Annotated in this window: 47 protein-coding genes and 1 pseudogene; 7 read left to right on the top strand and 41 right to left on the bottom strand. The window is 45.9% G+C overall.

Features of this window, described 5'->3' with window-relative positions:
• Window positions 1–6: 6 nt before the first annotated feature.
• Together CWI81_RS00240 and CWI81_RS00235 are read left to right on the top strand one after the other, a co-directional pair.
• Window positions 7–1,338 carry a type II toxin-antitoxin system HipA family toxin gene (locus tag CWI81_RS00240; RefSeq protein ID WP_126783243.1) on the top strand — a complete coding sequence of 444 codons (1,332 nt, stop codon included), beginning with the start codon at window positions 7–9 and terminating at the stop codon, window positions 1,336–1,338.
• Complete coding sequence (locus CWI81_RS00235) at window positions 1,331–1,651, top strand: helix-turn-helix transcriptional regulator (RefSeq protein WP_126783242.1); 321 nt, start codon at window positions 1,331–1,333, stop codon at window positions 1,649–1,651. Before CWI81_RS00240 ends, CWI81_RS00235 begins: the two co-directional genes overlap by 8 nt.
• Here the strand turns inward: CWI81_RS00235 and cysC are convergent.
• The 33 genes and pseudogenes from cysC to CWI81_RS00070 form a co-directional block, all read right to left on the bottom strand.
• Complete coding sequence (gene cysC / locus CWI81_RS00230; RefSeq protein WP_126783241.1) at window positions 1,636–2,214, bottom strand: adenylyl-sulfate kinase; 579 nt, start codon at window positions 2,212–2,214, stop codon at window positions 1,636–1,638. The two genes, CWI81_RS00235 and cysC, sit on opposite strands and share 16 nt — an antisense overlap.
• Window positions 2,207–3,682: a glucose-6-phosphate isomerase gene (gene pgi / locus CWI81_RS00225; RefSeq protein WP_126783240.1), complete on the bottom strand. Its 1,476-nt coding sequence runs from the start codon at window positions 3,680–3,682 to the stop codon at window positions 2,207–2,209. The genes cysC and pgi overlap by 8 nt, the downstream gene beginning before the upstream one ends.
• Window positions 3,683–3,824: 142 nt before the next feature.
• Window positions 3,825–4,856, bottom strand: a complete 1,032-nt coding sequence (gene galE, locus CWI81_RS00220; RefSeq protein WP_126783239.1) for a UDP-glucose 4-epimerase GalE — start codon at window positions 4,854–4,856, stop codon at window positions 3,825–3,827.
• Window positions 4,857–4,860: 4 nt separating this feature from the next.
• On the bottom strand, window positions 4,861–5,772 hold the full coding sequence (locus CWI81_RS00215; protein WP_126783238.1) for an exopolysaccharide biosynthesis polyprenyl glycosylphosphotransferase: 912 nt from the start codon (window positions 5,770–5,772) through the stop codon (window positions 4,861–4,863).
• Between the two features lie 180 nt (window positions 5,773–5,952).
• On the bottom strand, window positions 5,953–7,680 hold the full coding sequence (locus tag CWI81_RS00210; RefSeq protein ID WP_126783237.1) for an SLC13 family permease: 1,728 nt from the start codon (window positions 7,678–7,680) through the stop codon (window positions 5,953–5,955).
• Between the two features lie 65 nt (window positions 7,681–7,745).
• A complete protein-coding gene (gene cysN, locus CWI81_RS00205) occupies window positions 7,746–9,164 on the bottom strand; it encodes a sulfate adenylyltransferase subunit CysN (protein WP_126783236.1) in 1,419 nt (472 codons plus the stop codon).
• A complete protein-coding gene (gene cysD / locus CWI81_RS00200; protein ID WP_126783235.1) occupies window positions 9,164–10,075 on the bottom strand; it encodes a sulfate adenylyltransferase subunit CysD in 912 nt (303 codons plus the stop codon). The genes cysN and cysD overlap by 1 nt, the downstream gene beginning before the upstream one ends.
• A 130-nt stretch (window positions 10,076–10,205) precedes the next feature.
• The gene (locus CWI81_RS00195; protein ID WP_126783234.1) at window positions 10,206–11,372 is read right to left on the bottom strand and encodes a nucleotide sugar dehydrogenase; all 1,167 of its coding nucleotides are present in this window, start codon (window positions 11,370–11,372) and stop codon (window positions 10,206–10,208) included.
• Between the two features lie 108 nt (window positions 11,373–11,480).
• Window positions 11,481–12,619, bottom strand: a pseudogene (locus tag CWI81_RS00190) (IS3 family transposase).
• Between the two features lie 164 nt (window positions 12,620–12,783).
• Entirely contained in the window at window positions 12,784–13,335 is a 552-nt protein-coding gene (locus CWI81_RS00185; protein WP_126783233.1) for a sugar transferase, read from the bottom strand.
• A 17-nt stretch (window positions 13,336–13,352) separates the two neighbouring features.
• Window positions 13,353–14,264, bottom strand: coding sequence for an NAD-dependent epimerase/dehydratase family protein (locus CWI81_RS00180; protein WP_241970359.1), 912 nt, complete (start codon window positions 14,262–14,264; stop codon window positions 13,353–13,355).
• 115 nt (window positions 14,265–14,379) lie between these two features.
• Window positions 14,380–15,573: a glycosyltransferase family 4 protein gene (locus tag CWI81_RS00175; RefSeq protein WP_126783231.1), complete on the bottom strand. Its 1,194-nt coding sequence runs from the start codon at window positions 15,571–15,573 to the stop codon at window positions 14,380–14,382.
• On the bottom strand, window positions 15,563–16,717 hold the full coding sequence (gene wecB / locus CWI81_RS00170) for a non-hydrolyzing UDP-N-acetylglucosamine 2-epimerase (protein WP_126783230.1): 1,155 nt from the start codon (window positions 16,715–16,717) through the stop codon (window positions 15,563–15,565). The genes CWI81_RS00175 and wecB overlap by 11 nt, the downstream gene beginning before the upstream one ends.
• Window positions 16,714–17,850 (bottom strand): UDP-2-acetamido-2,6-beta-L-arabino-hexul-4-ose reductase, encoded by a 1,137-nt coding sequence (wbjC, locus tag CWI81_RS00165; protein ID WP_126783229.1) that lies wholly within the window; start codon window positions 17,848–17,850, stop codon window positions 16,714–16,716. Before wbjC ends, wecB begins: the two co-directional genes overlap by 4 nt.
• A 2-nt stretch (window positions 17,851–17,852) precedes the next feature.
• A complete protein-coding gene (locus tag CWI81_RS00160; protein WP_126783228.1) occupies window positions 17,853–18,887 on the bottom strand; it encodes a polysaccharide biosynthesis protein in 1,035 nt (344 codons plus the stop codon).
• Window positions 18,888–18,936: 49 nt separating this feature from the next.
• Window positions 18,937–20,136 carry a hypothetical protein gene (locus tag CWI81_RS00155; protein WP_126783227.1) on the bottom strand — a complete coding sequence of 400 codons (1,200 nt, stop codon included), beginning with the start codon at window positions 20,134–20,136 and terminating at the stop codon, window positions 18,937–18,939.
• The gene (locus tag CWI81_RS00150; RefSeq protein ID WP_126783226.1) at window positions 20,137–20,802 is read right to left on the bottom strand and encodes an HAD family hydrolase; all 666 of its coding nucleotides are present in this window, start codon (window positions 20,800–20,802) and stop codon (window positions 20,137–20,139) included.
• On the bottom strand, window positions 20,802–21,539 hold the full coding sequence (locus CWI81_RS00145) for a 3-deoxy-manno-octulosonate cytidylyltransferase (RefSeq protein ID WP_126783225.1): 738 nt from the start codon (window positions 21,537–21,539) through the stop codon (window positions 20,802–20,804). Before CWI81_RS00145 ends, CWI81_RS00150 begins: the two co-directional genes overlap by 1 nt.
• A gap of 14 nt (window positions 21,540–21,553) precedes the next feature.
• On the bottom strand, window positions 21,554–23,152 hold the full coding sequence (locus tag CWI81_RS00140; protein ID WP_126783224.1) for an aldolase catalytic domain-containing protein: 1,599 nt from the start codon (window positions 23,150–23,152) through the stop codon (window positions 21,554–21,556).
• A 74-nt stretch (window positions 23,153–23,226) separates the two neighbouring features.
• Complete coding sequence (locus tag CWI81_RS00135; RefSeq protein ID WP_126783223.1) at window positions 23,227–24,195, bottom strand: hypothetical protein; 969 nt, start codon at window positions 24,193–24,195, stop codon at window positions 23,227–23,229.
• A gap of 7 nt (window positions 24,196–24,202) precedes the next feature.
• Window positions 24,203–25,330: a glycosyltransferase family 4 protein gene (locus CWI81_RS00130; protein ID WP_126783222.1), complete on the bottom strand. Its 1,128-nt coding sequence runs from the start codon at window positions 25,328–25,330 to the stop codon at window positions 24,203–24,205.
• A gap of 69 nt (window positions 25,331–25,399) precedes the next feature.
• Window positions 25,400–26,368 carry a glycosyltransferase family 2 protein gene (locus CWI81_RS00125; protein ID WP_198678626.1) on the bottom strand — a complete coding sequence of 323 codons (969 nt, stop codon included), beginning with the start codon at window positions 26,366–26,368 and terminating at the stop codon, window positions 25,400–25,402.
• Between the two features lie 5 nt (window positions 26,369–26,373).
• Window positions 26,374–27,192: a sulfotransferase family 2 domain-containing protein gene (locus CWI81_RS00120; protein WP_126783221.1), complete on the bottom strand. Its 819-nt coding sequence runs from the start codon at window positions 27,190–27,192 to the stop codon at window positions 26,374–26,376.
• An 8-nt stretch (window positions 27,193–27,200) separates the two neighbouring features.
• A complete protein-coding gene (locus CWI81_RS00115; RefSeq protein WP_126783220.1) occupies window positions 27,201–28,529 on the bottom strand; it encodes an oligosaccharide flippase family protein in 1,329 nt (442 codons plus the stop codon).
• Between the two features lie 46 nt (window positions 28,530–28,575).
• Window positions 28,576–29,118, bottom strand: a complete 543-nt coding sequence (gene rfbC / locus CWI81_RS00110; RefSeq protein WP_126783219.1) for a dTDP-4-dehydrorhamnose 3,5-epimerase — start codon at window positions 29,116–29,118, stop codon at window positions 28,576–28,578.
• 9 nt (window positions 29,119–29,127) lie between these two features.
• Window positions 29,128–29,997 carry a glucose-1-phosphate thymidylyltransferase RfbA gene (gene rfbA / locus CWI81_RS00105; RefSeq protein ID WP_126783218.1) on the bottom strand — a complete coding sequence of 290 codons (870 nt, stop codon included), beginning with the start codon at window positions 29,995–29,997 and terminating at the stop codon, window positions 29,128–29,130.
• Entirely contained in the window at window positions 29,994–30,863 is an 870-nt protein-coding gene (gene rfbD, locus CWI81_RS00100) for a dTDP-4-dehydrorhamnose reductase (RefSeq protein WP_126783217.1), read from the bottom strand. Before rfbD ends, rfbA begins: the two co-directional genes overlap by 4 nt.
• A gap of 2 nt (window positions 30,864–30,865) precedes the next feature.
• The gene (gene rfbB / locus CWI81_RS00095) at window positions 30,866–31,936 is read right to left on the bottom strand and encodes a dTDP-glucose 4,6-dehydratase (protein WP_126783216.1); all 1,071 of its coding nucleotides are present in this window, start codon (window positions 31,934–31,936) and stop codon (window positions 30,866–30,868) included.
• Window position 31,937: 1 nt separating this feature from the next.
• The gene (locus CWI81_RS00090) at window positions 31,938–32,897 is read right to left on the bottom strand and encodes a Wzz/FepE/Etk N-terminal domain-containing protein (protein WP_126783215.1); all 960 of its coding nucleotides are present in this window, start codon (window positions 32,895–32,897) and stop codon (window positions 31,938–31,940) included.
• Window positions 32,898–33,228: 331 nt separating this feature from the next.
• Window positions 33,229–35,409 carry a YjbH domain-containing protein gene (locus CWI81_RS00085; protein ID WP_126783214.1) on the bottom strand — a complete coding sequence of 727 codons (2,181 nt, stop codon included), beginning with the start codon at window positions 35,407–35,409 and terminating at the stop codon, window positions 33,229–33,231.
• The gene (locus CWI81_RS00080) at window positions 35,406–36,278 is read right to left on the bottom strand and encodes a capsule biosynthesis GfcC family protein (protein ID WP_126783213.1); all 873 of its coding nucleotides are present in this window, start codon (window positions 36,276–36,278) and stop codon (window positions 35,406–35,408) included. Before CWI81_RS00080 ends, CWI81_RS00085 begins: the two co-directional genes overlap by 4 nt.
• Window positions 36,278–37,060, bottom strand: a complete 783-nt coding sequence (locus tag CWI81_RS00075; protein ID WP_126783212.1) for a YjbF family lipoprotein — start codon at window positions 37,058–37,060, stop codon at window positions 36,278–36,280. Before CWI81_RS00075 ends, CWI81_RS00080 begins: the two co-directional genes overlap by 1 nt.
• A gap of 121 nt (window positions 37,061–37,181) precedes the next feature.
• The gene (locus tag CWI81_RS00070; RefSeq protein WP_126783211.1) at window positions 37,182–37,529 is read right to left on the bottom strand and encodes a hypothetical protein; all 348 of its coding nucleotides are present in this window, start codon (window positions 37,527–37,529) and stop codon (window positions 37,182–37,184) included.
• A 229-nt stretch (window positions 37,530–37,758) separates the two neighbouring features.
• Between CWI81_RS00070 and CWI81_RS00065 the strand changes: the two genes are divergently transcribed.
• Window positions 37,759–40,326 (top strand): SLBB domain-containing protein, encoded by a 2,568-nt coding sequence (locus tag CWI81_RS00065; protein WP_241970306.1) that lies wholly within the window; start codon window positions 37,759–37,761, stop codon window positions 40,324–40,326.
• A 1-nt stretch (window position 40,327) separates the two neighbouring features.
• Window positions 40,328–41,506 (top strand): hypothetical protein, encoded by a 1,179-nt coding sequence (locus CWI81_RS00060; RefSeq protein ID WP_126783210.1) that lies wholly within the window; start codon window positions 40,328–40,330, stop codon window positions 41,504–41,506.
• 250 nt (window positions 41,507–41,756) lie between these two features.
• Here the strand turns inward: CWI81_RS00060 and CWI81_RS00055 are convergent, their stop codons facing one another.
• Window positions 41,757–42,257: a hypothetical protein gene (locus CWI81_RS00055; RefSeq protein WP_126783209.1), complete on the bottom strand. Its 501-nt coding sequence runs from the start codon at window positions 42,255–42,257 to the stop codon at window positions 41,757–41,759.
• Window positions 42,258–42,625: 368 nt separating this feature from the next.
• Here CWI81_RS00055 and CWI81_RS00050 point away from each other — a divergent pair, with 368 nt between their 5' ends.
• A complete protein-coding gene (locus CWI81_RS00050; protein ID WP_126783208.1) occupies window positions 42,626–42,979 on the top strand; it encodes a four helix bundle protein in 354 nt (117 codons plus the stop codon).
• 104 nt (window positions 42,980–43,083) lie between these two features.
• On the opposite strand, the gene CWI81_RS00045 is transcribed toward CWI81_RS00050, so the two are convergent.
• Window positions 43,084–44,817 (bottom strand): DUF5666 domain-containing protein, encoded by a 1,734-nt coding sequence (locus CWI81_RS00045; protein WP_126783207.1) that lies wholly within the window; start codon window positions 44,815–44,817, stop codon window positions 43,084–43,086.
• 235 nt (window positions 44,818–45,052) lie between these two features.
• On the opposite strand from CWI81_RS00045, the gene CWI81_RS00040 reads away from it, so the two are divergent.
• Both CWI81_RS00040 and CWI81_RS00035 read left to right on the top strand, forming a co-directional pair.
• On the top strand, window positions 45,053–45,703 hold the full coding sequence (locus tag CWI81_RS00040) for a transglutaminase-like cysteine peptidase (protein WP_198678625.1): 651 nt from the start codon (window positions 45,053–45,055) through the stop codon (window positions 45,701–45,703).
• Complete coding sequence (locus CWI81_RS00035) at window positions 45,700–47,712, top strand: bifunctional diguanylate cyclase/phosphodiesterase (RefSeq protein ID WP_126783206.1); 2,013 nt, start codon at window positions 45,700–45,702, stop codon at window positions 47,710–47,712. The genes CWI81_RS00040 and CWI81_RS00035 overlap by 4 nt, the downstream gene beginning before the upstream one ends.
• 1 nt (window position 47,713) lies before the next feature.
• On the opposite strand, the gene CWI81_RS00030 is transcribed toward CWI81_RS00035, so the two are convergent.
• The 6 genes from CWI81_RS00030 to CWI81_RS00005 form a co-directional block, all read right to left on the bottom strand.
• Window positions 47,714–48,121 (bottom strand): hypothetical protein, encoded by a 408-nt coding sequence (locus tag CWI81_RS00030; protein ID WP_198678624.1) that lies wholly within the window; start codon window positions 48,119–48,121, stop codon window positions 47,714–47,716.
• Between the two features lie 77 nt (window positions 48,122–48,198).
• Complete coding sequence (locus tag CWI81_RS00025; RefSeq protein WP_126783205.1) at window positions 48,199–48,831, bottom strand: helix-turn-helix transcriptional regulator; 633 nt, start codon at window positions 48,829–48,831, stop codon at window positions 48,199–48,201.
• Window positions 48,832–50,256 (bottom strand): HlyD family type I secretion periplasmic adaptor subunit, encoded by a 1,425-nt coding sequence (locus CWI81_RS00020; RefSeq protein WP_126783204.1) that lies wholly within the window; start codon window positions 50,254–50,256, stop codon window positions 48,832–48,834.
• Complete coding sequence (locus CWI81_RS00015) at window positions 50,249–52,390, bottom strand: type I secretion system permease/ATPase (protein WP_126783203.1); 2,142 nt, start codon at window positions 52,388–52,390, stop codon at window positions 50,249–50,251. Before CWI81_RS00015 ends, CWI81_RS00020 begins: the two co-directional genes overlap by 8 nt.
• Window positions 52,390–53,796 (bottom strand): TolC family outer membrane protein, encoded by a 1,407-nt coding sequence (locus tag CWI81_RS00010; RefSeq protein ID WP_126783202.1) that lies wholly within the window; start codon window positions 53,794–53,796, stop codon window positions 52,390–52,392. The genes CWI81_RS00015 and CWI81_RS00010 overlap by 1 nt, the downstream gene beginning before the upstream one ends.
• 192 nt (window positions 53,797–53,988) lie before the next feature.
• Window positions 53,989–57,671, bottom strand: a 3,683-nt coding sequence (locus CWI81_RS00005; protein ID WP_126783201.1) for an Ig-like domain-containing protein, incomplete at its 5' end; no start/stop codon positions are given.

Genomic DNA, 57,671 nt, shown 5'->3' with positions numbered 1-57,671 from the left:
TAATTTATGAGACCGCTAACACTTCAATTATTCAATCGCAAAAAATGGTGGGATGCCGCAGAGCTCCACTTTGATAAAGCACAGATGACAAGCAGTGTTACTTTATACTATTTTTCACAGTATATCAGCGATGTACTAACCTACAATGCAATAGACTCTTGGGCATGCACCGTTAATGCACCAGTCACCATATTACCGGCAGAATATCCGACTTGGCCCGCAGTACTTGACGACTTATTGCCGGTAGGAAAGTCTAGAGATTGGTGGCTAAATTACCTAAATATGGCAAGAGCCACTGAATTTGAACAAAACTATGCATTACTCACCAATGCATGCATGTCTCCGGTAGGCAATATACGCATAAAAGAGGCTGCCTCGCTGGTACGGGGCGCCAACGCGCAGCGGTTTTCAACTGACGATGTCGCCCGGCTCCAGCATGATTTTTTAGATTATGCCAATGAACACGGTGCGGCTGTAGGGGGAGCAACAGGAGCTGGCGGTGTTGCTCCAAAATTGTTACTGATGGTCGACAATGACGAAGTCTTCATTGATGCCGACTTTGCTGGTAAGACTTTGTCTGCAACGCCTTATTTAACCAAGTTCGCAAGGAACACTCGTTCAAGTAGAGATAATAATATCCTTCGTGCGGAAGGTGTTTTTTATCAAGTGCTAAATGACGTTTTGGGCGATAGTAGCATTGAAACCATCGATGTTTCTCGCATGAAGATTTTAGAAGTAGATTCTCAAGTCAGCCTGTGGCTGCCTCGCTTTGATGTGCGGTTCGAAGACTCTATTGCCTGCCGAATTGGCGTCGAAAGTATTTATTCTATAATTAATGCGGGCCCGGGCAGTTACCAAAACCACTTCTCTGTCATGGAAAAAGTCTGGGAAAAAATTAGACATAGCACAAAAATGACCAGTGAAGAATTCGCTAAACAATATCTCGCCCGTGATTTACTCAACTTGGTATTTGGCAACTCAGATAACCATGGACGCAATATTTCTTTTTTAAAATTTGAAGGAGATATCAGATACGCGCCAATCTACGACTTTGCTCCAATGAAAGCCGATCCTGAAATGGTCACTCGGCTCTTCAAGTGGGGAGAAGAGTACGAGCGTGGCGGTATCGTCTATTTTGACAAACTGATTCAAAGTCTCGAAAGTTTTGGTGACCCCGATGAATTAATGGCGTTTTTACGTCAGTTAGCAGAAAAGCTTATCAAGGTCCCGGCATTATTGGAAAAGTACGGTTGCCCGGAGGAGATCATCGAATTCCCGGCCATTGGGTTTAATCGTATTGAAAAAAAACTAGCTGACTTTGGAATACGCCATGCTTAACTTATCTTTAGAAGAGCGCAAAGCTCGCATACAAAACCTTCAGCGCGACGTAAACGAAGGCCGCTTATCCATTGGTGACACAATAAAGCGCATCCGGGTTGATCTATATGGCATGACGCAGACGCGCTACGCACAATTTGTTCAGGTTTCTGACAAAACTTTACGCGAAATTGAAAAAGGCAACACCGATCCCCGGCTATCCATCATTAATCGACTACTTAGCCCGGGAGGGTTCAAACTATCCTGCGTCTCTGACACAATGCATTGTCGCGTCGAGGACGCGACGTACGGCGCGACCTACGACAAAAGGTAGTCAACGACTACCTGGGCGGCTTGTTCTACGCTCATCTCGGCGGTGCGTAAATGCACTTCGGCGGACTCTGGTGCTTCGTAGGGAGACGATATACCGGTGAAATTACCAATCTCGCCGGCCCGGGCCTTTTTATACAAGCCCTTAGGGTCGCGCTGTTCACAAATCTCAATCGGCGTATCAACAAACACTTCGATAAACCGCTCGCCAGCCAGCGCCCGTGCCTGCGCCCGATCTTCTTTGAACGGCGAAATAAAGGCCGTGCCAACGATCAGTCCGGCATCAGCAAACAAATTCGCCACCTCGGTGATACGGCGAATGTTTTCCACCCGGTCGTTATCCCCAAAGCCTAAATCTTTGTTCAGACCATGACGTACATTGTCACCATCCAACAGGTACGTGTGACACCCGCGTTCATAGAGCTTGCGGTCCACCGCGTTAGCAATGGTCGACTTGCCCGAGCCGCTTAACCCGGTATACCAAAGTATCGCCGGCTTATGGCCATTTAACTGTGTCCGCTCGGCATGACTGACCGAAGTATTGTGCCAAACTATATTCTCACTCATCGCCACGCGCCTTCTTAATCATAGTCACTGTTGATTCATCATAAGAGGTCTTAGCCCCTGACTGCAGCGCCTGTAATATATCTACCGCGCACTTCTTACCCAGCTCTACGCCCGGTTGATCAAATGAATTCAGCTGCCAGTAAACTCCCTGAACAAATACTTTATGCTCATAAGCCGCAATCAATTCACCAAAGGTCTCTGGTGTTAGTTCATCCATAAATAATAAGCTGGACGGGTGTCCGCCCGGGTAATGATCGCGAGGTGACTCGGGATTGTCTGAACCAAATTTCATCAACTGCCGATGAGCCAGACAATTTGCGACTGACAATTGTTGCTGATCGGCCAGCTTATTGGCCACCTGCGCATTAAAGCCCGGGGCCTGGCGTTTTAATACCAGCACGAAATCCGCCGCAAACTCATCGTAACCCTGATGTAGATGCTGGAAAAACGCGTGCTGTCCGTTCGGGCCAAAACCGCCCCAAATAATAGGTCCGGTCGCATAATTAATAGCCTGATTGTCGGCGGTTGCCTGCTTACCGTTACTTTCCATATCCAGCTGCTGCAAGTAGTTTGGCAGCATCCGTAAACGACCGTCGTACGGCAAAATCGCTAAGTTATTAATGCCCAGATGTTGGCGGTTATAAATGCCGTACATCGCCATTAACAGTGGGATATTTTCTGCCGCCGGTGCCGAACCAAAGTGCTCGTCCATCGCGCGAGCGCCACTCAGCATCCGCTCAAAAGTCCGCAGTCCACAACTTAACGCAATCGGTAAACCAATCGCCGACCACAGTGAAAAACGCCCACCAACGCCTTCACCAAATGTCAGCTGGTGCGCCGGAGGAATGCCGTAATCATTCATCTTCACCGCGTTCGACGAGACCCCAATCACATGATCCTGCAGCCACTGTTGCTCGGTCAGCTGTGGTTTTATCCACTCGCGCACAGTATCGACGTTGGCAAAGGTATCAATAGTACCGAACGATTTTGAGGCAATAATAAATAACGTGGTTTCCGGGTCAATAATTGGCAGCACTGCGTACAACTGGCCGCCGTCCATCGACGAAACAAAATGCACATCCAGCTCATTAAGTGCTGCATCGTCTGCAAACTCTTTTAACGCGAATGAGCCCATGTTGGGGCCTAAATCAGAGCCGCCTACACCAATATTCACCACCGCGGTAATCGGTTTACCGGTAGCTCCCAGCCACCGACCCGAGCGCAATTTATTCACCATTTTCGCAAACCGGGTATCGCGATTTTTAGCGCTGCTTACGGCATGAATACTGCGCGATAAAATATGAGTGACATGGCGTCCCTCAGACACGTTGAGATACTCGCCCTTCAGCAACAGCTGCCGCGTCTGGTCAAACTGTTCGGGCAAAGTAACTGTTTCGGTTAACGTATTGATTGGGGTGTTCTGATAGCTAACATCCAATGTCAATCCGGCACCACTCACCAACGCCATATTATTCTCCTGTGTTATATCCCTGTGGGTTACTTTGTTGCCACCGCCCCAGAACACCGGTAAAAACCTGTAAGGTAGTACTAAAAATCAAAATGGGAGACTTACAAAAATTGTTCAGCTACATCACTAAAAGTAACTGCTTCTATCTATTTCTGTAACCGGTAGGATTATTTGATTGCCAATTCCAAGAGTCACGCATCATATCTTTTAACCCTAACTCAGCTTTCCAGCCCAGTCTTTTTTTCGCGTATTCAGGATCCGCGTAACATTCTGCGATGTCACCAGGTCGACGCTCAACGATACTATAGGGTACTGTCTTCGTGCTTTGTTCTTCAAAGGCTCTTATTACTTCTAAAACCGAATAGCCCTGTCCAGTGCCTAGGTTAATCGCATCAAACCCCACTGACGTGTTTTTCTCCATGAGCTTTAGTGCCTCTATATGACCTCGGGCGAGGTCTACCACATGTATATAGTCGCGCACTCCGGTGCCGTCGCTTGTAGGATAATCGTTGCCATATACTTTGAGCTCTTTAAGTTTTCCAATAGCCACTTGGGATATGTATGGTATTAAGTTATTAGGAATACCGTTAGGATCTTCGCCTATTACCCCTGAGCTATGCGCCCCTACCGGGTTAAAGTAACGTAGTACAATAGCTGACCAATTTGAGTCTGCATTACATAAATCTTTAAGGATGAGCTCTACGATATATTTCGAAGTCCCATAAGGGTTCGTCGTTCTGCCGACCGGCGACCTCTCTTTAATAGGAATAGCATCGGGGTCGCCATAAACTGTAGCTGAGGATGAAAAAACGATATTTTTAATTCCAAATTCTTCCATCGCTTCACACAGCACCAATGTACCACTAACATTATTTTGATAGTAACTCAGAGGTTGTTCAACGCTTTCACCAACAGCTTTTAAGCCGGCAAAGTGAATCACCGAGTCTATTGAGTACTGACTAAACACTTCGCGTAAACAGGCTTTATTAAGAATGTCACCTTCGATAAAAATAACCTGTTTGCCAGTGATTTTTTCGACACGCTTAAGGCTTTCTCTGGAGCTATTCGACAAATTATCTAAAACAACAACCGAGTAATTTGCCTCGAGTAATTGCACAACTGTATGCGAACCGATGTAGCCGGCTCCGCCTGTGACGAGAATACTTTTTTCCATAAAATTACTGACCCTTAGCGAACAACACTGTTTTTACAGTCAAAAAGGCTATTTTTATATCCATCCATAAGTGGTGGTTTTTAATGTAGTACAAATCGTAGCGATGCTTCCATTCAGCGTCCTGTAATGACGCGCCATAGGGGTATTTAACCTGAGCAAGCCCAGTTATCCCGGGCTTAACCGAATGTCGAAAGCGATAATAAGAAATAGACTGCTCGAGCTCACTGACAAAAACATCACGTTCTGGGCGTGGGCCAATTAGAGACATTTCACCCTTAAGCACGTTAATCAATTGCGGTAGTTCATCGATTCGCGTTTTCCGAATAAACTTGCCGACACGAGTTACCCGTGGGTCATTTTTTTGAGCCCACTGTGCCCCTCCGGACTCGGCATCACTTCTCATAGAACGAAACTTAATAACCTCAAACTCTTTATTAAACAATCCTACTCTAGGTTGTCTATAAAAAATGCCACCTGGGCTGTCCAGCTTAATTATAATAGCGAACAGAACCAGTAGAGGTAAGAGCAAGAGTAGAGCTAATCCACCAAACATTACATCAAAAACTCGTTTTACACGACTAGCCCAACGATTTGAAAGAATTGAGAATGCTTTTTGCTGAAGAAAAAAACTAGAGTCAACTAAATCGACTTCAGTAAAACCCTTTACTCTCTCAATATATGAAATCAAAGGCTCTACCCAAGCCCCTTGTTCAGTAGCATAAATTAAAAAATTTTTTTCTTCGTTACTCAACTTATAAACGCGATAATGACAAACAATTTCAGGCATGGCAGCCTTTAAATCAAATTCATTTAAAACGTAATTAATCTCTACGCAATTTAGTACTTTAGCAACATGTTCTTCATGTTCTTGCGGGCAATACACATGAATTATATTACGCTTCCTTGATTTCCGCATTTAACTTTTTCCCAAACTCAAGTGATAATGAAAACTACGTACTAGCGATATTACTTCTACTAATGAAAAGCTAGTGATCAACACCCATCGCCGCCAGACACTGGAGCAACATGCTAGGCAATATCTTCCTTCATTGGTTATATCGTTTGTAAACTATAGACGAATTGTACCGCAAGCGGGCTAAAACGGAAACAGCAAAGGAATAAGCCACAAACTCATGGCAATGTAGGTAAGGGCCACAGGAAGGCCGGCAAGCAGGAAGTGTTTTAAGCGGTAATGGGTGGCGTTAAAGACCATAAGGTTGGTCTGGTAGCCATAGGGGGTAATAAAGCTCGCGGAGGCGGCAAAGGCAACGCCCATTACCATCGGGAAGGGGTCAATACCCATACCCAGTGACAATGAATAAGCCACGGGGAACATCAGTGCAGCAGCAGCGTTATTGGTCACCAGTTCGGTCAGCAGATAAGTTAATATAAACACACCGATAAAGGTCAGGTAAACGCCATTGCCTGCCAGTGAACTCGATGCAAAGTCGCCGAGACTATCTGCCACTCCAGTACTTTGCATAGCGGTCGCCAGGCACAAGGCGCTGGTAACAATCAGCCATATCTCCACCGGGAAACGGCGTTTTATTTCATTAAGACGCAGGCAACCGGTGGCAACCAACGCGGCTAACAAGAACAATACTCCTAAAAACAGCGAAGAGCCTGTGGCAACGGTAGTGCCTATCATTGCAACAAAACCCCAAAGGGTCAGTTTTTCGCGCCAGCCACTCAGCATGTTTTCGGGCCGCACACCGCTTAACACAAAAAAGTTTTTAGTCAGGTTCGTGCGGGCGGCAAAGTCGGGGCCGGTGGCCAAAAGCAAAATGTCCCCTGCGCGCAACCGCACGTATCCCAGACGACCATTGATCCGTTCACCTTCACGGCGAATCGCCACCACAGCAGCATCAAAGCGGGCGCGGAAGCCGCTCTCTTTTAGTGTCTGACCGCAAAGCACCGACTCAGACTTTATCACCACTTCAGTCAATTCGTGGGTTTCCAGGCCTTTTTGCTCGGCGAAAAGCGACAAGCCCGGAAACTGATTCAGCACTTTAACCTTACCAACGTCACCGGAGAAAATAAGTTTATCGCCCGCCTGTAACACATCGTAACGAGTTACTGGCCGTTTAATGTCACCATCACGGTGTAGTTCGGCCAGGAACAGATCTTCTAAATGGCGTAAGCCTGCGGCTTCCACGGTTTGGCCCACCAGCGGTGAATTGTCCTCAAGCTCAGCTTCGACAAAGTATTCGCGACCGCCTTCGTCGTCTTCGCTAAAGCTCGGTAAAAAGCGACTGACCACAAACAACACCACAAGCCCTGCGCCAAGCACCCCCGCACCTACCAGGGTGAAATCAAAAAACGCAAAACCACTGTGCCCGGTTTCGGTAAACAGACTGTTTACGATCAGGTTGGTGGAGGTACCAATCAGCGTCAGTGTGCCGCCCATAATGGCCGCGTATGACAAAGGAAGAAGCAGTTTGGAGGCAGGAATAAAGCGGTTACGCCGCACGGCGTTTAGCAGCGCAGCAACAACCGCTGTATTATTAAGAACAGAAGAAGCCAACGCGCTTAAACCCATAACCCGCCAGGTGGTTAGCGCATTAGACGGGCTGAATAAATAACGCGACAGCGTTCTCAGTAAGCTGGTTTTTTCCAGTGCAAAGGAAATCAGCACCAGCATCACCAGCGTGGCGAGGCCGGGGTTGGCCGCATTCGACAATAGTGCCTCCTGCGAGACCCAGCCGCTGGCCACAGTCACCAGCATCGCGCCGGAGAAGATCATGGCCGAGCGCTCTTGATAGCGGATCAACAACACCACCATCAACAGCATTAGTGCTGCCAGTAGTAACCCTGAGCTTGTCATAACGTACCGTGCGTCCTGGACGCACGTTTATTTTTCAGGTTTACACGTTGCGTCATGGACGCAACCTACTTCAGCAAGTCTTTCGCTTCCCAGTGCGGGAAGTGCTTACGGATAAGTGCGTTCAGCTCTAACTCAAATTCACTGTAATCGTGCTTTTGTGTTTCGCCCTCATCTGAGCCCGACAGCGCCTGACCGATCATTCCTGCGCCAACGGTCATGTTGGTCATACGATCGATAACAATAAAAGCACCGGTTTTCGGGTTGCTCTGGTAATCGTCAAACATGACTTTTTCGGTAACGTGCACGTCCACTTCACCAATTTCGTTTAGCTCAAGCTTGCCCGCTTTGTGCTCGGCAAAGGTATTCACATCAATGCGATGCTGAACCTCTTCAAACTCACCAGTCGTCAGCTTGCTGTTAAACTTAAGGTAATACTCGCGGTGAGTCTGCAGAGCGTCCTCATTCATCCACACCAGTTTCGCGCGAAAGCGACTGGACACGTTCGGCAGCGAGTCTTTTTTCACAATCATATCGCCGCGGCTGATATCAATCTCATCATTTAGCGTTAAGGTAACCGCGGCCGGAGCTAACGCTTTTTCATGCTCACCTTCAAAGGTCACAATCGACTTAATGGTCGAGATTTTCCCGGACGGCAACACACGAATCGTATCACCAACGGCGATCTCACCGGAGGTAATGGTACCGGCAAAGCCGCGGAAGTCGGAGTTAGGACGATTCACGTACTGCACCGGGAAACGGAACTCAGCACTGTCAGCTTCGCGCTCAATCGACATGCTTTCCAGGTATTCCATTAACGGCGAGCCGCGGAACCAGCTAAGCTTTTCGCTTGGGTTCACCACATTATCGCCTTTAAGCGCCGAAATCGGCACAAAACGAATGTCCGGAATATCCAGCGAGCCGGCCATGTCCAGATAGTCGGCCTGAATTTGTTTATAGGTGTCCTGCGAGTAGTCCACCAAGTCCATTTTATTAACCGCAACAATCACATGTTTTATGCCAAGCAAGGAACAAATAAAGCTGTGACGACGGGTCTGGGTCTGCACGCCTTTACTGGCATCGACCAAAATCACGGCAACATCACAGGTTGACGCACCGGTCGCCATATTACGGGTGTACTGCTCGTGACCCGGTGTATCGGCAATAATGAACTTGCGCTTATCGGTAGAAAAGTAACGGTAGGCAACATCAATGGTAATGCCCTGTTCCCGCTCAGACTGCAGACCATCGACCAACAGTGCCAAATCGACTTCGTCACCCTGAGTACCGGACTTCTTGGAATCCTCAGTAATTGCCGCCAACTGATCTTCAAAAATCATTTTGCTGTCGTGCAGCAAGCGGCCAATTAAGGTGCTTTTGCCGTCATCAACGCTGCCGCAGGTAATAAAACGCAGCAGCTCTTTGTTCTCGTGCTGTTTTAGGTACGCTAAAATATCTTCTTCAATTAATGGGCTGGCGTGTGACATTAAAAGTAGCCCTCCATTTTTTTCTTTTCCATAGACCCAGCACTGTCGCGGTCAATCACACGGCCCTGACGCTCAGAGGTCGTGGTTAACAGCATTTCCTGAATAATTTCGGGTAACGTCGCGGCTGTCGATTCAATCGCACCGGTTAACGGGTAGCAACCCAGGGTACGGAAGCGCACCATTTTCATTTCCGGCGTTTCGCCTTCTTCCAATGGCATACGGTCGTCGTCCACCATAATTAAGGTGCCATCGCGTTTAACCACCGGGCGTTCTTTCGCAAAGTACAGCTCTGGGATATCAATGTTCTCTAAATAGATGTATTGCCAGATATCCAGCTCAGTCCAGTTAGACAGCGGGAATACCCGAATGCTTTCGCCTTTGTTGACCTTGCCGTTAAAAATATTCCACAGCTCCGGACGTTGGTTTTTCGGGTCCCAACGGTGGTTTTTGTCACGGAACGAATAGACACGTTCTTTGGCACGAGACTTTTCTTCGTCACGGCGAGCGCCACCAAAGGCGGCATCAAACTGGTGTTTATTCAGAGCCTGCTTTAATGCCTGGGTTTTCATCACGTCAGTATGCAGAGCACTACCATGGGTAAACGGGCCAATCCCCTTTTCAACACCCTCCTGATTGATATGCTCAAGCAGTTTAAACTCGTGTTGTTCCGCCATGCGATCGCGAAACTCGATCATCTCACGGAATTTCCAGGTGGTGTTCACATGCATCAACGGGAACGGAATTTTACCCGGCGCAAAGGCTTTACGGGCTAAGTGCAGTAATACGGAGGAGTCTTTACCCACTGAGTACAACATCACCGGGTTATCAAACTCTGCCGCCACTTCGCGGAAAATATGAATGGACTCATATTCCAGCGCTTTTAGGTGCGTTAACTTCTCTTCGCTAATCATTGGTTTCCCATATTTTAAGCTTTCATCAAATATCGTTGTTCGCGTCCCCGACGCAAAATCTTATTCCTGTATCTTGCGTCCATGACGCAAAATCTCAATTCAGTACCTTGCGTCCCTGACGCAAGCAGTTTTAATCACTACCAAACAAATCCCGAGTATAAACCTTATCAGCCACATCTTTAAGTTCAGGCGACAAACGGTTCGAGACAATCACATCCGCTTCCGCTTTAAAAGCTTCAAAGTCGTCCACCACACGCGAGTTATAAAAGCTTTCTTCTTCAAGCACCGGCTCGTAGACAATCACTTCGATACCTTTGGCTTTAATGCGCTTCATTACGCCCTGTATCGCCGATGCCCGGAAGTTATCAGAGCCTTGCTTCATCACTAAGCGGTAAATACCCACCACTTTTGGCTTGCGGGCAATAATACTGTCGGCAATAAAGTCTTTCCGGGTGCGATTTGCATCAACCACTGCTCGCATCATGTTTTGTGGTACATCCTGATAATTCGCTAAAAGCTGCTTGGTGTCTTTCGGTAGACAATAGCCACCATAACCAAAGCTTGGATTATTGTAATGGTCACCAATACGGGGGTCTAAACCAACGCCCTCAATAATTTGCCGGGTATTTAAGCCGTGAACTTCTGCGTAAGTATCTAGCTCATTAAAATAAGCCACTCGCATGGCTAAGTACGTATTCGCAAACAACTTAATCGCCTCAGCTTCAGTACTGTCTGTAAAAAGGGTCGGCACATCTTTTTTAATGGCGCCTTCCTTCAGGAGTTCAGCAAACACCTCTGCCCGCCTTGAGCGTTCACCCACAATAATGCGAGACGGGTAAAGATTGTCATATAAGGCTTTACCCTCACGCAAAAACTCCGGTGAGAAAATGATGTTGTCAGTACCCATTTTCTCTTTAAGCATCTGGGTATACCCAACGGGAATGGTCGACTTGATGACCATAACGGCATCAGGGTTAATTTGCTTAACTTGGGCTATGACAGCTTCGACACTGCTGGTGTTGAAATAATTGGTTTCCGGGTCGTAGTCGGTAGGGGTTGCTATAATGACATAGCTCGCGTCGCTGTATGCTTCTTCGGGGCTTAGCGTGGCCTTAAGGCACAGCTCTTTTTCATTAAGAAATTCAAAAATTTCCTTATCTTCAATGGGTGACTTTTTATTATTAATGAGCTCGACTTTTTCTTTTATAATATCAACTGCATACACATCATTATTTTGCGCTAAAAGGACTGCATTTGATAAACCAACGTATCCTGTCCCTGCTACTGCTATTTTCATAAAATATCCAATTATTCGTTCTTAATTGTAAAAATTAAGATATTATAAAACTGTTTACACCACTCAATGTAGTGGTCAAGTAATGCTGGGCACCGGTTTATAGTTATTTCAGTAACATTTCTCTGATTCGTTTGGCTTTAACCCACCATTATATGAATGCGGTCTCAGCCGACTGTAATAACCGAGAATATAATCGTCGATCCTTTGTTTTGTTTCGGTAAAACTCAGGTAACCAATTTTTGGTATCCATTCGGTTTTAAGCTTCTAAAAAACCTCTCCATCGGAGCTATTATCCCAAAAGTTTCCGAAGCGGCTCATACTTTGTGTCATTCTATAACCTAGATCCAATTATTAACTGCCTGAACTTGCGACTGGTGTAGCGGCTACCCTGTTCACTGTGATACATGACCAGTTGTGATTGCCATCTGCGTTCGAACGGCATTCAGCGCCTGACACATTAAATCACTGCCAGATGAATGACTCATAGCACAACCAGTTGGTTTACGGGAGACAGGCATATCACGACAGTAAGATAAGCCCACCCCTTCCCCATCCATACAAAGTTGACATCACCGCACCACACCTGATTAGGGGCTGTCACCGCAAACTGTCTGTCCAATGAATTGGCGATCGCGACATGCTCCTGTGCTGTTTTTTATAAGCATGCTTCGGTAGCTGACAACTGACCAGCTTCAGTTTCTTCATCAGGCGGTCAGCACGATAACGTGTCAAAGTAATGTCGTGTTTATCGTCATTGGTAATGATTATCAGCTACCGTTCTCGCCCCAACTAAGACATTACTTCGGCGATGCGCTTTGCGCACCAAACTGAGCAGTTGAATAGCGTCTGGCTAGATACGCTTGTCTCGCTGCTGCCAGTATTTAAATGTGCTGCAGTGAACATCCAGGACCTCGCAAAAATGTATAATCGGATATCTGCGCTTAATGCTCTGACTCAGTTTCTCGGTTCACGTGAGTGTTTCATGGAGTCCGACATCAAAAGAGCTGAAGCCTTTTTTAAAATATTCTTTTCTAATTCAAGGCGTCCAACGCGTTTCTATAGCAAGCGGATCTGCATCTGCTATAGTATCATAAGACTGGCTTGTGGTATCTTGCCCCCGGTTCTGCTCTTAATTGCTTAACCCATTTACCAAGCGTTGAATAACCAACGCCCATGGCGTCAGCAGCCTCCTTATGAGAATAACTTTGATCAAGAACCAACTGAACCGTTTCGAGCCTGAATTCCAGGCTGAAGTTGGGACGACTTTTTTGTCATTGTGACACTACAATAATAGCAGCATCTCTTTCCATTAACTGCTACTTTCATAGTATTTAATTTGTCCCTAGACTCACTTTGAATAAAAAGTTTCCGATACTCAACTATGAGTTACTTTAGAAACTGAAATAAACAATCAGCTAACCCGATCACCAAAACCCTTTCCAGCGACGGTCTCTATAATATATTGAAAGTAATTTTTTATATTCAGTGTCTCAATCATTTTTGCATCAGTGGCCGCTAATAGCTCGGGGGTCGACATATCGATTTCATTTATTTGCGCTAATCCAGTTATACCGGGGCGAACCTTGAACACGCCTTTCTTATCCCTCTCGGCAACCAGCTTTTCCTGATTATATAATCCAGGTCGCGGCCCCACCAAGCTCATTTCCCCTTTTAAAACGTTCCAAAGCTGAGGTAGCTCATCTAACTTTGTGCGGCGGAGGAAGTGTCCAAACTTTGTAATAGACGAGGCGTTTGCTAAGTGGCTAGCAACTGAAACAGTATCTTTATTCATCGTTCTAAACTTCACTAATATAAAAGGCTCTTTATTTTTACCTACTCGTTCTTGCCGAAACAAAGGACTGCCTGTATCAAGTAAGCCTATTAGCGTTAGTAAAAAAAGTATAGGCAGCACTGCTAACAGGCCGATTAAAGAAAAAATAAAATCCATAATTCGTAATAACATCTAGTGATAACCTTCTATCATTTTTGCTTCAGTGCACTCTTTAATGCATCGTCTACTGAAACTTTCGGTACCCAGCCCAAAAGTTCTTTATTTTTTTTAATGTCGACAGTTAGATTTACGTTCAATTTCTCTACAATATCTTGTTTTCCTATAAGACAAGCGATACCTTTTAAAATAGGAACAGGAAAGGGCATAAGCAGAGGAGGTTTACCCAATGTTTTTGATATTTTTATCAGGAATTCAGAAGTTGACAAATCACAGCCATCACTAATAAGAAAAGTTTCGTTTCCCGCAGAAGGATGCGTCATACAGAGAGATATAAAATCAGATAAGTTATCAACTGAAACGAAACTTCTTTTATTAATTATACTCCCTATCGGCTTTGGAATGGGTGATTTTGCCAACTGTACGAGCTTTAGAAAGTTTCCTGGCGCATTAGGACCATATATTAAAGGTGGACGTATGATCACAAAGTCCATACTTGTGCCTTGAGACACATTTCGCAAGTGCCTTTCTGCCTTGTATTTCGATTCGGTGTAAGCATCGTAAGGAGCAGCTAGATCCCTCGCTTCAAAAGGATAGTTATTTGAACAACCATTTACTCCTACCGAACTAATGAAAATAAAGCGTTTTACGCCAGCTTGAACACACCGCTCTGCGAGGAGTTTAGTAAGCTTCGTATTAACCTCATTATATATCTCAGCCGCATTGCTCTTTTCGTGAGCAACTCCCGCACAATGAATAAACACAGAAATCTTCATATCTGCTAACATAGCTGTAGTTAGTTCTGATAAATCTTCTAAAAAAAAATCTGACTGATGCGGATTGCGTAGGCCACTGCCCCTAATGGGGGTATAAACTGGCGTCCCGATCGAACGCAGATATTTAGATAAGTGACTGCCTAAGAAACCACTCCCCCCTGTTAGCATCACACTCAAAGGCTATTCACCATAATCTAGTCAATATTTGAACCTCAAAACCTCTCCCTTAAATAGGAGAAGAACAATTTACTTCTTCTTAATATCATTCAGAACGAGCTATTTTTTAGTGACATACTTCTTCAACAACTTTTGCTACACCTATTCTTTTGGAAAATCTTTTTTCAAAAACTGACCGTATATGAGCTGTCGACGGCATCTTTTGCGAGTTACAAATAGTATCAATGGTAGCTGCTATTGCCTTCGCATCGCCCAAACAAGCATGCCAACCGATATCAAACTCTGAAACGAGTATACTGGGTTCGGCGTTGGGATTTGCTAGTACTAAGATCGGTTTACCAGCAGCCAAAGAGTAATAAGTTTTACTTGGCACGCCTAGTCCTGTGACTTCATCCCGAAGCGATACAACTGCAACATCACAATCATTTAATACGTCACTTCGTTCCTGCTTGGCTACACCTGCTTTCAGTTGTACCCTTACTACAGTATTATTTTCCTTAATAAAGGATTCGACTAATTCTACATCCGCCCCACGCCCAATAAAAGTGAACTGTGCGTTGCTAGCATTCACATATTTAAAAGAATCGAGTAATTGTCGAATCCCTTGAAGAGAGCCCATATTACCAAAAAACTGGAAACGAACAGAGTTCTGAGTTAAAGCCGGATCGCTTTTGGGGAAGATTTCTTCTCCATCCGCCCAGTTACTAATTACGCTAATTTTTTGCTCTTGTATGCCGAAACCTTTAACATGCTCGGCCATACACCTACCTATAACCAGAACTCTGTCTAGCCCCCTATAACTAAACTTAAATAACGGCTGTACTAGTTTACTAGCAAAACGGATGCCCCAATTTTTGGAGAGGGCAATTAGATTATCGGGAAACAGGTCATAACAAAGTAATATTTTCTTTACTGACCTTCTTACTGGCCAAAGACCACTCATAAGAACCAAAAATGCCGGGTTAGTCCCAAAGAATAAAACAGTTCCATCTCTCACTTCTTTCTTAACTTGCTTCCATAAGGACAAGGTCAATTTTATCGAACCAACGGCTTTACCTATTGACTGACCGTGGCTATATTGGGCAGGGAAAACAAAAGATGTATTCAGCTGTCCAGCAAATGAATTTCTCAACTCAAATATAGCTTCTTTATTTAATTTTGTTTCAGGAGCCACAACGGTTACTTGACAATCGTTTTTCAGAAAACCCAGTAAAATATCAAAAAAATACTCCCCCGTTGAATTAGCATCCGCGTTTATATATTCTCCTACCATTACAATATGTTTTTTACTACCAGTCATAGCGGCTAAACGAATCCATGTTTTTCCAGTGCGGAGTTAATTTTGCGGTTCCGGTAATTAAGCGTACAACTCGCTCTGACGTGTTTCGAATTTTGTATTCTTCCGGAGTTTCACGTTCTGTACCAGAAAAAACGTCGCGAGAATTTGTAGCTATGCGAACTCCGTCAACTAACATTTGCTTATCCAAGCCGGTTAAAGCTATAGCACCGGTATCGAGCGCTTCGGGGCGTTCAATGGAACGGCGTAACGTAACGGCAGGAAAGTCTAAAATTGAAGATTCTTCGCTGATGGTACCGCTATCAGAAATAGCACAAAAAGCATCCATTTGTAGCTTGTTGTAATCAAAAAAGCCAAAGGGCTTTAAGAACTGGATGCCTTCTAAATCCTCAGTTAATCCGAGCTTTTCTAGTCTATTACGCGTTCTAGGGTGTGTAGAAACAACAACGGGGTAACCATAGGCTTCATATAAAGAACTTAAGCACTCAACAACTTTCTTGAGGTTCTCTTTACTATCTACATTTTCTTCTCTGTGAACGCTAACAATAAAGTATTTATTTTTCTCAAGTTTCAGGGTATCCAAAATACTAGATTTCTGAATTGAAGGTAATACATGCTCTAAAACTTCTCGCATCGGCGAACCGGTGAGATAAATAAAGCGATGGGAGAGCCCTTCACTTAGAAGATGCCTTCTTGCATGCTCTGTGTAAACAAGATTGAAATCGGCTAAATGATCAACCAGTTTACGATTAATCTCTTCTGGTACGTTAGCGTCAAAACTCCGGTTACCCGCTTCCATATGGTACGTAGGTACCTTCATTCGTTTCGCCATCATAGTGGCTACAGCACTATTGGTATCGCCTAAAACCAAGACCGCATCAGGCTTCTCCTCAAGAATAACCTGTTCCGTCTTTATCAAAATTTCACCAAGGCTTTTACCTAAAGAAGAGGTATCAACATTTAAAAAGTGATCGGGTTGACGCACACCAAGCTCTTCAAAGAAGATATCGTTCAATTCGTAGTCGTAGTTTTGACCAGTATGAACAATTTTATGGTCAACGACTTGGTCGAGCGCGGCCATAACACGAGACAAACGTATTATTTCTGGGCGTGTACCCAGAATAGTCATTACTTTTAATTTTTTCATGAAAGCTTTACCGGTGCGTAGTAAGTGTCAGGGTTATCGCGATCAAATATTTCATTCGCCCATAGCATCACAACCATTTCGTCATCGCCGACGTTGGTAATGTCATGACTCCATCCGGGGGCAGTTTCAACTATTTCTGGTCTATCGCCATTTGTAAAAAGTTCGTGGTATTCGTTCGTTACCATATGACGAAAACCAAAGTGTGCCTGCCCTTTTATAACCAGGAATTTTTCATTCTTTGTGTGATGGTAATGCCCACCTCTGGTCACTCCAGGGTGAGCTGTAAAAAACGAAAACTGTCCAGAGTCTTTCGTTTTTAGCATTTCGACAAAAACACCGCGCTCATCACCGTGTTTAGGCACTTCGTATGAGAAGCGTCCTTTGGGTAAATAGCTAACATAAGTTGAATACAGCTTACGGGTAAAGCCGTCACCGACCTTCTCTGTAACTAAGGTGTCACGACTCTCTTTGAATAGACTCAACAGGTCAGCTATACCACCCACTGTTTCTTCATAAATAGGCAGCACTTGACTAGGCTCACCTAAGGTTTCAACTTTTTTCTCTTCTAAAACCAAGCTACGTGCAGCTTTAACGAACTCATTCACTACGTCATCTATGTAAACAAGCTTTACTTTGGCATTAGCGTCATTGACTTGTATGGGCAGGTCACGAGCAATGTTATGGCAAAAGGTCGCCACCATTGAGTTATAGTTTGGTTTACACCATTTCCCAAAAACGTTTGCTAATCTATAAACTTTTGTAAGAACGCCAGTAGCCTGAGAATAACTCATGACTAACTCTTCAGCTTGTCGCTTACTTTTACCATAAGCATTGTCACGTTCAGCCTGAATAGATGAACTATAGATGACAGGTAAGGGTTTAGGTTGAGCGCTTAACGCATTTAGTAACTGTTCCGTAAAATCAGTATTCCCCTCGAAGAATTCACTTTCTTTTTTAGGTCGGTTTACACCAGCTAAATGTATAACACAATCAACACCTTCTAATAACTCTTTAAGCTCGGATATCGTATGGTCTTTCGTGAACTTAATATATTCAATATCTTCTATTTCATCGATATGAACAGTCAGGTTCTTACCGACAAAGCCGTTGGCGCCAGTAATCAATAACTTCATAGCTAACCTTCTGGATTAATATATTCGCCGTTTGCAAACGCACGCATGAAAGGAAGTTTATTCAACAGCTGTTTCATTCCCTCAACATCTAACCGTTCCGTATTATGGGAATTGTAGTCTTCCACCTGCTCTATTCTATTATCACCCTGATCAACATACTTAGAGTAGTTGAGGTCACGAAGATCCGGCGGTACACGGTAATAGTCACCCATATCCTCTGCGCAAACCATCTCTTCTCTTGATAAAAGTGCCTCGAAAAGCTTTTCACCATGACGCGTACCCAAAACTTCAATTTTATGCTCATGTTTACGAGCAAAGGACAAAATCGCTTTCGCTAAAGTTTCAATAGTCGCAGCAGGGGCTTTCTGGACGAAGATATCTCCGTTGGTACCGTGTTCAAATGCGTATAAAACAAGATCAACAGCATCATCCAAAGTCATCATGAAACGGGTCATATTCGGATCTGTAATCGTAATCGGCTTTCCATTCCTAATTTGGTCAACAAAAAGAGGAATTACCGAACCTCGTGAGGCCATAACGTTTCCATAGCGAGTCCCGCAAATAACGGTCTTGTTCTCATCTACGTTACGCGATTTAGCTACCATGACTTTTTCCATCATAGCTTTTGAAATACCCATTGCGTTAATGGGGTAAACAGCCTTATCTGTACTTAAACAGACAACTCGCTTTACTTCATTTTGAATAGCGGCTTCCAGAACGTTCTCAGTGCCTATAACATTTGTTTTAACCGCTTCCATTGGGTGAAATTCACAGGAAGGCACCTGCTTTAGAGCGGCCGCATGATAAATGAAGTCAACACCGCGGCTGGCGTTTAAAACACTTTGGTAATCCCGAACATCACCGATGTAGAACTTCAACTTGGGATGGCTATATGCCTTACGCATATCATCTTGTTTTTTCTCATCTCGACTGAAAATTCGTATTTCAGCTATATCGGTGTGAAGAAACCTGCGCAAAACCGCATTACCAAAAGACCCTGTTCCGCCCGTTATGAGGAGGGTTTTATTTTGAAACATTAAAAATTCACCTATAAATAACTTTGAAACCCTGAACTAACATATACGGTTAAGCTACCTTAGAGCTTAACCACTGAATCAGTTCGTCGACATCCGTTACCTGTTTAATACGGTCATCCCAAAGTGATGGAAATTGTTCATGAAACGACTTGCTATCGTCCGAATCGAAAAGTAGAGCGCAGGACAAACTGCCCGAGTATAGAGCTTCTAGCAATACCGTAGACTTTCTAGCCAAAATCACATTACCTGATATAGCTTGACTAAAGTCGTCAATAATATTTTCAGGAGGCAAACCTAGCTCGATGTAATCATCTTTTGAGTCTAACGGATGCAACTTTAGATACACGTCTATTCCGTTTTCAAGTAGAAGAGATAGTATCATGAGGTTAATGTCCTTTCCTCTAGATTCAGGGAAAAACACAATCCTTCTCTCTACGTTTTCCTTTTCAATCTGACGCCCCAATAGCCTTTGTACAACCTCTGGAGAATAAATGAAGGTTTGATCGAAGTTTTTATAAATATCTTCATAATACTTTTTTGTAGCCTGTGAATAGCAGTAGAATGTGTCTCCAACCACTCCTCGCGGCAATTGAATTGCATACTCTAAACCATGCGGGTAACAAACCAGTTTAATTCCTTTTTCCTTGCAGATGGTTTGTTCTGATAACGCGAAGCGATCTTCCTTGTTACCGGTTACTACTACACTAGGGTTATAAAGATTAAGAAGTTCCGAAAAGTACGAAGTAAAATTCACCTTGTGAGCAAACCGGGGAATGTATAACTTTATCGCGCTAAAAGCGCCGCGTAATGGCAAGTAATTTGACACTTCGCTACTAAGCTTGGAGAAATCCTTGAGAAAAATAGAAAAAGATCTAAGAAAGGCTATCAACCGATGCTTAAGCGGTAAATTATAAATATTATTTTGCTCTACCTTGCTGAAGGGCTTCTCAGAGAAAAAAGTTACAGCCTCCTTTGTCAGGAAGCGTAATTTATTGGAAGTAGCAAACGTTCTAGCAACGCAGATTTTCGTTTCACATTTAGCGTGTTTATCCACTTTTCTAGGAAATATAAAAAGAATAAAAGAATAAATAGCAGTTACAGTAAATAAAGCTGGGAATGCTACTAACCACCATAACAGTAGGCTTAATGCTTTTGACGTACCCTCATACTGCCGCTCAGAGCGTGCACCATAATATAAAGTAAGTTCATTTATGTAGTCACTCAGCTGTTCTTCCTTTGGCACTTTCAACTACTCTCTCTCTAGGCTCATTAAAGATTCCATATTTCTAGTAGCACAAATGCCATTTTCAGCTACCCATGATTCCCAGCCCTTTACTTCACTCCAGCCACTTAAAAAGACAAAGTCTAAATCGACAAATTTAGCTGCCTTAAAGTCATACTTGCTATCACCAATAAAAAGAGCGGGTGTAAGAATGTTGCCGTTTTCCAATTCTCTAGTCAAAATATCTTCCTTGGTATCCGGACTACCAAAGATGCCAGCATCAAACCAATCACTGAGCCCCCGCATCTTGAAGATCTCTCTTAACTCCGCTTGATCCCCTCCCGAAACAATTAGCCAACGGCTATGAGGTGTTTTACTGCGCAGCCTTTCCAATGCCGGTTCAATAGCGCAATTTTGCAACCCCGCCTGAACGTTGGCTGCATAATCCGCTAGTAGCTCTTTAAGAGCAGCTTCTGAGGGCTTTTCAACAATGTAGTCTAAAAAATAGGAAAACTTCTTGTAACGCGACACTCCGCCATTCGCTACATGATACTCAACAAGCTCGTCTGCAGCTCTCAATCCATATGGGAGAGCTGCCTTATAAAATGATTCTGTTTTTACCTTATTCGAGTCGAGAACAACGCCGTCACAATCAAATACCAGTGTCGAGTAGCTTGTTATATTAAGTTCCATTACTGTGGATTATTCCTAAGAGCATTCTCAACTTTTGAAACATCACTCGGTATATCTACAGCTAAACTACCCGGTTTTGTTTCTATCATCTTAATTTTTTTACCAAGCTCTAAGAAACGCAGTATTTCAATATCTTCGCTTTTCTCTAGCTCGCTTTTTCGACCAAACTCCCTGAAAGCGCTCAAGTCTTCTTTGGTAAAGGCATAAATAGAAACCTGCTTTTTATATTTTACTGGAGCATTTTTAGGGTCTTTATAGCCCGGTAAAGCTGCGCGCGACATATATACTAATTCATTTGTCTCATTCATTATTACTTTTGGGATGTTCACGCTGTGAGGGTCTTCATCTTCCGATAGCCAGCTAAACCCATTAATAATAGAGCTAATATCATTAATTTTGGCATCCCTAATCTTTAATATATCTTTCGGATCAACTAACGGTTCATCACCTTGCACATTAATAAAAATATCTGCGTCAATTTGCGTAGCAGCTTCGGCTAAGCGATCCGTTCCCGTTAACGCATCACTAGAAGTCATAACGGTCTGAAAGCCTGCCTCTTTTACTACATCAGCTATTCTTTCATCTTCTGTCGCAACATAAACATTCTCTCGGCCAACTGCCTTTTCAGAGAGTTCTGCTACCCATACAATCATAGATTTACCCAAAAGCTTAACAAGAGGCTTACCTAGGTATCTACTAGAGCTAAAACGAGCAGGAATTAGTACAACACTTCGCATATAAATATTACCTTTTATAACGCGTAAACAGATTCGCTATGCATTCCATACCGTGTTGGCGTAATTGCAGTTAGTGGAATCGACTTTTCACTATTTTGATATAGCTCTAGTAGCCCATTCATTTCCTGACTTCTAGGATCATCCGCACCATAACCATCAAACCCGGCCATTAGAATATGTTTAGCCTGACCACTTGTTGCAACGGCTAGTGCGTAAGCAATAACTAAAGAATTAGGCAAAGTACAGCACGTTTTTCCAAACTCGAATTTACCATCTTCTACATTTAACCCAAAATCAAATATCTCTTTACCCGATAGTGATTTTTGGACTTCAAGAGGAAGTGCTGAAAGAGGCGTAATTAATGGTTGCGGCAACTGAGTGTGTCGCTCGCAGTCAGCTAGCAGCCTCACTGGATGACAAGCCAAACGAAAATCAATCATTTCAGCTTTTACAGAGGTCTGCGTATTTAACGCCAGAACTAAGGGTCTTTCTTTTGCTATATAGTTTTCAAGCGCTAATTTATGTTCCGAAACTCCCGGACCGCTACCAAGAAGAAGAACAGTTCGATCTTTAAAGATGTCCGAAGGAGACCACACCCCTTCATGCCTATCAAAATAGAACTGGCGAGCTACGCCGAGGGCTGTTTGATCAAACTTTTTGCCACCAACAGCCCTCAAATGCTCTATTACAGCTAAAATATCTTCTTCTCCATACCTTGGGTCAGAGAGCATTTCCTGGACGTAAGTTGGATGAATACCGTACTTGCCAGAAAGGTAATAATAAGGGTTAGACCCCCAACCATATTCGTTTTTCAGTGGCTGGAAATATCGACGAATAATTGACATGAGAGGAATAAGGTTTATTTGGCTATTTCTTCTTTCTGCCGCCTCAATTACTAGCTCTTCAGTTCTTGAGTTACCGGGGCCGCGTCCCATACCAGTTACCGTTGAATCTAGCCAAGTAACCCCCTCATTGAAAGCGGCCATCGTGTTTTGAAGAGCTAGCCCCATATTATCATGGGTATGAATGCCTAAAGCCCCCTTCCAATGTTTTCTTAGCAACCTAATTATTTTTGTACAATGCTCAGGTGTCATACTTCCCATAGAGTCCGCAAAATACAGTACATCTAAGTCATACTTAGCTGCCGCCATCGAAAGATCAGATATTTCGTCTTCGGTTCTATCAGCAACCTGCATTAAATTAAAGCCAACTTTATAACCTTTCGACTTCAACCAGGTGGAAGCCGGTAAAGCTTTTTCAAACTCATGAACATGGCAAGCTATGCGAACCATATCTACAGAACTGTTGGACATTGTTTGAGGAAATAGTTTTTGCAAGCAATCTTCAAGCGGTTGTTCAGCAACTAGCTCAGAAGCATTAACCATCACAGCCACTTCTAAGTTCCCTGGAATCGGCAGGCTGCTTAAGTACTCATCTGTCGTGTAAGCTGAAGCTCCTTTAAAGCCTTGGTTCTTCAGTGAACGAAGACCTAGCTCAACGACATCTACCCCACTAGCAGACATCGCATTCAGATATTCGTAAACGACATCTACAGGAAAATTCCAGCTATTATAATAGCCACCGTCTCGAAGCGTGCAATCCAATAGTTTCACTATACAATCCCTTTTTTTACTTTAACCTTGGTGTTATTTGTTAGTTGAACCAGCGCGATAACAACTAGCCTGAATCAACAAGGGTTATTCGAGCCACATTGTACAACGTTAAAAACATAATCAATCAAATTTAAGAAGTAATATGCACTAGTAATAAAGAAACCAAAGTTGAGCCCGCCCCTTGTCTGAACGCAGTAATACAAGAAAACAAAGTACCCTAAAACGTTTATTCTCATTCCGCCTACAAGCGAAACCATAATAAAAAGAATAGAAAAAATAATAACAACTTTCCCTAACTCCTTTCGTCCATAAAAAAGAGTCAGAACAAAAAAAAGTGTTAACCGAAGAAACTCATCGACTGATAAGCTGACGCTATAAGCTCTTAACTTATAACTAATATGTCCATAGAAAAAATATAACGCCAAGACAAAACAAACAATAACAAACAAAAACATAAAAACTGCTTTTTTTGAAACCTTCAGTCTCAGGAAAAGCTTCGAAACATCAGAGTAATATTTACCTAAAACAAATATTATAACGACTATAATGTTTTGTAAGTGTGTAACGACCGACAAAAAAAATGCTACTAAAGAACTAAATTTACTTCTATTTAGATAGAGAAAAAAGCCTAGCAGTATAAATAGCGTAGATACTTTCAGTCGCTCAGCCGAAAGAAAAAGACTCCAAGAATAATACCCCAACACCACAGCAATAAATATAACAAAGAAATTTGCACCTTTATTTTTCAATAACCATGATGCTAAGTACGCAACCACACCATTAAGAAAGGACATTAAAACGTCTTTTTCGGCGAAGGAGCTAAAAAGCCAAATAACTAAAAAATGACCAAACTCATCAGTGTATATATTTGCCTTGTAAAAGCTAAATGCCTCAATAAAAGGCTTTTCCTGAATTCCTTTATATACGAGCCTATATATTTCTTGATCTTCATAAAGGTAATAAGGAGATAAAAGCAGACTTAAGATGAAGACTAATAGAGCTATAGAAAAACATAGCCAGCTGTTAAGTGAAGCTCTTTTCATTTACTATCTACTGCTGCTTTAACAAAGCAGAACTCAAGCGGCCCCACGAAAAGCGAGTTCTCAATTTATCGAATTCACTAGCTGGTGCATACCAATCTTCTAATATCAAGGAAATGAATTCACTTTTAGTTGAAGCGTACTTTACAAGGTTAGGAGTATCCTCAAATATCTCTTTGGTAGCTGTTTTTACACTCTCACCTTCATACACGTCATCCAAAGCTAAAACCTTAACGCTAGAAAACGCAGCCTCTAGCAGTACTTGGCCAAAAGGTTCATAAATAGACGTAAAAAGGAAAAAATCCGCTAACGAATAAAATCGTTCTGGTGTCTTTGAGCTTCCAAGGAGTTTCACTCTATCCGAGACACCTAAAGAAATAGCATAACTTAATAAATAACTTTCCTCTGGTCCGGAGCCAACGATTAGTAACTTAAAGTCATCTGGAAGTTCTGATGTGACTAAAATTGCTTTCTCAAAAGACTTCATTCGATTGAGCCTTCCTACACATAGCAAGACCCTATCACTAGCACTAATGTCTAACTCTCGGGCTAGTTCTTCATCCCTTGCTCGGGGTTGAAACCTATCTGAGTCACAACCTGCGTTCACCTTGGTAGGAGAACAACCAGGAGATAATCTTTTCACCTGGTCAAACATGCTCCCGCTAAAAACACAGACTCTATTGGATAATCGAAATGCCAACTTTTGCAAATAGTTACTGTATAAGACTCGCAAATTAGAAGATGAGCTATTCCCTGCCTTTTCATGAAGTGACGCAATTCCCGGTACCAAATATACAACTTTAAACCCAACAAGCGATGCCAATATCGTGGTCACATGACTTCTTGAAACAACCGCATCAAAAGAATTAGTTATCTGTATCCGAAGCAACAAGAAAAAACAAGTTAACCAATAGAGCTTCAATGGCCACATTCTAAATCTGATAATTTCAGCATCAAACATTTTGCCATACTTTGGATATCGATAACCTGTATCATCCACAACATCGCCACAAACTACTGTAACTTCATTCCCTTGTTTTTTATACTCGCTGATTAAATGAACTAAGCTATTTTCAACCCCACCTATACGAGGGTAAAAAGAAGTATTAATCAACAAGATTTTTTTTCTGTTTTTCATAGTATAATAAATTACCAAATGGACGTCCGTTAAACCAAGCCTTCTTTAAGAAGAATTATTAAGAAATGATTAACCATATATATCCCTAATGTACGACTTAATTCCATTTGAATTTTTGTATCCGCCATTCATTAATATCCTTGAAGCAGTAAAAAGCCTAAGAAAAAAAGGTTTTTGTTTAGCATTTAATCGACGTATTTGATGGTTAAGACGCACTTCAACTGACTTAGAAAAATCTTTCAACTGATTATTATAACTCTTGTTTGAACTCTTTAGAGCTCTATCAATTCCTTGTAACAAAATTTCCAATTGCTCTATATTTCTAATGTCAGAGTCAACAACACCTTTACGCAATTTCCTAAATGAGTTTAAGAGAACGTCCAACTTTGTTACTGGTACAGTTCTGTTTGCAATAAATTGAGACTCATTAGACCCGTGTCGACGATAGTATTGCAATACCTTTCCACACACAAATTTAGACTTCAATCCATCAGCAAAAGCTACCACCCAGTTATCGTGTCCAGCGACTCCTTGAGGTATAGGCAAACATAAATCGAGTAATTCACGGCGAATGGCACAACAACAACCCATAACAAATCGTTCATGCCCTAAACCTAGTGACTTCATTTGTCCAAGTTTAGTTAGACCTACAGAGTTCAACGTTCCATCCGTAAGTTCAGCATCATTCATTATCGCTAATACGCCAGGCTTTTTACTGGCAGTCTTGCATACATACTCTATTTTTTCAGGAAACCAGACGTCATCCTGATCACTTAGAAATATGATATCGCCTGTAGTCTTCAACAAAGACTCATTGAAATTACCACAATATCCAAGTTTTTTTTGATTACGATAAAACTTTACTCCAAAAGGAACCTTTTTAGCAAACTCTCTAACAATAGCTTCAGTTTCATCTGTAGAACAGTCGTCTGTAATAATCAACTCATCGGGCTGACGAGTTTGTTCGGCGAAACTTTGCAACTGTTCTTTTATGTACTTAGCCCCATTATAAGTAGCCATAGCTATAGAAATTCTCATAGAGCTTAGACCTTTTTTTGTTTCATTAATTGTCGGTATAGACTAATATCTTCAGCGTAAAAATCCTTAATAAAATCGAGTACGTAATCACTGGAAAACAAGCTATTCATTCTTTTGTCTTGAGGAACATAAACTGTTTTTCGTGCCTTCTCTTTCAAGTTTTGTGGCAAAGCTTTAACAAGGCCATTGGTTAAAGGTCTTGTACTTTCGATCAACCACTGAAAAAGATTATTACGGAACACTAAAGAAGAGTTTGCGTGCGGCCCTGAACTTGTACGTCCACTATTATTCTCTAAAGGTTTACCTATCCGCTGCTCAAATTCTTTCAGTAGAACTCCGATATTATCGACCGTAAAAAGGGTGTCGATAACTCGCTTACCATCTAACTCTATAAAATCAATTTGTCTCTGAAAGTGAATAAATTCAGGAGGTAAAAGCTCTTTATCTGATTCTGTACGTTTCAGGAAGTCGATACTTTCGTGAATAGCAGCCTTAATATCTTTTTCTTCACACTTATGTATTGGCTTATTGCTATACATTTTCAAGCGTTGGGATACGGAAGATCCGAACCTCTTAAAAGGATCTCGTACAACTGCAAAAGACCAATAGCTTTCTACCTGTGTAAATTCCGCAGGAAAGAACTCCTTTAAGATGAAAAGGGGTATATGCACATAATCCAAATTACCTAACTTTGGATGAATATCGACCCGGCTAGTGTGCCTACCATCTAAATCATCAAATTCCTGCAAAACCTTTCTAACGCTAGTACCTGCACACTTAGGTATATGAATAAACGCAAAACGATGCGAATGATTTATAATCATGAATTTTCTCAGAAAATTGATGGGCGAAAACGGAACCGTTTAACAAAGTAAAAAGCCAAACTTACGTTCCAAGTAACCAAGCCTATGCTAACAGCCAAAGCAGCTCCTACCGCTCCCATAGAAGGAATAAGAGTGATAGTCATTGTAACACTAACTAGTAACGCGATAACCTGACCGATTAAAGTATCCTTTTCATGACCAGACATAGTTAGGAATAGGCCTACCGAACCAAATCCAACATTAATCAACTGGCCCACAGCAAGAATAGCCAATGGCCATTTAGCTATACTTTCGTACTCAGCGCCGAAAATAAGATTGATTAAAGGTCCGCTAAAAAAAATCATAGGTAACGCTAAAGGAAGAGAAATAGCTAACGCCATGCGTGCTGATTTTTTAGAGAGCTTTTGGAGACGCTCCCAATCATCAGCTTGGTGAGCTCTAGTGATGTGAGGCCCAATTACTAGATTAATAATTGTTAAAGATAACACAACTAACAATGCACCACTTTGGGCAACACGAAAAGCCCCCGCTGCTTCGTCCATACCTAGCAAGCCTAAAGCTAAAATGCCGATTTCTCCGTTAAGAGTAGCAACAATAGCCAACATCACAAACGGCGGTAAAGACTTCAACCATATCCTAGTCTGATAACGCGGTGCTTCGTTCTTTAATTCTTTAGGGCGCACTCTTCGCAACAACCAAGTCCCTATAATAAAAGCCAATAGAACTGAACATATTTGGCTGACTATAGCGGTTGTTGGAGTTAATACCCCAATCATAAGCAAAACAATTGCAATAATGAAATGCAAGCAAGTCCTGACAACTAAATCTGGTAACTGAGCACTAATAACATGTCGCAGGCCTCGTAATATACTAGTTCTTAAGAAGTTCAATGCCAGCAAAGGCAATAACAAACTTCCTATTAATAGAAGCCCCCCCGACTCCTCCGTTCCCTGACTTGGTTTAAGATAAACCCAAGCGGCTATAAATAGCATCAAAACTATCGACCCTATTAAGGCCCATTGGTGAGCTCTACGTATTAACCCGCGGAGAACCGCCCATTGCGAGCTATACTGAAGCTTCGAAACCTCCCTAGTTAATAACTGCCCAAGACCAGGGCCAATAGGAAGAACCAGCACATTTATAACTGCCATCACGAAAGCGTACTGCCCTAACCCCTCAGGACCAAGGCCTCTAGCTAATATAATTGACGTCAACAGTGTTAAAGGCAATGCGCAAAGCTTTAAGAATCCGACACCTAGACCTCCCTTTAACAACTGGCCTCGAAAGCTTTCGTCCGCTTTTAATAGTTGTAATCTACTTAAAATAAAATTTTTCATTATTTAAAGTGTTAGAAGAGTGAAGTTAAAGGAAGGAAAGCTCATTTTAAAGTTCAGCATCAGAAAAGTTCACACCTTTATTATCTTTGTTAGAGACTAAGGGTTCGTCGCTATTATTTAATGGCCAGTTTATATCCAACGTTTTATCTGCCCAATGAATTGATTTCTCGTATTCTGGCGCATAAAAATCCGTACACTTATACTGAAAATCAGCGGTATCACTTACCACTAAAAAACCATGAGCGAAACCAGGTGGCACCCATAGCATGCGACTATTTTCTTCCGAGAGATATTCTCCAACCCATTGCCCAAATGTCGGTGAGTCCTTACGAAGATCGACAGCAACATCAAATACTTCACCATGCGTCACTCGCACTAACTTTCCCTGGGGTTGTTTAATTTGGTAGTGCAATCCGCGCAGCGTGTTTTTAACAGAACGACTATGGTTATCTTGCACGAATTTACTGTCGATGCCAGCTTCACTAAATACCTTTTCATTCCATGTTTCCATGAAAAAACCACGCTCATCACCAAATACTTTTGGCTCAATAAGTTGTACATCTGGAATTCTTGTTTTTATAGTTTTCATAGGCTTGGCTTATTTTTTACTCGCTAGCTTTTTAAGATATGCACCATAGCTGTTCTTTTTCAGATTTTCCGCTTCTTCAAGCAGCTTATCTTTTCCGATAAAACCCATTCGATAAGCTATTTCTTCTAAACACGCTATTTTCAAGCCTTGCCGCTTTTCTAAGGTTTCAATAAAACTAGATGCTTCGTGGAGAGAATCAAAGGTTCCAGTATCAAGCCAAGCGTAACCTCGGCCTAAAAGTTCAACATTTAAATCACCACGTTCTAAATACGCTTTATTTACACTGGTTATTTCCAGCTCACCTCTTTCAGAAGGCTTCACTTCTTTCGCAATTTCGACTACATCATTGTCGTAAAAATATAGACCTGTTACCGCAAAGTCCGACTTTGGTTTTTCTGGCTTTTCCTCTATAGAAATAGCTCGTTGCTGTTCGTCAAACTCAACGACACCGAAACGCTCAGGGTCGGTTACTTGGTAGCCAAATACAGTAGCCCCTTTATCTCGCTGAGCGGCGCTTTGTAATAGATTACTGAAACCTTGACCATAATAAATGTTGTCGCCAAGCACTAAGCAAACACTGTCATCACCAATAAATTCTTCGCCAATGATAAAGGCTTGAGCCAGGCCATCAGGGCTTGACTGCACTGCATAGTCTAAGTTGATACCCCACTGGCTGCCATCGCCTAAAAGGCGCTTGAAGCCATCTTGATCTTCTAGAGTCGTAATTAAAAGAATATCTTTAATACCAGCAAGCATTAACACTGACAGTGGATAGTAGATCATCGGTTTGTCGTAAACTGGCAATAGCTGTTTTGAAATACCACGTGTTATCGGATACAAACGTGTACCGGAACCTCCGGCTAAGACAATTCCTTTCATTTTCTCTCCAAATATTCTTCTAACGTATCGGATAATTCATCTTTCCAACTCGGCAGAGTTATGTCGAGAGCACTTTCCAGCTTTGAAGTATTCATTCTTGAGTTTAGGGGACGTTTCGCCGGAGTTGGATAGTCTTCCGTTGGAATAGCGTTCATTCTTTCTATTGAGGAGTTAAAGTTCAGCACCTCCACTTGATTAAATATGGCTTTAGCGAACTGATACCAGCTGATATGACCTTTTGCTGCTAGATTATAAACACCGGCCTGTAGATTACTGCGCAGTGCAAGTACTGTAGTTTGAGCTATGAGCCTGGCCGTTGTCGGTGAGCCAACTTGATCATTAATAATGCTAAGTTCTTTTTTAGATTCAGCTAACCTCAACATTGTTTTCATAAAGTTGTTTCGGCGCGCACTGTATACCCAACTCGTTCTAAATATCAGGTAATCTGACCCACTATCTACTATCGTTTGGTCCCCATCATGCTTGGTCATCCCATAATAATTGAGTGGGTTAGTTTCGCTTTCTTCTGACCACGCTTGAGTTCCTGTACCGGGGTACACATAATCACTACTATAATGAACTAGTTTACTACCAACCGCTTTTGCGCAATTCGCTAGTAACCTTGGAAGCTCAGCATTCAGTTTGTATGCTAATTCTTTCTCTGTTTCTGCAGCATCTACGTTCGTCCATGCTGCCGCATTCACAATGACATTGGGTTTTGTTTTATTTACAAAGTCGCTAACAGCATCTGAGTCCGACAAGTCTAACTCTTGTCTATTTGGTGCCGCAATTTGGCCAAGTGGAGATAACGCCCGCTTGAGCTCGAAGCCTACTTGACCTGATTTACCTAGTAACAAAATTTTCATGGTTAAGAACTCGCCCCTAAACGCTCTCGCTGATAACTACCGTCCTGCACTCGCTGGCACCATTCCTGATTATCCAGGTACCATTCCACGGTCTTGCGTATGCCTGACTCGAATGTCTCTTCTGGTACCCAGCCTAAGTCATTCTTGATTTTGGTAGAATCTATCGCGTAGCGCATATCGTGACCTGGGCGATCATCTACGTAGCTTATCAACTCTTTATACGACGTATTATTTGGTACTAACTCGTCGAGTATTTCACAAATAGTGGTCACCACTTCAATGTTTTCCTTTTCGTTATGACCACCAATGTTGTAGGTTTCACCCACTTTGCCTTCGGCTGCCACGGTCACTAGTGCCCGTGCATGGTCTTCGACGTATAGCCAATCGCGTATCTGGTCCCCTTTGCCGTAAACAGGCAGTGGTTTACCGTCTAACGCATTTAAGATCATTAGCGGAATAAGCTTTTCAGGGAAGTGATATGGCCCGTAGTTGTTTGAGCAGTTGGTAATAACCGTCGGCAGGTTATACGTACGATGCCATGCTCTGACTATGTGGTCACTGCTGGCTTTTGAAGCGCTGTAAGGTGAGCTAGGCTTGTACGCGGTGGTTTCAATGAATAACGGTAGTTCGCCTTCATGCGTATCTGGGTGAGGTAAGTCACCATACACCTCGTCGGTCGATATATGATGAAATTTAAAAACGGCTTTTTTGCTTTCCGGCAAGCTCTGCCAGTACGCTCTTGTCTGCTCTAATAGCGTGTAGGTACCAATAATGTTGGTTTGCATGAATTCGCCAGGGCCATCAATGGAGCGGTCCACGTGTGATTCAGCAGCCAAATGCATGACAACGTCAGGGTGATGATCTTCGAATATACGTTTGACTTCGTTTGCATCGCAAATATCAACTTGTTCAAAAGCATACCGATCACTGCCACTGACTGATGCCAGGCTTTCAAGGTTGCCTGCGTAGGTTAGCTTGTCGACATTAACTACACTGTTGTTCGTTTCATTTATTAGGTGGCGAATAACGGCTGAACCAATAAAACCGGCACCACCGGTCACAAGAATTTTCATACTACTTTTCTTCTTTTCTGAATATGTTTCTAATTAAAACAAAGCCAACACTTAGGAACCCACCTAGGAATGTTCCAATAATGCAAATTAGAGCTCTTGAAGGTTTCGCTTTTTGTTCCGGGACTACAGCAGGGTCAAGTACCTGAAAAATATACTCAGGCCTTACATTGGCTAACATAATGGTTTGGGTTTGCTTTTCTATCAGCTGATAGAAAACCTGCTGCATATTGCTGAGAGAGGTGTCTTGCAGCTCATTGTTTAAATACTCAAGACTTCGCTGTGCTTCTTTAATATCTCGGTTGCGCATGTGGTTGTTTACATCCGTCACTAACCATTCCACCCATTGTTTGGCAACTTCGGGTGATTGATGATTAATCGAAACATTGACTAATCCTGTCTCCTGATCACTAGTCACAGACATTAGTTCCCGGAATGTTTTTACGTATTCCCAGCTGGTTGGTTTGGGTTGTTTAGGGGGTTCTACTTCGCGTACCCATTCATTGGTTTCTGGGTTATACACTTCAGTGTTGTATGTTAATCCGCTACTAGGGGACCAACTCTCTACGGCCATCAGCTCCGGCAGTATTTTGTATTTTTTTACGAAGTCCGTCAAAAAGGAACGAGACTTAAGCACTTCGATAGCCATCGTGGTTTTATCAGTACCTGATTTGCCGATATTAACGCCGGCTAAGCTCGCGAGTCCACCGAGTTGACCTGCCATACCCGATAAGCCGCCGCCGGATGCTTCTTCGGTCGGCGCTAGTGTGGCTTCAGATTGGTAAATATTAGGCAGGCTTAGCGAGTAAATGACAGAGCCTACAGCAAATACGAAAGTTATGGCGATGATCCACCATTTGCCTTGCCAGATGATGCCGAACAGTTCGCGGAGATCGATTTCGTCGTCTGCGGGGTCCGGCTGTTGGTATGTTGGGGGTGTGTAGTTTTTTTGGTTTTGGTTCATTGCTTTTTTCTTTTTGCTTGCGTCAGGGACGCAAGTTACGAGTTTTGTATTGCTTGCGTCGGGGACGCAAGGTACGGATTTTGTATTGCTTGCATCGGGGACGCAAGGTACGGGTTTTGTATTGCTTGCGTTAGGGACGCAAGTTACGGATTCTTTATTAGCGCAAGATACGACATTAGGCGCTTTTGGGTACGCTACCGCCCCTGGGTTGCGGTTCCCACGGTCCGGTTTGGTTGTTTGTTTAACAAATTTTTAGCAAGCGTGTATTCTATCGCAGTCAGGATTGTTGCTGCAATCACTGTTATGTCATATTTGTGCAAATTATGCGCGGTTAGTGCTGGTATAGCTCCGACTCCGAGTAGTAGCGGCCACGGGCTTCGGTTATGCCGTATAGCTGACGTGAGCGGTACAACATTTGGCCACCGTCACGGGTGAGTGGCGTCCAGCCAAAGGCTGCGCGGCCTGAGCTATCATGTATTTGTAATAAGTCAAACGGAATGCTCAGGTAAAAGCCTTTGGTAAAGCTTCCTTCACCGTATTCTTCCGCGGATACGTCGGTGCGCGCTGCGTAGGCGCCGACGATCATGCCGCTATCAAATTTCTTTTCGACACTAAACTGCGCCCCGACATCTTGCGCTAAAAAGCGGCCCGCGGCTACTTTTAACAGCACATCATCCACGTAAGGTACTTTTAAATACCCCGTAACATGTCCGGTTACTGTGTCGTAGTCGCGCATGCCAAAATGGTTCTCAAAGCTGCGCTGCTTGGCGTAGTTAACATCAACGCCAACAGCCCAGCCCTTATCTAACGGACGGTATAATAGCTCACTGCCCATGCCAGCGTACATACGTTCGAAGTAACCGCCATAAACCGAGGCATACCAGTCTTTATGCAGCTGTTTGACATAGGTTGCCTGCAACTTTTCCAGCCAGATATCCGACTGGGTGACGTATTCCCGAATGTAGGTTCTTACCCGTGGTAACTTTTGCTCTTCGCCTGGTACTAAAAAGTTAAACTTGTCGTAGTTGGTCAGAACGTTAAACGCCAGTGTGCCGTCCACCCATACGTTAGGGCTTAGCTGCCAGTCCATCTGCAGATCAAACCGCAACTGATACATATAAAAGTTTTCTGGGTTACCAAAGCTTTGAGTTAACAGTGGCCGTCCGCCAAAATCTGGCCAGCCTAATTTAAATTCATTGTCGTGAAGGCTGTAGCCTGATTCTGTATTATCTGTTGCACTGGTTATTGCGCTCGGCTCGTGCAATGACATCAGTTCGTTGTCATCTGCCTGCAGGTGACTTTGCAGCAGCTGTGCTTCCAGTTGCTCTGCATCTACCCGCGTTTCCGCCAGTGGCATACCCAGCACCTTATCAACAAACCGATATTCTTTAATCGATTCCGGCAGCGTCGTTAATAATACCCGCGACGAACGATCTAATGCTTCAAGTTGGTCACGGTAGCCACCCGGGTAGCCTTCGGTGGTCAGTGTGGTGCCATCTTCTGACACGCTGATAGTCTGAGCCCCCCAGCCACCTTCTTTAGCGAGGTCACGCCGCAATTTATTGCTGTCAACGGCATCGATGCTAGCAGCGCGTTGTGCAATATCCCGCGCATCGCGTTTGCGCGGGCGGTCTTTGTACTGGCTTACGTCGTTAAAGTTCATACGCAGATTCACACCAAACATAAAGGTGTTTCCGCGTTCATAGCTTAACTGCAGGTTTAGATTATCGGCTGCCCGGTAATGCAAGCCCACATTAACCGGACTGTCCACTTCAATATTAGTACCCGAAGGGTCATTACTGTAATCGTTGCCGTCGTATTCGACCTTTACACTTAACGGCTGCCAGGGGGTTTGGTATTCAACCCCGGCAAAAACCGACGTTTCGCCACGGAACCATTTGTCGGTCTCGAACGAACCGCCGCGGTCATTAAAACCACCGTCCCGCTGACAAAAGTCATCACTGACCTCGCACAGCGGATTACTGATATTATCGCGCTGGCCTAAATAGCCCCAGCCCATACCCAGGGTAAAGTCAAAGTCGCCCCAACGTTTGCTGGCTGCCACATATTCTCCGGCAAACAGACCCGTGCCTGCCATATCCCGCAACCCCACGCTTATTTCCGGCCAGTAAAGTGATTCGTCCAGTAGTCGTAATTTAACGTCAAGGCCGCGATCTTTATAGGTTTGATCCCCACTAAACCCCGGAAACGGACTGTAACGACGAGTCCGGATATCATTATAGCGAATGGTGGTTTCCAGCCATGGGAATAACTGCAGGCTAAGCGCCATTCGACGGTATTCTTCGTTATCTGAATACAAAAAGGTAAATTCACCGGCCCGATTCATCCGCCCGTTTGGCATTTGCAATAACCCGGCACCGCCAAAATCACTTTGTGTCGGCTGATGGTAAAGCGCGTCGCTAATTTCCTGTGCACTAGCCGATTGGCTAGAAGCCGCCAGAGCAACGACTGACGCAACCAAGGTCGGAACTAACGTTTTGCAGTACTTCATAATGGCATCACCCGGAATTTTAACAGCTCAACCAGTTGGCGATTTAACTTGTCATGGCCTTTTAGCCCAACGAACAAGGTATCGCCGGTCCCCAACTCTGTGCTCGGCCAGCAATTAACGGCCTGCTCGTTGTCGATACTACGCAGCGGTCGTGTGCGACTGTGCGGGTAGCACTTGGCTGTTTGACCGCGATTAAAATAGGCGATGGGCAGTTCAGCGACATCACCGTTTTGCCGGATCAGCCAAGCTATATTGGGTTCAGCACCTTTCTGTAACGAGTGGGTTTCGATCGCCGTGTTGAGCTTTTCACCTGCGGTTATTAACGAGGGCTCGCTAAACAAGCCAACCAGTGCTGCCCTTCCCGCAGCGTCGGCTGGATACAGCGTTACGGTAAAGTCACTGCTAACATTCTCGTTCTGATTTACCGCGGGCTCTTGTAATACGGGGTTGTCCGCCCGCTGAGCGCGCTGTTCGTAATAGGGAATACCTAAAAAATAACTCGCCTGAAAGTCCGAACGACTGATAAGCTCGATCAGACGCGAGGCATTATTGGTCAGCTCGGCATTACCTTCATCAATCCCCCACTGTTTTAACTGATAGAGCTCTGCTAAAACCCGCTGCTTTTTCTCGTTCAATTGGTTTTGTAGTCTTGCGGAGCCCAGTTTAGAGCGCTGCCAGTCGACTGAGCGGGGATCCGCCACCAGCCGATTTAATAATTCACTGATGCGAATATTCGGTGGCAACTGATATTGCTGCGAACTGTTACTGGTTCTCAGATCCGTTACCTGAATACTGTTCTGCGGCTGTTGGCTATAAGCGGTTTGTGACAGTATCAGGCTGGCAACAAATAGGGTAAGTCGTTTTAACATTATTGAGACCCTTTTATGCGCTTAAGGCTGACGGTTTTTAATCGCGGTAAGCCGGGCACCAACTGCTGTTCGGTTTTTAATACCTCACCGGCGGCGCTATCAATTGCTATCCAATAAGCGTTATTGTACTGCCATTGGCTTGGTTTACCGTTCGCTGACAGCCCGTTACTGGTCACTGATTCTGTTACTTTTAAACTGTTCACCGTGTCGCCATTGGGTAGCTGAATCGATTGTTGTTGCAAATCGGTAATTTGACTTTTAATGCCGTAACGCTGCCGACCAAAATCCGTGGTAACCTCAGCAGTCGCCTGCCAGCTTTTGGCACAGCCATCGGTGTCTTGGGGTTTTGATGTCAGGCAATACAGCGGATCACCCTGCTCGCTTCGCAGGTTGACTAAGTCTTGTTTGATCACGTTAAGTTCACCCGCCAGATTACGGGTACCAACCATACGCCCATTTTCGGTTAGCAGGATATCGTCTTCGCCCGCTGCCCACTGATATTGCGGGCCACGATTTGCTAATTGGTTGTCAATAAAGGCCAGCATAACCACGGCACGAGGCTGCTCGCCAAACTGAGCATACTGTGCGGCATAAGGCAGTTGCTTGATTTGCTCGGAGGTTAGAGCAACATCGGGTTGGCCAAATAAGGTGTAGTCGACGGTATCGATCATGCTGTAGACGCGCGACCCACAACCACTGACGGCAACGGCGGTACTTAATAGCAGAATTGTTTTAGAAAGCTTTGTTTTAGAAAGTTCTTTAGCAATGCGAGGTAGCTGCATTTTGGGACCCTATGCCATAACCCTTGGCGTGATTTTATTCCTGTATCGTTATGCAGCGCTAGGATATAAAAAAAACCGCTGCGTGAACAGCGGTTTTTTACTTATTACGGCTTAACGGCAATTAACCGTTAGTCGACGTAGTGGTCGAGGTTGTGGTTGTGGTTGGACCACCACCATCGCCGTCGCCATCACCGTCTCCGTCACCATCACCGACTCCGGTATCCGAATCACCTTCGGTTGCGACTGCAACGCCAACGGCTACAGCACCAGCGATTGCTGCGGATGCAGCTATAGACAAGCTACCGATACCACCGGCTGCGGCACCACCTGCGGCACCACCTGCGGCACCACCAGCACCAGCACCAACACCACCACCACCACTTTGTTGTGGTAATGGCATAGGTTCAGCCAGTACTGGAGAAGCGGCTAGCATTGTTGCCGCGATTGCGGCTGCTAATTTCTTCATCATAATAAACACCTCTATGTGTTCGTAACTTTTACATTACTTTCTTGATTGGCCAATCACCCACGTTCTTGTGGTTGATTACTAGCCACGGTAGCTTCTGTCGCGTGTTTTTGCAAGCGATTTATTGGCTCCGTTCAGATGTTCTATAGACATCCTTTATATTGTGATTACAATAGGCGACTCACAAAGTAAAATATAGCATTATTGACTTCAATTTTGGGATCTCATTCGCATGCGAAATATGGTTAACCGCGGTATAAAAGCGGTCGTTAAAGGATTATTAATCACTCAGTGTATTGTTGGCGTTTCGCTAGCCGCAACGCCAAATGCAATGGCTCAGTCCATGCCCAGTCAGGCCCAGATTGAACAGCTTAAAAACCTACCGCCCGCGCAACAACGGGCGTTAGCGCGGCAGTACGGCATTGACTTAGACAGTTTAACCAGCTCGTCGTCCAGCTCCAGCTCAGACGATTTTCAGCGCGAAGATACGGTTAAGCCTCGCACTGTTGAACGAAACCAAAGTGAGGGAGAGCGGACCGGCGGCCGCAGTGACCAACAACGTGAGTCTGAAGAGCAGCTTAAATTTTTTGGTTATGACATTTTTGCCGGCGAGCCCTCAACCTTTGCGCCTATAGGCAATGCGCCAGTACCCGGCAGCTACCGCATTGGCCCGGGCGACACTATTCTTATCCAGCTTTATGGTAAAGAAAGCATTAATCACCAGTTAACCGTAAACCGTGAAGGTGTGATTACGGTGCCAGATTTGGGCCCACTAACCGTCACGGGTATGTCGTACGAAGAGCTCAAATCATTTATTAAAGACAAAGTCAGCAAGCGAATGATCGGCATGCAGGCGGCGGTGTCGATGGGCGAACTACGCAGCATGCAGGTTTTTGTGTTAGGCGAAGCCTATCAACCGGGCGCTTATACGGTCAGCTCGCTGACGACCATTAGCCAGGCATTAATTGCCGCCGGTGGCTTTTCGAACATTGGTTCTTTGCGTAACGTGCAACTTAAGCGCTCTGGCGAAACCATTGTTACCTTCGATGTTTACGACTTACTGATTGATGGTGACGGTAGTAAGGATCGTATTTTACAACCTGGTGACGCGGTATTTATTCCCCCTCGGGGCGGCTCGGTTAAAGTAAATGGCGAAGTATTGCGTCCTGCTATTTATGAGTTAAAGCAAGGCGAAACACTGGAAGATGCGATAGAACTTGCCGGAGGGGAACTGCCGTCGGCGTATTTGAAAGCCATTCAGCTGTACCGGGTTAAAGACAGCCAGCGTGTGCTACAAACTGTTGACGCAACGACCGACGAGGCTCTGCAACTAGCCGTTAAACAAGGTGATGAAATACGTGTGCCACGGATTTCTGAGGTGATTGATAATTCGGTTAAGATCACTGGTGCCGTAACCCGCTCCGGCAGCTACGAATGGTACCCTGGTTTATCCATCAGTGACTTTGTCACCAGCGTCACTCAGGATTTAATGCCGGATACAGACCTTAACTACGGTTTGCTCATCCGCGATGATGCCGATACCCGTGAGATTTCAGTGCTGCAGTTTAATCCGGGACTGGCGATTGATGGTGATGAAGAGCACAACCTAACCTTGCAGCCGCGTGATGAAGTGTTGTTCTTTAGCCGTTTCGAAAGAGAACAGAACCGTATCAATGCCGGGTTTTCTAAGTCTGTGAGTGGCGATGTTGATGCTGAAACAACCGCGCGATTTTCCCGTAGCCGCTTATTAGATTCAGTTATTGCTCGGCTGAGTGCCCAAGGTAGTGTGGATAACCAAGCCCAGTACATTCGGGTTTCTGGCGAGGTGCGCTACCCAGGCGAGTATCCGTTGGTGGTTAACGCTAATGTTAAGGATATGATTGCCGCCGCCGGTGGTTTGAAAGAATCTGCTTTCCTGGCCCGCGCCGAGGTAACTCGCACTACTATTGAAAATGGTGAAGCGCAGACCGAGTACTTGCCGTTTAATTTAGAGTCGGTGTTATCGGGTAACGAAACGATTGATGTTCAGGCACGCGATCGGCTCAATGTGTTTAGAATTCCGGAATGGTCGGACACTGTCGATGTTGAAATTGGTGGTGAGGTCAGATTCCCGGGAACATACGCGGTACGCCGTGGTGACACACTGCAGGACTTAATTAAACGCGCGGGTGGCTTTACCAAAAATGCCTTTATCGAAGGCTCTGTATTTACCCGCGAAGAGATTAAGTCGATTGAACGCGAGCGGATTAGTAGTTTGACCGAACGCCTGCGTCAGGAAATCGCCAGCCAGACCCTGACCGGCGACGGCAATAACATTAATTACGAGCAACTGACTCAATTACTTAACGATTTGCAGGACACCCAAGCGGTAGGACGCTTAATTATCGATATTCCGTCGGTAATTGCGGGCCGTTCTGATTACGATGTTGAACTAATGGACGGTGACCGGCTTATGGTGCCTTCACGCCGCAACATGGTGTCGATTGTTGGCGAAGTGCAAATGCCAAGCACCTACCGTTACGAGGAAGGCGTCGAGTTATCCCAGTACCTTAGCCGCAGCGGTGGTGTTAAGAAACGCGCCGACGACGAGGGCATTTATGTGATACGCGCTAACGGCTTAATCGAAACCGTTGAATCTCACGATAGCTGGTTCCGAAACAGCACGCTGGTGATGCAGCCGGGCGACACCATTGTTGTGCCACTGGATACGTCTTACAAAGACAGCTTAGACCTTTGGGTGAGCGGTACACAGATCGTCTATCAGATGGCGGTGGCCTTAGCAGCACTGAATAATATTTAATATGAAAAAACGTTTATCCTTTGCCATTGCCGTGCTGTTTAGCAGTGCGGCGCTGTCGACTCCCTGGCTTGCCGCTGATGATGCGCAGTTACGCCATGCATTGCAGGTATTGTCTAATGCCGGCGTTACGGTAACTCCCAGCGAGAACTTTCCGCTGATGTGGCATCAGATACACCGCCAGTTACTGCGGGTAGACGTCAATGATTTATCCGAAACCGAACTTGCCGCCTACGATAGGCTGTTTAATGCCGCTAACTTTGCCCGCGATGGCTACACCGGTGGTAAGTTGACGCTGCAGAATGACACAGGTTATCCACAGGGTTTTGCACAGGTTGAACGAGCCAAAGCCCACCTGGAACTGACCCGGGAGTTTCAGTCCGAGCATTACGCCGCGCGTTTGGTCACTAACTTTCGTCATGATGCTGTTGGAGCTTTAGGCGGTGAGGGTGACACTTTTAGCCTGGAGGGCACTTACTTAGCAGCGCGCGCCGGCCAATGGGCAGTATCGTTAGAGCAATTGCCATTGTGGTGGTCGCCATCGATGACCAACGACGGTCTGAATACGGTTTCTGCAACACCGTTACAAAAAGTCCGGTTAAGCGGCGGCGGAGATTCCGGTGTTGGCCGCTGGGACATTCAGGCGTTCGCAGGGCAGTCGGAAGATAAACTTGAGTCGATTAATGACCGTGAGAACGGTTACGGTTTTCGCGTTGCCCTGGCCCCGTCCGAGCACTGGCAGTACGCTGTGCAGTGGACGCGTTCGGATCTAGTCGAAAGCAAAGACAGTTACGCAGTATCCGCACGGGTGAGTCTTCCCGCACAGTTATCGGCCTACGGTTACCTGCGCCGCGAAGTCTACGACGACCGCTCGTTAGATAATAACGCGCGGGTATTGGGTGCGGATTATTCGTTCAGCGCATACGGCTTTATGTCGAAGGTGTTTGTTGAACGGTTTAGCAGTGACAACGTTGATTACAACGCGGTAGGACTGTCCGCATTTAGCGGCGATGGTCGTGGTATTGATATTCGGCTATCGGATAACGAGCGTAAGCGCGGTTCCGTTGAGGCGTATTACCCATTCGCCGGAGGCCGCGCCCGCATCGGTTTAAACGCCTGGAAAAACCCACAAGACGACAACGAATTCAGCGCCGCCCTGAGTTGGGAGATTCGCTGGCAGTAGCTTGGGCTTGCCTTTGGCTTCGCGGGGTGGGCTTGCCTTTGGCTGCGCGGCTTGGGACCTTTGGTCGGTGTGGGCTTCGCGGTATGGGGCCTTCGGCCGACGAGATGGGCGCTTCGCGCGGTATAGGCTTGCCTCCGGCTGCGCGGCGTGGGTTCGCTTCGCTCACGTAAAACACGAGCGTAGCGAGTCTGTCCCGCGCGAAGCGCCCAAGCCGGCCGAAGGCCCTAAACCGCAGAGCCCGTGGCGTAGCCTAGAATTTGTAAGTTATTCCAACCCGGAACTCATTATCAACACCGCTGAAGTTGCCACGAAAGCCAACATCGGCAGCAAAGTTCTGGTCGAAGTTGTAACGAACTTTCGCACCCACTGACGCATAGCCGTCTAATGCTGAGTCATAAGCAGCATCTAACATTGCCGTGGTTTGAGTACTAAGCCCAACCACCGTACCAACGCCGGCATAAGCACCGGTGTCATCAGAAGCACCAAAATCATAGTGGCTTATCCCACCTTTTAAGAACAACGGGCTGTTTGCCATCAGGTACTGACCACCGGCACGCAAGCCAACATCGCCGCTATCAAAAGCTTCGGCTTCGATAACCCAGTTCCGGTCCAGCTGACGCGAACCTTTTATGTAAAAGTCGGAGTCACCGAAGTCGTTATAACCACCGCTAACATAAGTGCGGTCTTCGGCGCTCGCTGTCGCCGCGATACTAACAGCCAAAATTGCGGTTAATCCAATTAACGTTTTCATCGTTCTACTCCCTTTTAAATACGTCCTTTTATTATGGCCCTTTTAGACAGTGCGGCTAGGGTTAGGGGCGTAAAGGTTTTGAAAAGTCTGGGGACTCGCTTCGCTCGTGGTTTGGGCGCTTCGCGCGGGATGGGCTTGCCTCCGGCTTCGCGGTATGGGTTCGCTTCGCTCACGTAAAACACGAGCGCAGCGAGTCTATCCCGCGAAGGCGAAGCCGAGCCCACACCGGCCAAAGGCCCCACACCGCGAAGCCGAAGGCAAGCCCACACCGGCCGAAGGCCCCACACCGCGAAGCCGAAGGCGAGCCCACACCGGCCAAAGGTTCCACACCGCGAAGCCGAAGGCGTAGCCAAAAACAAGGATGTTTTATGAATTACAAAAAGTTGAGGGTTTGGGAGTTATCACTAGCGAGTACGTTTATTATCATTGATGAGATAGAGCAGTGTCGGGTGTTTAGCTTTAACGATCAAATACTCCGCTCGTCGATCTCTGTACCTAGCAATATAGCTGAGGGCATGGTGCGCAGCACGCCGAAGCAACAACTGCAGTTTCTTAATTACGCTCGTGCATCAAATGCTGAGGTCGAAACTCAAGTTCTTATTGCTCGGCACGGCGGTTATTTCTCTGTAGCTTCGTGTGACACGCTGGCAAACAATTGTACTCGTGTTGGGGTAGGCTTATTTCGATTAATGCGAGAGGTTCGAGGGAGAGGAACGGCCTAGGCTCGCTTCGCTCGCGGTATGGGGCTGCGCCGGTGTGGGAGGCAAGCCCATCCCGCGCGAAGCGCCCAAACCGCGAGCAAAGCGAGCCCATCCCGCGAAGCCGCCTACTCGACTTCGGCTTCTAACACCTGAACATAGCTTTGCTCACGCCAGACGCCTTCGATTTCAATCACGGTGCCGACTTCAATGGCAGCGATAAAATCGGCGACACTTACTTCCTGGTCATCGACTTCAAGTTCACTGCTGTCGTCAAAACGTAATTCGATGCCGTTAACGACTAGGGTTTCGCCGTCAATCGATTCAACCGCGCCTTCAAACTCGGCTTTACCGGTCTTGTCGCCTTGATCGTCGTCGCCGTCATCATCGTCATCGGTTTCAATTTCGACTTCTTGAGCAATCAGTATGTCGCCGTCGTAGTTACCTTTTACTTCGACTTCAATCTCTTCTTCGCCATCAAACAAGGCAACGAATTCATCGACACTTAAGTTGCCATCGTTGTTGTCGTCGTCACCTTCAAACTCGGTCTCTTCATTAAACACGATACTGACTCCGGCAACGGTCATTCCGTCGACAGTAACGCCGCTGGCAACGCCTTTCACTTCACCGTCACGATCGTCTTCATCAGAACGCTTGACCTTCACCGCCACGGTATCGCCATTATCGTCAATAACCGATAACACTTTCAGCCAGTCATTAACCGCGATGTCAGCGAAGTTGAATTGACGCGCACCCTGACCGGAAGTATCTAAATAGGTTGTGTCGTCTTCGACGGTAAAGGTGATGCCGTTAATCACGAAGGTTTGGTTGTCAGTGTCAACAGACTCAACCTGCCCTTCGGTTTTTTGACGGGCATCTTTGGCGATAAATTCTATTTCCTCAGCAAACAGTTGCTCGTTTTCAACTTCGGCTTCGACTTTCACTCGAACACCATTCGCCAGTCGTGACGCAGGACCGTCTTCAAACTCGGTTTCGTCGTTAACGTTAAAGGTATAACGATTAACCGTGAACACGCCTTCTGCTTCGTTATAATCGCTGACGATACCGGCAATTTTAATTTCATCGACATCGTCAATATCGTCAAGGTTCTGCTCTTTATTTTCGATGGTGGTTGCGGTCAATGTCGTGGTTTCTTCATCAAAGTTTTCGCCTTCAACTTTGACATATAGGCCATCGGCTAAATCATCGGCACTCATATCATCAAACTCGGCGCCGCTGTAATTGATGGTTAGTGCATTAATCGCAAAGGTCTGGGCGTCGGTATCTAACGAGCTGATAGTCCCTTTTATATTGAATTCATCAGCGTCGGTTTCTAACTCAATACGAGTAGCGTAAAAATCACCGTCGTCATTGATATAGCCGCTCACTTCGACAATATCACCGACCGCTAAAGTCGATAGTTCTGTGCCATCAAACTCGGTTAAATCGTTAAAAACCACCTGTTGACCCAACACATCTAATGTCTCTTGTTCGGTATCGATGAAGGTGACGGCACCTTGTAGATGTTCTTCGTAGCGAATATCGCTGGCTTCGGGATCTTCGCCATCGCCGGCAGACGATGCGGCTACTGACACCACCATTCCTACTTTTAAGTCCGCTTCTTCAGCCGCCGGGTTATTACCCACGGCGATGTTGGCGTTACCTGAGCGGTAGCGCTGACCATTAACATAAACGCTACCGAAACCGGTTATTACGCCTTCGGAATAAACGCTGCTGCCAGAGTCACCACCGCCACCGGTGGCAGGCGGATTACTGCCTGTTGGTTCGGATGAATCAGAGCCGCCACAGGCGGTCAATGAAGTTGAAAGAGCAAGTGCTATTAAAGATTTTGAAAAACGCATAAGTACCTCCGGCTTGTCAGAATGACAAATTAACGTATTCCTAATAAATAGCACAACGAGTTTGCGACCAAAGGTGTTTTACAGAAGATTTACTAATGTCGAAATGGAGCCTTAGACCCAATGTTTTATTGTTCAATCTATGCTTATCCGGTATGTTATTCGATATCACCCGACCGCCTATATTTTCGTGCGTAAATCGCTGCTTATTTTTTTGATCATGTTATTTAGCTTTTCCATGATCCACACTATCGCTAACGAGCGCTGGGGTCTTAAGCCCGGGCAATTTGTTGCGCGTTTTAGCGAAAATGCGGATACAGCTCGTGAGTGGCTTCAGTTGGTCGAGCAATTACCAGCAGTATCGGAGCGCCAGCAGTTAAATCAGGTAAACCGTTTTGTGCACGAGCATGTAAGGTACCGAACCGACCAGGCACTGTATGGCCAGTCGGATTACTGGGCGTCGGTGAGTGAAACCTTTGAACAAGGACTGGGCGACTGCGAAGATTATGCGATTGCCCAGTACGCCAGTTTGCGACTCGCTGGCGTCAGTGATGACAAGCTACGACTTGTTTATGTACGTGCTCGAATTGGTGGCGTAAACAGCGGGGTTAGTCAGGCCCACATGGTGCTGGGTTACTACCCAACCCCTAATTCTGAACCGTTAATTCTTGATAGTTTAATCAGCGATATATTACCCGCGTCGCAACGCCCTGACTTAACCCCAGTATTTAGCTTTAATGCTAGTGGGTTGTGGGTGGGTGCGGCCGGACAGCAGGCCAAAACCAGTCCGTTGGACAGACTTTCTCGTTGGCGCAGTGTGCTTGACCGTTTAGCCGATGAAGGTATTCGCTGGCAATCCCCCCGTTCTAATGAAGGAGCTCGTCAATGACGTTAAATCGCCAATTTTGGTACGTAATTATCGCGGTGCTCACGTTAAGTTTTATCGCCAGTTTTTTGGTGACTACGTATTCTGCCGTAAGAGTATTTGAACAACAGCTGGCGGTAAAAAATACCGACAATGCCAATGTGCTTGCACAAACGTTAAGTGCTATGGACAAAGATCCCACGTTATTGGAGCTGACTTTAGCCGCACAGTTTGATACTGGGTTTTATCAGCGCCTGCAATTGACCGACACTGACGGCAACCTGATCGTTGATAAAACATTTAACGGGCAACGTACAACATCGGCCCCTGCCTGGTTTCAGCAGTGGGTGTCGGTTGATGCGCCGGCTGCGACAGCATTAGTGCAGGACGGCTGGCAGCAATACGGGACATTAACCGTAGAAAGCCAAAAAAGTTACGTGCTTGATGCGCTCTGGCAACGCACGCTTAATTTATTGGTTATTTTCTTAGCCGTAGCAATACTGGCAGCGATAATCGGCCGAGCGCTGTTGCGAGGTATTACTCGGCCCCTATCCGCTTTGGTGCAGCAAGCAGATGCTATTGGCGCTGGGCAGTATGAAGAAAATCCCAGGTTGCCACGCACCACCGACTTAAAGCGCTTAGTCATTGCCATGAATAAAATGACAGTTCAAATTCGGCAGTCGTTTCAGCGGGAGGTCACTAAACTGGCTGAACTACAGCAGCAACTGGATACCGATGCGCTAACCGGTGTTTATAACCGAGACTACGTTGTACGTCAGCTCACCAGTCAGCTCCACGATCTGGCGCACGAACAAAACTCCTATGTGGTATTGGTCGATGTTGGCGACTTACGGTCGGTTAATGACGTGCTGGGCCGGCGCACAACGGACCAGTGGTTATGCGCTATTGCTACCCACCTGTTGGCAGTTGCGGAAAAACTAAACAGCAGTGCCGAAGCTACAGTGACGGTCGGCCGGCTTAATGCCAGCGAATTTGTTTTGGTCGTGTCGGACATTGTAGATCCCGACACTGTTAAACAAAAAATCGCTAAGCAATTATCAGCAAACACTCTGCCAAACACGCTTAGCGAACCGTTGGCAGAACTAACCAACGCCCAAACAGCCGGTATTGAACCGCATTGGTGTGTGATAGCTGAGCGAATGCTGGTGGATGATAGGGTATCGGACCTTTTGATGCGTATAGATTCACAATTGACACGTTGTTTAGATCGCGGACGAGCAGACGGCAGTGCCAACCAGTCGTTGGAACATGTTTTATTTAATGACAGCGTTCAGAAAAAATTATTTGATGACCATCAAGGCTGGCGCGACGCCTTTGAAAATGCTCTGACGCAACAGTTAGTGTCGATGGATTATTACCCAGTGGTATCACGTGATGGTGAGATACTACACTACGAGGGCATGATGCGAGTTGTCTTAAAAGGCCAGCGACGCAGTGCTAAAGATTTTATTAGCTGGGCGCGGCGACTTGGATTTATCGAGCCATTAGAACTAGCCGCTATCGATCACACCATTGCACATATAGCTAAGCGTACCAATCAACTAACGCGACAGCCGTTAGCAGTTAACTTATCGAGCGTGTTTTTAGTGTCGGCCGACGCCCGCGCTGCACTGATCGCTCGGTTACGGGCTGCAGGACACTCTTATTGTCAGCAGCTGACCTTTGAATGGTCGGAAAAAACCGTACTCGCGCATCCGGCTGCCTTTGGTGAATTATGCGTAACACTGACCCAGTTAGGCTGTAGTGTAGGCATTGACCATATGCAGTATTCGTTGAATTCTCTGCCCGACTTTACTCGTTTGGGCTTGCGTTACTTAAAACTGGATCGCGCACTACTTGTGAACCTTGAGGATAGCTCCGAGCGCAGTAAGATTGTTGCAAAAATACGTGATATTGCGAAAGCCCTTGGTATTGCAGTAATCGCGGAAGGCATTGAGGAGCCAGAGCAGGCAGTTAAAGTAGATGAATTGCAGTTAGACGGTTACACCGGACCTGCCGTTAGTTCAAAGTAAATTAGTCGTCGCCGTAGGCAGGATCGTCTTCGCTCGCGCGACGAGCGACTGCGGCGGCATCCATTAAGTCAATAGTTTCATCCTCGCCATCGAGCAGCAACTCAGACAGTTCGTTAAAAGAGTGACGTAAGGAGCGCCGGTGCAGCATTTTATTTTGTGCGGCATCAGGCAATTCAGTAAATTGTATAATACCCTTGTCCGTGAGCAATACAACTAAGTCTTCGACGACACGAATGATCTCGCGGTCGCTCTCCTCGAGCGCGACATCGGCGTTATAAGGGGCCTCTTGAGCGCGGTAGAAGCTCAATAGCTCTTCATTATCGGCGGCTAACTCTTCGTCAAAACCATAATCGGCCAGCAAACTGACTGCTACAATATCGCCGGTTTCATTTCGCTTAATAAATGCCATAGTTTTATTTTATAGCTGGTATGTAATTTAACTTACATAATGAGAGTATTTTTCAATTTAGGCAAGCTATCACTGTATTAGCCCCGAGGATTTAACTTAAGCACCAATTGTAGCCGGTCCTTAACGTCCAGCTTACGAAAACTTTGAGTCAAGTGCTCCTTTACGGTGCGTTCACTAATAAATAACCGCTCTGCGATTTGATTGTTGGTAAGACCATCTAATACCGCTTTACACACGTCTGCTTCACGTTTACTGAGTTGCGCCAGGGCGTGTTCCGCTGCCAGTTGCTTTTTATCGCTGGCCCGGCGTCTCATGGTTTTTTGGGTTAAGCCGACCAGGTTGGCTAAAAATTGATCCGGTAACCATAACCCACCTTGGCAAACCACTTCGCTAATTTTTGCCAAGCCGTCGGCACTGGCTGCTGCTGACGCGTAGCCGCGGGCACCCAAGCCGATTAAACGCTTCATCTGGTCGCTATCAGGTTTGGTGTACAGCACAAGAACTTTGTAACCATCGCCGACACAGCTACGACAAATTGACTCTACTTGGGAATGATCGGCCATTAGCCAGATGACGACTTGCTCAGTGCTGCTCTCCTGCTCGTTAATGACCGCTTGCGCCTCCGCCAGTGCGCCAACCACTCTACATTCGCCATCGAGCCGCTGCCAGCGCGGTGAATTAAATTGTTCCGTAATAAATAAGTTAAGCACTTAGCGCTCCGTCAATGCTTCCGAATAGGCTTTTCGAACCGGCTTTAACAAGTAGCTCATTACCGTGCGCGAACCAGTCTTGATGTCCACTTGCGCCACCATCCCGGGTAAGATCTGCAAATCTTCTGAGAAATCTGATTTTTGCGTATGCAGCCGGACCACATAATAAGTCACATCGTTTTCATCTGTGATTGTATCGGCACTGATGTGCTCCACCACTGCTTCGGCGCCACCGTAGATGGAGAAGTCATAAGCGGTAAACTTGATGCTGGCGACCTGACCAAGCTTAACAAAAGCAATATCACGCGGCAGAATTCGCGCTTCAATGATCAGCTCGTCATCTACCGGCACAATATCAACCACCGGCTGACCCTGTGTCACGACACCACCAATGGTGTTTACATGAAGCGTCTGGATTATACCGTCGACAGGGGCTCTTAATTTGCTTTGGGCCACTCGGTCCTGCAATCGCAGCTCAACGCTTTCAAACGCCGCAAGATCGGCAGAGACTTCGGAGAGTTGTTGTCGCCACTGATTAACCTGCTCTAAACGAACCTCGTTTAACTTACTCTCAGACTCCTGGATGGCAGCGCGAGCTTCTTCAATTTTCGACAACGTTTGACTTAATTGCCCCTGAAACTGCGTTTGGTCTCGCTGCAAACGAATAATATCGACTTCAGAGACCGCGCCCGACTTCCGCAGCGGTTCGGTCACTTTTAATTCGCGGTTAACTAAAGCTAGTGATTCGCGGTATTGTTGCGCTGCCGCTTGCAGTTCATTCAAGCTTTCGCGGCGCTGTCTTAGTTGCGCCTGCGCACCGGCTTTTAAGGATTCTAGTTGTTCAAGGTTACTGTGATAGGCGGCTCGCTCATCTTTAATCAGCTGCGGTGCCCGTTGCTTTAACTCGTCCGGGAACTCGAGTTCGTTGCCGGTTACCAAAGCTCTTAGCCGGGCGCTTCGCGCCTGTAAAGACCACAGCCGCGACTGGTTTTCACTAAACTCGGATAAAAACCGAGTCGAATCAATTTCTACCATCACGTCGCCCTGCTCTACCCGATCGCCCTCGCGAACTTTGATCGACTGCACCTGACCGCCATCTAAAGTCTCAATGGTTTGCAATTGACGCGACGGCACCACCCGACCATCACCGCGAGCAACGGTAACGACTTCGGCAAGCGAAGCCCAGATTAACAGCGCAATAACCGCAATTAACATGGCATACAGTAGTTGAGTGGAGCGAATAGGTTGTTGCTGGATACGCGCCCATTCGGCATCGACCACCCAATCTTTATGGTTGGGCACATTGACCCAACGGCCAAATATTTTATCGATGAGTCCTTTGTTTGCGGCGCCTTTTTTACTGGCACTACCGACGGTCCCGAAGGCACGCTGCTCGGTGGTTTTTTTGGGGGAATTATCAGTCACGAGAGACTCCTCCAATACGCCCCTGACGCAACGCTTCAAGTACGGTTTGTTTCGCACCGTCGGCAACCACTCGACCCGAATCCATCACAATAATACGATCCACTAAATCCAACATGGTCGTTTTGTGAGTGACCATAATTAAGGTTTTATTTTCAACCTGATCAGCCAAACGTTTTTTAATTGCGCCCTCGGTAGCGTGATCCAGCATGCCGGTGGGTTCATCCAGCAGTACTATCGATGGTTCATCGACAAACGCCCGGGCCAGGGCAACCGACTGTCGCTGGCCACCGGATAAATTGCCGCCACGCTCACCCACTTGCAGATTAAAGCCCTTAGGGTGGTTACGAACCAGCGGGGCCAATCCCATCTCGTTGGTTACTCGCACTAAGGCTTCGTCATCGATGGTCTGGCGGCCCAGTAAGATATTTTCTCGTAACGTACCAAAAATTAGGTTGGCATCCTGAGGAACATAGCCAATATGCCGGCGTACCAGGTTCGGGTTTAACTGACGAATATCAACCCCATCGATTAACACTCGGCCACTGCTGGCGTCGTACAAGCCGAGAAGTAGCCGTTGCACGGTGCTTTTGCCTGAGCCGTTACGTCCTAGAATGGCAATTTTTTCACCCGCTTTTATCGAGATATTAACACCGGAGAGCACATCCGATTCGACGTCTGGATAGCGAAAGCCAACGTTGACCAGTTCAATATCACCATCGATACGCGGTTTGGATACTGTGGTGGGATCTTCACTGCGCTCGGTTTCACGCTCCATAATGCCGTCCAGCGACTCCATTGCGGTCGCACTGTTATGGTATTGCGCTAATAAGCCAGCCGCCTGAGTAACGGGTGACAGCGCGCGAGCGCTTAGCAGGTAGGCCGCGATCAAAGCGCCCTGCGTCATCAGCTCTTCGCTGATTAAAAACACGCCGATAACAATCACGCTGATCGACGCGGCTTGTTGCAGCCAGGAGGCAACGCTGGTAATCGACTGACTGAGCAGTCGCATACGCGCGTTGATGCGACTAAGGAAAATGGTGCTTTTTTCCCATTGAGTCTGGCTACGGTGCTGCGCGTTAAAGCTTTTGATGGTTTCGATCGAGCCAATAGATTCATAAATGTTGGCGTTACGCATAGCACTGGCCTGCATAGACTGCTCTGCCAGTTCGCGCAGTTTTGCCTGCGATGCGAGTGAATAAATAATAATTATCAGCGCAGCAACAACGACAGGGATCAGCAAGTACACGTTGATAATACCGACGACGATAAAAAACAACATTACAAACGGAATATCGACCATTGCAGTGACACTGAGCGAGCCTATAAAGCTGCGCACACTCTCAAACGATTGAATGCTGGAAATGAACGACCCCGAGGCTTGGGGTTTGTCACTCATACGCATGTTCAGCACACGCCGCATAATAGTACTGGAGACTTTAACGTCAGTGCGGTTGGCACTTAAGTCAATAAACCAAATACGGATGATTTTTAGCACCACCTCGGCGACTAAAATCACCAGCATACCGATAGCTAGCGCAAACAACGTGGAAATGGCGTTGTTCGGTACCACCCGATCGTACACGTTCATCACGAATAACGGCATTGCCAGAGCAAACGCATTAATCATTAACGAGGCGATAATAATATTGCGATAGGTGCCACGGTTCTCTTTAATGACACTCCAGAACCAGTGTTTGTCCTTACGCGTTATGGCATCGTTTGCACGTTTGTCAGGGGTAAACTCCGGACGCACATAAATAATATCACCGGTGTACTGCTGCTCCAAAGTCTGCCGTGCAATATTGATTGGCTTGTCGCCCATATCAGGGTCGATAACCGCCAGATTATCGCCGTCAACCGCAGTAATGACGCAAGCTCTATTGCTCTTAAGTAACACCACCGCAGGCAATAAATGTTGATTAACATCATCGAGCTGCCGGCGCACAATGCGTGTCGCCAAACCAAATCGCTCCGCCGCGATCGGCAAGGATGAAGGTGTTAAGTCACCTTTTGATTGCGCTAACCCGGCCATCGCAGCATCTGCCGAAAAAGTGAGTTGATGATGCTGCGCAATTGTCGCAAGACAACTGAGCAGCGGCCGTGGCGTTGCTTGTTCAGACGCAGTAACGGCCATTATTCAACCCAATGATAGTCGGCGTAATAAGCATTTGTGACGTCTGTGGCTGGGCAGGCAAAATCTGGATTGACCTGCAAAGGCTCAGCAGAGTCACGCTCAAAACCTTTAAACTCACCGGTGTTGGTCAACTGGTTTAATAACTCGCCAATACTCGCCAACAACTGAGCTTTACCGGCCTTGATAGCAAACTTCGATTCAATCAGTGCAATACTGGCTTCGTAGTATTCATTTTCGGCATCGAGTACGTCCAGCAATGAACGCTGCCCTATATCAAATTGATCTTTGTAAGCGGTGCGAACTTTTGATGACGATAACTTGTGTTGCTCCAAGGCTGGTAACTGTTCGTTTAAATTACGTAGCGCGTTAATCTCGATCAACAAGGTTTGGTGGATATTGCGGCACACAACATCGCGTCGTTGTTGCGCTGAATTCAGCTGCGCGACATTGCGTCTGGTTGTCGCATAATCACGACCGCCTGAGTATAAGTTCATACTCATTTGTATCCCGACCTGGGTATCGTATTGCGAGTTATCAAAGCCGTTATTGTCCAGCTCAGACACGCCATGCGAGGCAACCAACTGTAACTGTGGGTAATAAGCGCCTTTGCTCTCTTCAATTTGCTGTTGCTTGGCTTCGATATCGCGCAGTGCCGCTTTTAACTCAGGGTTATGCCGGTTCGCCAGGCGAATAGCCGCGCGAATATCTTTTGGCAGAGTTAGCTTGTTTAAATTAGCATTTGGCATTTGCTTTGGTGGTAGCTCACCGACGATACGAATATAGCGACTGGTAACGTCATGTAGATTCGACTGCTGAGTCAGCAGGTTCGACTTTGCTAACGCCAAACGACCGGTAATTTGTTCTAAATCCGCATTGCGAGCCACCCCAGCTTGGGCACTCTCTCGGATCTGTTCATACACTTTCTTATGTTGTTCAACATTTTCGCGGGCCAAATTGACCAGGTAGCGATAACGCAATACATCCAGGTAAACTTCCAGTGCCGCGTACCCCACGTTCTCAGCAACTGTACGGAACTCGTAATACCGTACCAATTTTATTTGCTCGAACCGCTCAATAACATTTAACGCCTGAAAACCGTCAAATAACACCTGAGTTAGCTGAACATCCGCGCGCGCACCATCATATTCACGATTAAAGGAATAATCGCGTTTGTTGTAGTTATATTCTGTGGATATATCTAGACTGGGCTTATAAGCGGCACTGGCTTGATCGAGCTCGGCTTCAACCGACTTGAGTTCATACCATTGTTGCAGGACTTCGGGGTTGTTGTTAACGGCTTTTATAACAGCGTCAAGTGCAGGTTCTTGAGCAGATGCCTCTATGGCGGCGGATAACATCACACCACCTATTGCTAACTGCAATAGACTCCGCTTGTAAAAGCTCAAAAGAAAGACTCCTTTTTCAAATTGTTGTGTTGAGTGAGGCTAATAACTGCTACTACATTGCGTAGTCTTTTGCGGTGGCTATAACACTCAACCAGGTTGTAATTTACCATAAGAATCTGTTTATAAACAACATAAATTCAACGTTTTAAACGCCCCAAGCACTCTGGCCTGGAGCGTTTTTTTACCGACATGTTAGTCATGTTTAATAGAGTTACTACCCAATTCTTCATCTAACGGATTACTGCTGTGTTGAGCCTGAGAGGCTGAGGAACCTGAGTCAATCAACAATTGGCCGTCACTAAGTAACTGCTCGATGAAGCCCTCAGAACTCTGCCCTTCGGCCATCGCAGCATCCTGCAAGGTAACCACCTGATCGGCATTGTCATGGCCGTTGAGTTCACCCTGGCTGTTGATGTAAAGCACCGTATTACCCTGGCCGTCGTCTTCGGCGACGATGTAATCACCAATATTGCTGGCATTTTCACCATCGAGTAAGCCGCTTAGGTCGAGTACATCTTTGGCACCGGTTTCATTGGCAAGCGTAAAGTCGGTGATGACGTCCTCTGCGTGTAGGCCGATGGTACCGGCATCGTTGGTGTCGAAGACGAATACATCGCTACCATCACCGCCTTGCATAATGTCATTGCCTTCGCCACCTCGGATAATATCGGTTTGATTGCCGCCGATAATGACATCATCGCCGCTACCCGCATCAATGATATTATTACCACCCTGATCATCAGCACGACCCTCAGCAAGTTGCAGCCAGTTACTACGAATATAGTTCATCACTTGCTGATCGCTGGGTGCTTCGCCGGCGTTGACTTCCCAGCGCAGGTATTCACGCAGGCCGGTTAAGCCAAGCCCATCATGACTGCCCGCACTAAAGGTATTGCCTGCGCCATCGGTCCAACTTAAGTGGTCGCTGTTCACACCGTTTGCAAAGATCACGTCTTTGCCGGCCCCGCCTTCGATGGTATTAGTGCCTGCTTCGCCAAGGACTCGTTCGGTATCACCGCCGGTTAATGCCGCTTGAAGCTGTTCAGCGTCAGTAACAATGGTGGCGTCGCCAAATGTTCCATAGGAACCGTTTAAGATTTGGTTGGCCGTGTTATCAAAATAATCTAACATCCAGTTAGGTAGATCTTTTCCTAACCCAATAGCATTAACACTAGCTAGTTCTGATAAATCTTTGAAGCTATCGACCGTTTTTTGAAACAACCAAGAAGAAGTACCTGAACCATAACCATATGTCGAATCGTTCAAAGTAACGTATGTCGGCTCACCATCAGTCAGGAAGTAACTGACGTTTTCGAAACTGCCGGCATGTTGCGAGTCGCTGAGGTCATTAAACCAATCGATGGCTTCGGCAAATGCGGCTGAATAGTTGGTACCGCCATTGGCAATCAGTGCTTCAACTTTAGTTAACAACAGGGGCAAAGTTGATTGACTTAAGTTGTTAATCGTAATGGCTTCGTCGGCGAATTTGTCAAAGCCAACGATTTGCACATTGATGATACCATCGTGACCGGCTAGTTGCGTTAACAAGTTGGTGAGCGCGTCTTTAGCAATATCTAGGCGGCTTAGTTCGTCACCAGCGTTATCATAAACACCGGAGCCGTAACCCATACTGCCTGAGGTATCCAGCATAATCGAGACGTTATAGTTAGTACCCGGTTCAACAATGGTATTAAAGCCACCGCGGTCACCTAAGATAATATCATCCCCTTCAGTGCCTTCAATGCTGGAGTCTTCGTTACCACCGACTTTAAAGTTAATGCCCTCGATATCACCGATAGGTAGCTGCGAAGCGACCACGTCGCCGTCGAGATCTTCCACTTCGATGCCGAGTAATAGCGCGATTTCTTCGTAGGATAATTCTTCAGCAAACGAGAAATCCCCTAGGGTAAAGCCATTGGCATCGATGGACTCGACTTGCAATGCTTGGAATGGGCTGTCGCTAAGTACTTCGAAGCTGTAGCCATCGAGCATGCCTTTGATTTCGATGCGCCCATCATCGATGCGAATATCCATGCTGTCGGTGATGTCAGCTCCTTGCTCGTCATAGACCCGGATATTAGCCAGTGTTAGATCGATTTGATCACCACCGTTTTTGTCGCCTATGTCGTTTTGATTAACATTACTAAACACCGAGATGGCGATATTGCTTTGCTGTTTATCTACGTTTACCGTTTGGCGATAGCGAACAATATCTAACATGCTGCCGGCGGCCATATTGTCAATAAAGTCAGCTCGGATAAGCTCACGCGAGTTGCTATCAGATGACGAATCGATGGTAATGCCATTGTCGTTATCCAGTTCGATATCAAAGCGTTTGTTATTGGGGGCGAAATGTCCTGAGAATAGCAACACTTCATCTCCCTCGTTGGCATCGACATTGACGGCCAACATATCATAGTCATCGTCTTCGATAATGCTGGTTACGGGTTCAAACTCTTCGGCTTGTAAGGCAATGGTATCTTGTGTGTACAAGGTTACACCATCGGTGATGTCAATACTGTAGGTGCCATCGGCTTGATTCAGCGTAATACGGAATATCTCACTACCGTCAGAATTTTCGGCAATAAGAATACTGTCATCGAGGTTACCGCTAGCATCTTGTGCATAGGTAAAATATAAGGTGCCACCGCTGGTGGTGCCATCGGTATAAAGGATGGGATTGCCGTCTACATCAAAGATTTGCTCACCGGCGGTCACCGTAAAGCGAATATCGGCAATGCCATCGGCACCTGCATTAATATTCAAGCTAGCGATGAAACCGTCTTCGACTTCAGCAATTTCTGGGTTAAAGCTTAATGGCTCATCATCGGTCACGTTGATGACGAGGTTTCCATTGGTTGTTTGCCCGGCGGTGTCGGTGACGGTGACCGTGTGGTTAAGCTGCATGTTATCAGCCGCACCGTGCTGCTGAGCCTGACTTAGCGTGTAACTGTAGCTGACTTCGCCGGTTGCACTATCATAACCGGTAACGGTAAAGCTTCCTTCATCGGTATTGATGGTGACAGGATTGGCATTGGCATTAAGCAATTGCGTCATGGTCAGGGTCGCGCCTGCCAGGGTAATGCTGGCTACCGAGGTGTAGGCACCAGAGCTAATGGTGAAGCTGCCCTGTCCGGTGGGTTGCCCCTGACCTTGCCGGGTTCCACCACTAATAAAGGCTTCTGCTACGGTCATTTCGCCGCTGGCATTGAGCCCACCAATGGTTGGCAGTTCGGTTGCTAACGTTGTGGTGCCCTCTACGTTGCCGTTATTACCGGCGCTGTCAGTGACGCTCATGGTGACCGTCAGCTCGCCGTCTGCCAGTTCGCTGAGATCCAGGCCGCTGATGGTGATGTTGCCATCGGCATCAACATTGATCGCTGCTGCAGGAACAACCACTTCGTTATCGTCAGCATCGGTGATAATAATGCTGTCGATCGTGGCACCGTTTTCAACCGCTCCGGTTAATTCAACACCGGTGCTTTCATTTGCGTTGATCAGGCTGTCCGTAAAGGCAATGCTGTTGCCATCACCCGCCGTTTCACCTGGGGCCGTGGTGTCGATGTTGCCGGTGGTATCAGCGTCTGTGCTATTACCCGCTGCATCTGCTACCGTGGCCGTCACGGTATAATCGCCGTCGGCTAATGCGGCCGGAACGTCGACCGACCATTCACCGTCAGTCACCGTGGCCTCGAGCTCCTGCTTAACACCATTGGCATCCGTGATGACAACCGTTACCGTTGCACCCTCTTCATCCGAGGTTCCACTGATACTTGGCGTCGCGTCACTCCCGCTTTCAGCATCTACTGTCAGGCTTGGTGCGGTGGTGTCTAATTCGCTCGTACCAGTGACCGTACCCTGGTTACCCGAGCTAT

Origin of the sequence: Idiomarina seosinensis (assembly GCF_003987275.1) — a bacterium.
Taxonomy (GTDB): domain Bacteria; phylum Pseudomonadota; class Gammaproteobacteria; order Enterobacterales; family Alteromonadaceae; genus Idiomarina; species Idiomarina seosinensis.
The sequence above is the reverse complement of the archived record's forward strand: the minus strand, read 5'-3'. Positions and strand labels throughout refer to the sequence as shown.

What these genes read in the sequence shown, in the direction of transcription:
- CWI81_RS00235 (WP_126783242.1), top strand. Translation starts at nt 1,331, where the DNA reads ATGCTTAACTTATCTTTAGAAGAGCGCAAAGCTCGCATACAAAACCTT.
- CWI81_RS00045 (WP_126783207.1), bottom strand. Translation starts at nt 44,817, where the DNA reads ATGCGTTTTTCAAAATCTTTAATAGCACTTGCTCTTTCAACTTCATTG.
- CWI81_RS00175 (WP_126783231.1), bottom strand. Translation starts at nt 15,573, where the DNA reads ATGACTGGTAGTAAAAAACATATTGTAATGGTAGGAGAATATATAAAC.
- CWI81_RS00090 (WP_126783215.1), bottom strand. Translation starts at nt 32,897, where the DNA reads ATGAACCAAAACCAAAAAAACTACACACCCCCAACATACCAACAGCCG.
- wbjC (WP_126783229.1), bottom strand. Translation starts at nt 17,850, where the DNA reads ATGAAGTTATTGATTACTGGCGCCAACGGCTTTGTCGGTAAGAACCTG.
- CWI81_RS00160 (WP_126783228.1), bottom strand. Translation starts at nt 18,887, where the DNA reads ATGTTTCAAAATAAAACCCTCCTCATAACGGGCGGAACAGGGTCTTTT.
- CWI81_RS00055 (WP_126783209.1), bottom strand. Translation starts at nt 42,257, where the DNA reads ATGAAAACGTTAATTGGATTAACCGCAATTTTGGCTGTTAGTATCGCG.
- CWI81_RS00195 (WP_126783234.1), bottom strand. Translation starts at nt 11,372, where the DNA reads ATGAAAATAGCAGTAGCAGGGACAGGATACGTTGGTTTATCAAATGCA.
- CWI81_RS00180 (WP_241970359.1), bottom strand. Translation starts at nt 14,264, where the DNA reads ATGCTAACAGGGGGGAGTGGTTTCTTAGGCAGTCACTTATCTAAATAT.
- CWI81_RS00185 (WP_126783233.1), bottom strand. Translation starts at nt 13,335, where the DNA reads ATGTTATTACGAATTATGGATTTTATTTTTTCTTTAATCGGCCTGTTA.
- CWI81_RS00210 (WP_126783237.1), bottom strand. Translation starts at nt 7,680, where the DNA reads ATGACAAGCTCAGGGTTACTACTGGCAGCACTAATGCTGTTGATGGTG.
- CWI81_RS00215 (WP_126783238.1), bottom strand. Translation starts at nt 5,772, where the DNA reads ATGCGGAAATCAAGGAAGCGTAATATAATTCATGTGTATTGCCCGCAA.
- wecB (WP_126783230.1), bottom strand. Translation starts at nt 16,717, where the DNA reads ATGAAAAAATTAAAAGTAATGACTATTCTGGGTACACGCCCAGAAATA.
- CWI81_RS00240 (WP_126783243.1), top strand. Translation starts at nt 7, where the DNA reads ATGAGACCGCTAACACTTCAATTATTCAATCGCAAAAAATGGTGGGAT.
- CWI81_RS00085 (WP_126783214.1), bottom strand. Translation starts at nt 35,409, where the DNA reads ATGAAGTACTGCAAAACGTTAGTTCCGACCTTGGTTGCGTCAGTCGTT.
- rfbA (WP_126783218.1), bottom strand. Translation starts at nt 29,997, where the DNA reads ATGAAAGGAATTGTCTTAGCCGGAGGTTCCGGTACACGTTTGTATCCG.
- CWI81_RS00050 (WP_126783208.1), top strand. Translation starts at nt 42,626, where the DNA reads ATGAATTACAAAAAGTTGAGGGTTTGGGAGTTATCACTAGCGAGTACG.
- cysN (WP_126783236.1), bottom strand. Translation starts at nt 9,164, where the DNA reads ATGTCACACGCCAGCCCATTAATTGAAGAAGATATTTTAGCGTACCTA.
- CWI81_RS00065 (WP_241970306.1), top strand. Translation starts at nt 37,759, where the DNA reads ATGCGAAATATGGTTAACCGCGGTATAAAAGCGGTCGTTAAAGGATTA.
- CWI81_RS00145 (WP_126783225.1), bottom strand. Translation starts at nt 21,539, where the DNA reads ATGCGAAGTGTTGTACTAATTCCTGCTCGTTTTAGCTCTAGTAGATAC.
- cysD (WP_126783235.1), bottom strand. Translation starts at nt 10,075, where the DNA reads ATGATTAGCGAAGAGAAGTTAACGCACCTAAAAGCGCTGGAATATGAG.
- CWI81_RS00035 (WP_126783206.1), top strand. Translation starts at nt 45,700, where the DNA reads ATGACGTTAAATCGCCAATTTTGGTACGTAATTATCGCGGTGCTCACG.
- CWI81_RS00060 (WP_126783210.1), top strand. Translation starts at nt 40,328, where the DNA reads ATGAAAAAACGTTTATCCTTTGCCATTGCCGTGCTGTTTAGCAGTGCG.
- CWI81_RS00150 (WP_126783226.1), bottom strand. Translation starts at nt 20,802, where the DNA reads ATGGAACTTAATATAACAAGCTACTCGACACTGGTATTTGATTGTGAC.
- rfbB (WP_126783216.1), bottom strand. Translation starts at nt 31,936, where the DNA reads ATGAAAATTCTTGTGACCGGTGGTGCCGGTTTTATTGGTTCAGCCGTT.
- CWI81_RS00125 (WP_198678626.1), bottom strand. Translation starts at nt 26,368, where the DNA reads ATGAGAATTTCTATAGCTATGGCTACTTATAATGGGGCTAAGTACATA.
- CWI81_RS00080 (WP_126783213.1), bottom strand. Translation starts at nt 36,278, where the DNA reads ATGTTAAAACGACTTACCCTATTTGTTGCCAGCCTGATACTGTCACAA.
- CWI81_RS00015 (WP_126783203.1), bottom strand. Translation starts at nt 52,390, where the DNA reads ATGGCCGTTACTGCGTCTGAACAAGCAACGCCACGGCCGCTGCTCAGT.
- rfbC (WP_126783219.1), bottom strand. Translation starts at nt 29,118, where the DNA reads ATGAAAACTATAAAAACAAGAATTCCAGATGTACAACTTATTGAGCCA.
- cysC (WP_126783241.1), bottom strand. Translation starts at nt 2,214, where the DNA reads ATGAGTGAGAATATAGTTTGGCACAATACTTCGGTCAGTCATGCCGAG.
- CWI81_RS00115 (WP_126783220.1), bottom strand. Translation starts at nt 28,529, where the DNA reads ATGAAAAATTTTATTTTAAGTAGATTACAACTATTAAAAGCGGACGAA.
- CWI81_RS00040 (WP_198678625.1), top strand. Translation starts at nt 45,053, where the DNA reads ATGATCCACACTATCGCTAACGAGCGCTGGGGTCTTAAGCCCGGGCAA.
- rfbD (WP_126783217.1), bottom strand. Translation starts at nt 30,863, where the DNA reads ATGAAAATTTTGTTACTAGGTAAATCAGGTCAAGTAGGCTTCGAGCTC.
- CWI81_RS00075 (WP_126783212.1), bottom strand. Translation starts at nt 37,060, where the DNA reads ATGCAGCTACCTCGCATTGCTAAAGAACTTTCTAAAACAAAGCTTTCT.
- pgi (WP_126783240.1), bottom strand. Translation starts at nt 3,682, where the DNA reads ATGGCGTTGGTGAGTGGTGCCGGATTGACATTGGATGTTAGCTATCAG.
- CWI81_RS00030 (WP_198678624.1), bottom strand. Translation starts at nt 48,121, where the DNA reads ATGGCATTTATTAAGCGAAATGAAACCGGCGATATTGTAGCAGTCAGT.
- CWI81_RS00130 (WP_126783222.1), bottom strand. Translation starts at nt 25,330, where the DNA reads ATGAAAAACAGAAAAAAAATCTTGTTGATTAATACTTCTTTTTACCCT.
- CWI81_RS00135 (WP_126783223.1), bottom strand. Translation starts at nt 24,195, where the DNA reads ATGAAAAGAGCTTCACTTAACAGCTGGCTATGTTTTTCTATAGCTCTA.
- galE (WP_126783239.1), bottom strand. Translation starts at nt 4,856, where the DNA reads ATGGAAAAAAGTATTCTCGTCACAGGCGGAGCCGGCTACATCGGTTCG.
- CWI81_RS00070 (WP_126783211.1), bottom strand. Translation starts at nt 37,529, where the DNA reads ATGATGAAGAAATTAGCAGCCGCAATCGCGGCAACAATGCTAGCCGCT.
- CWI81_RS00120 (WP_126783221.1), bottom strand. Translation starts at nt 27,192, where the DNA reads ATGATTATAAATCATTCGCATCGTTTTGCGTTTATTCATATACCTAAG.